Genomic DNA, 55,837 nt, shown 5'->3' with positions numbered 1-55,837 from the left:
TAAGCCCAAGCCAGCGGGCCACATCGGCATACGTGTAGCCTTGGGCGCGCAGTTGGCGCTTCAGCGTATCGACCAGCGCACTTGTTTGGCTCACAGGGCCTCCGACGCTTAAAAGTAGCGTATAACGATACCGGAAAGCCTATATAACTCAACTTGAACGGTGAGCGTTGCAACACTCACCCCGTTTGCCGACAGTGCGTTAACTTTCGGCGACTAAGGCGACACACCATGCAACCTTTGCTGCGCATCGCGGGCGCTTGGCCCTACTTGATGGCCATCTTTCTCAATGCCTTTGTAGATCTCGGGCACAAAATCGTCATTCAGAATACGATTTTCAAAAGCTACGATGGCGCGACCCAGGTCGTGCTTACCGCCCTGGTGAATGGGCTAATTCTGCTGCCGTTCATTCTCCTCTTCAGCCCAGCAGGCCATATTGCCGACAGCACTCCCAAAGTACGTGTGCTAAGGCTCTCCGCCTGGGCGGCGGTGGCGGTATCGCTGGGGATCACGGCCGCTTATTATCAAGGCTGGTTCTGGCTCGCTTTTGCGATGACGCTGCTGCTGGCTATTCAGTCTGCATTCTACTCACCCGCCAAGTACGGCCTAGTGAAAGGGCTGTTTGGTAAACCCCGGCTAGCCGAAGCCAACGGGCTAGTGCAGGCGGTTACCATTGGCGCGATCTTGGCCGGCACGGTGGCGTTTACCGCCCTGTTTGAACACTGGGTCACCCCCAGCGCCAGCACGCCAAGCGACCTGCTGCGCCATATCGCCCCGCTGGGCTGGCTACTGGTGCTTAACAGCGGCCTTCAGGTCGTCGCCCTTTATCGGCTCCCACTGGATGAAGCACAGCCTGCGGCTACCCCGCTCACCTGGGCACGCTACCGCAGCGGCACTGCGTTAAAAGAGAATCTACGCATTCTTGCCCGCCAGCCGGTGCTGCGCCTCTCCATCATTGGGTTGGCGACGTTCTGGTCGGTGGGGCAAGTGCTGCTGGCCGCTTTTCCCGCCTATGCCAAAGAGGCGCTCAGCATTGAGAACACGCTGGTGCTGCAAGCCATTCTCGCCGCCAGCGGTATCGGCATCGCTCTCGGCTCGCTGTTAGCCAGCAAGCTCTCCCGCAACCGTATTGAAACCGGGTTGATTCCGCTGGGTGCTGTCGGTGTCGCCGTCGGGCTTTGGTGCCTTCCTCTCCTCACCACGCCCACCAGCCAAGCGCTCAACTTTGTGTTCATCGGCATGATGGGCGGGCTATTTATCGTGCCGCTCAACGCATTGATCCAGTTTCATGCGTCGGACCACGAGCTAGGCACCGTGCTGGCCGCCAATAACTGGATCCAAAACCTGTCGATGCTGGGCTTTTTGGTGCTCACCGCGCTGTTCGCGCTGGCGGGGGTCGATAGCCATTACCTGCTGCTATTGGTCGCTAGCGTGGCGATGGTGGGCGGCGGCTACACCATTTTCAAACTGCCCCAGAGCCTAGTGCGCTTCATTCTCAGCTTCCTGCTTACCCGCCGTTACCGCGTAGACGTTCACGGGCTAGAAAACCTGCCCGCCCAAGGCGGCGTGCTGCTGCTGGGCAACCACATCAGTTGGGTAGACTGGGCGATGGTGCAAATTGCCAGCCCGCGCCCAGTGCGATTCGTGATGCTGAAAAACATCTACCAGCGCTGGTACCTACGCTGGTTCTTTAAAGCGCTGGGCTGCATTCCCATTGAGCGCGGCGCTGGGGCCGAAAACGCGCTGGCCGCCGTGGCCGAGCAGCTCAACGCAGGGGAAGTGGTTTGCCTGTTTCCCGAAGGAGCGATTAGCCGCAACGGCCAGCTGGGCGAGCTACGCCGAGGCTACGAGCGCGCCTGCAAACACGCCCACCCAGACGTGCGCATCGTGCCTTTTTACCTGCGTGGCCTGTGGGGCAGCCAATTCTCCCGCTCGTCTAGCAAACTCAAAGAGCTACGCAATGCGCCGCTGCACCGCTCGGTGGTAGTCGACTTTGGTAAACCGCTGCCCAAAGCCACCCCCGCCGACGTACTCAAACGGCGTATCTTCGAGCAGGCGACCCACTCGTGGCAACACGCCATGGAGGAGCTGCCTTCGCTGCCTGAGGCCTGGATCAACAGTGTCAAACGCAGCCCAAGCGCCCCGGCGCTGGCCGACACTTTGAGTCGCCCACTCAACGCTGGCCAAGCGCTCACCGCTAGCCTGCTGCTCGCCAAGCGCTTTCGCCACCGCAGCCTCAACGAATCGACGCTTGGCCTACTGCTGCCTACCAGCACTGCTGGGGTACTGGCCAATATGGCCACACTGCTCGCGGGTAAAACGCTGGTGAACTTGAACTACACCGCCAGCCAAGCTGCCCTTGCCTCTGCGCTGCAGCAAGCCGATATTCGCACCGTCGTCACCGCGCGCCGCTTTGTGGAAAAGCTGAGCCAGCGGGGGCTGGCAGTGGACTCGCTGCTGGAAGGCAAGCAGGTGATCTATTTGGAAGATCTACAGGCGGGGATCTCCCGGTTTGAGCGCGTCAGTACGTTTCTTGCCGTGCGCCTGCTGCCCGCTTGGTTGTTACAGGCGCTGTTCTGCTATGGCCGGGATGCGGACGCCACGGCGGCCATTCTGTTCTCCAGCGGCAGCGAAGGGCAGCCCAAGGGCGTGATGCTGAGCCACCGCAACCTGATGGCCAATATCAAACAGACCTCCGACGTGCTCAATACCCAGCACGACGATGTGGTCATGGCCTCGCTGCCGCTCTTTCACGCGTTCGGTTTTACCGTCACCCAGCTACTGCCATTGATCGAAGGACTGCCGCTGGTTAGTCACGCCGACCCCACCGATGCCCCAGGCGTCGCCAACGCGGTGGCCAAGCATAAAGCCACCATTATGTTCGGAACCTCCAGCATGCTACGCCTGTTCAACCGCAGCCCAAAGGTACAGCCCGCCATGCTGGAAAGCCTGCGTGTTGTGGTGGCTGGTGCCGAGAAACTGGATGACAGCGTACGTGAAGGGTTTGCGCACAAATTCAATAAGGCAATTTATGAAGGCTACGGCGCGACAGAAACCGCTCCAGTGGCGGCCGTTAACCTACCCGACGCCGTCGGCGTTCACTACCAGCAGGTTCAAAAAGGCAATAAGCCCGGCACCGTGGGTATGCCGCTCCCCGGCACCAGCATTAAGGTCGTCGATCCAGAGAGCTTCGAAGAGCTACCCACTAACGAGCCAGGCATGATTGTGATTAGCGGGCCGCAGGTGATGCAGGGCTATCTCAACGACCCTCAGCGCACCGAACAGGCCCTCAAAAGCTTCGACGGCCAGCGCTGGTACGTTACCGGCGATAAAGGGTTTATTGATGAAGATGGCTTTTTAACACTGATCGACCGCTACGCCCGTTTTGCCAAAATCGGCGGCGAAATGGTCAGCCTCAGCGCCGTCGAAGCCGCGGTCAGAGCGGTCGTCGACGACCCCGACATACCGCTGATGGCCGTCAGCCTGCCCGATGCAAACAAAGGCGAGCGCATCGTCCTACTGAGCGAAGCAGCGCTGGACGCCAAAACGCTCAAAACCGCCCTGCGCAGCCACGGCACGCCCGCGTTAATGATTCCCAGCGACTGGCTCACCGTGGAAGAGATACCCCGTTTAGGGTCAGGAAAAGCAGACTTTGCTGGCGCGAAACGGCTTGCCGAAGCGCAGTTTAATAGCACAACCTAAGAAGCAGGCTAACCTAAGCAAGAGTACTTAACGTATTAGGAGTGTTTATGCCTCTATTCAGAGTAGTAAGTCGCACTACCTGGGATCAAACGCAGCAGCAGGGCTTTGTCCCCCGCTGCGGGAATGACCACAAAAACGATTGTGTACACCTGAATTTAGAAGAGGCGGTTTTATATACAGCCAACAAGTATTTCTCTCATGAAGAGGCACCGTTGGTATTGGAAATAGACGAACCAGCGGTCAGCCACTGTTTAAAGTGGCTGCCTCCCAATGAGGAGCAGCCCTGGCAACGGCCAAGGGCACACATCGACAACTTACCGCAATCCGCCATCCTGTCAGCAAGGCCTTTGGCCTATCAGGCAGGATCATGGCACTGGCCAAGCTAGTGCTTTACCTGGATAAACAAGACGGGCAATACCCTTTACGCCGGAAACGGCAAACCGCCTCGATAGAGAAACTCACTCAGTTCAAAGGTCGTTACCCCAGCGGCATCTTTGCGCTTGAAAGAGACTTGATCGGCAGTCGTAACACAAAACCACGACTGCATATCGGCAGGCTGCTGTTGGGTGAGCGCGCTGGGTGTGAACAAACCTACACAGCTGCCGCCCGCAGGGTCTCTAGCTGACGCATATTCGAACGCTTCTACTCCTGCGGCTCGCATGGCGCTGCCTACTTGTTGGCAAGGGGCATACTCCACGGGATGCCTTAACACTGCTTGATGCTTGGCAAAAACTTCTGAGTTCAGTGTTACTCCCTTCGTAACGGCGTAGCCCACCGAAAATAGCGTGTGCTCTGAACGTAGAGAGTCCGCCGCTGGCGTGCCTTCCATTGAGTACCAAAACACCCAACGATAGTAGGCAGACTCAGCGAGAGTCGTCGGTATCGTTTGCCCACCGTAGAAGATGCTAGGCTCATGGACACGGCCAAACCGAGACCCCCATTTTAGGGGCGGATATCGAAAAGGCGTTTTTAACAGGTAGTGAAGGTCGCGCTCCTGCGTAGGATAGGGAGGCTTGGCCGTTTCGAGCAGTGCTTCCAATATTTCCTGCTCTTCTAACGTATCGACGTAGCTTAGTGTCGCGACTTGCTCCTGGCTCTCAACCAATCGATACAGCGTGCCGGAAATAGGCGCTATATGGCTTGTGCCATCACAGCGTTCCCAAATGCTCACACCTTGCCCCGCATCCCATCAACGAATCTAAGGACTGCGAACAGCCCCTCTAGCCGTGTGACTTGTTCAGCAGGCACGCCCCCCGTGGCACGGTTGGGCGTGCGCATAAAGTGCTGAATCCATAATTGATCTCCTCCCGTCAAGGCGAACAGCGCTCGCGCTAAACGAATCAGCAGTAGCGCCAGCTCGCCTTGTTTAGAGTTTGGGTCAAGCTTCAGATTTTTCTTTAGCTGCGTAATGGTGGTGCGGTGTACCCCTAGCACGTCAGCTAACGCTGATTGCGATAACCTCAATTGCTCAGCAGCACGTAGCACCGCTTTCGCGAGTACCTGATCAGGCGTCGACCTAGATTGAGCAAGCGCAGGCATGCAGCACCTCAAGATGATGAATTCACATCAATTGTAGCGAAAAAGTTGCTAAATCACATTTATCGCCAGCGTTTTTTTAGTCGGCTGCAGGCGCTTCGCCATCCTCACTTTGGTTATTTTCAGTGCTATTCCCAGGACTCTTTTCAGAACCACTGCTAACACCCTCGTTAGCGCTCGATGCGGAGCGTTTGCTCTGACTCTCCCCACGCGCAATATCATGATGGCTAATCACCACCACGTCGCGGGGCCACCATTCCGGGTGTTCGTCGCGGATATAGGCCATTAACTTTTCACGCACGTTCATCTCAGCGGTCCAGCCTGCCATGGGGTCGGACGTCATTAAGTAGCAGGTGACCGTTTGTGCGTGTGCGGTTTGGCCGGTGACGTAACAGAGCAGCTTATGGTGCTCGATCACGCTATCCTCTTCTTTGGCAAACTCTAAAAACTTCTCGCGAACCTGGGAGATATCGGCACTCAGGTGCAGGGTTAGCTCCAAGAAACGGTACATTTTGGTGCTTTTCACCGAGAGGTTTTCTAACGGTTTGGACGTAAAGTACGTGACCGGCACGATCAACCGCCGCTCATCCCAAGAACGCAGCCGAATGAAGGTGTAGAAAATCCCTTCCACATAGCACCACTGCCCTTCAAAGATCACTAAGTCGCCAATGCGGATGGGTTTGGCCAGCGAGAGCTGAAACGATGACAGGATATTACCCAGCACCGTCTGCCCCGCAATACCCACCAGCACGGCCAGCACACTGGCCGAGGCCAGAATGGAAAGCCCTAGAGATTCAAACAGCTGGATTTGCCCAAGCACATAGACCGACACCGACACGACGGTGATCAAGATAATCACTCGACGCAGGGCGTAGAGCGAGGTTAGCAGCCGGCGCTTGTCTTTGGGTTTGGTGTCGTCGATCTCCCCCACCAAGCGGCGGGTCATGCGCAGCATGATGGTATCGACCAGCCTCAGCGCAATGGTGCCTGCGCCCCAGGCCATGATCGCAATTAGCAACACCCTGAACGTCGTGGTGGCCACCGCTGAAAAAGACACCACGTAATCGAGCAGCATTTGAGTGACCAGCGACATCGCGATGAGCGCCACCGGCACGCCGATCTGGTCGGCGAATATCGTCGATATACCGGAGGGCAGAATACGGGCGATCAGCCCCATCAGGTAATAGGTCGCGATGCCCACGACGCCAATGGTGATCAGAAAAACGGGGATAGCCAGCCACTCCCAAATTTTCAGCACGCCAAACGACGCTTTGAAACGTTCAGGAATGTAGCTCTCGAGCATGGAAGGGCCGTACTCTTCGTACAGTGTCGGAATAGATGACACGCTCTCTGGCATGATCAGCCAGATGGGGTCCTCTTCCCCCACGCGATAGCGCCCCAGCCGCACATCGTAGGCTTGGCCTTCCACCTGCAGCGCGGCCAATTCGATATTGCGTCGGGGTTGGCCCGCTAGTGGATTCTGGCCAGAAGGGTCCTCGATGGCGGCATCCTGGCGGCCCGGCAGGTTGGAGGCATTCAGCCACTCGCCACGGCGCAAGATCTCGGCAAGCTGTTTGGCCAACTCGGTCCCCCGCGTGGCCTGCTCGCTGGGGTCGATATCCGCTAAGTTCAACAAATGCGCCGCATCGGCGTAATTTTCCTCTTCGGTGAAATTCAAGAAGCTGCGGATGGTCTCCCGAGGCGACATGCGCTTTGCATCGTCGGGTACGTCATCCAACCCGGTGTTGATCGCATCCATGGTGAACCAACGCGAGTCGTCGCTCTCATCGCCTTGCGTTTGCGCCATCCCCACGCTGGAAAAAAGTAGCGTGACGGCCAGCACACACCAGACGGGCCATGAGCTTTGATTTTTCATACTTGCCTTATTTAGTGAAAGTGAGCCAATACGTCCATCCACCAACGGCTTGCGCCGCGTGCCCACTGTCATCAGTGGGCGATCCATGTCGATGGTTGGACAAAGTACAGACCACGTTCCCCCATCCGGCAAGCACGAAGGTTAACGCGATGGCTGACCGGGAAAGGGAATGAACTCGCGGTCATCGTCCGGAGGAAGCTTAAAACGCCCGTGTTCGAAGTCGCCCTCGATCCACGCTTGCTTGGCGGCGTCCAGTTTTTCACGCGAGGAGGCGACGAAATTCCACGAGATATAGCGCGGGCCATTGAGGGTTTCCCCTCCCAGCAGCATCAAACGTGCCCCCTGTTCCCCCGCCACCACGGTCATCGCATCGCCCGGCCGAAACACCATCATACGCCCTGCCTCGAACGTCTCACCGGCCACGAGAATTGCGCCGGAGGTCACATAAAGCCCGCGGTCTTCGTGATGATCCGGCAGTGGCAATTTCGCGCCTGGGGCAAGCACCGCGTCGGCGTAGAACATATCGGAGAAGGTCTCTACGGGAGAGCGCTCGCCCCAGGCCGTGCCCAGAATCAGGCGTACGTTTTTCCCTTCACCACTGAGCAGCGGCAGCGTCTCTTCACCGTGGTGGGCAAAGCTGGCGGGCTTGTCCTCATACGCTTCGGGCAGTGCCACCCAGGTTTGAATGCCAAACAGCGAGTGGTCGCATTCGCGGGTGGTGGGGCTGGTCCGCTCAGAGCGGGTGACGCCATTACCCGCGACCATCCAATTCACCGCGCCAGGATAAATCATCTGGTTCGTTCCCAAGCTATCGCGGTGCTGGAACTCCCCTTGGTAAAGGTAGGTGACCGTTGCTAACCCAATGTGTGGGTGCGGCCGCACGTCGATGCCCTCTTCACGGAGAAATTCGGCCGGGCCCATCTGGTCGAAAAAGATGAACGGCCCCACCATTTGCCGTTTCGGAGCAGGCAACGCTCGGCGCACTGCAAAACCGCCAATGTCGCGAGCGCGAGGCACAATCAGCGTTTCGATGTCTTCCAAACGGCCAGCGGAGGGGCAGTTCGGCTCGATATCAGGCATCCAACTCATCACCAATCTCCCATCGACGTTCACGTAATACGAGTCAAATACGGTGGTGCACGTAGTAAGGGTATAGCTGAAACGGCCCCGGACTGCCTAAAGCGCGGTCAATCTTCTCCCAAACGCTGGAAGGTGTCGTCATACAGCGCGGTGAGCAGCAGCTCGCCCTCTTTATTGACGCGAAACTCGCCGTAATGGGCCGTCTCATAGCGCTCGGCGTGGCCCTCCTGAAAGAAGAAGGCGTTGGTAGCAAAGCGCACCTGCCCATGGCGCAGGCGAAACTGTAAGCGCCGCTCATCCGCGTCTAGCGGTGTGCCATCGTCTATTCGCTGGAAGTAAGCAACTCGAGCGCTATCGACACGGACGACCACGTCACCATTCATTGAGGCTGAAGGGGTCTCACCGCGCTGATACAGCTCGCTTTGCAGGCGGTTCGCCAGGGCAAAGTTGAGCGCCATATAGTCGCCCTGCATTAGGGAACGGGGATCGACCGGGGCCAGTTCTAGGTAAACCACCTCCCCTTGCGCGATATGACGCTCCTTCTGCCAAATGGCGCTGTTGACCACGACCAACATCGCCAGCGTGGTCAGCAGGACCACCCATCGAAAACGCCTAACGCTAGCGGCCATGGTGTTCACCTATTTTTGTTGTCGCTAAGCGCCAGCGCTGCAACCCCCAACGCAGCGCTAACAGCGCGAAGCCCAGCACACACAGCAACGCTGCCTTGTGAAGTAGCGAGATATCTAACCAGTAGTAGTAGGCGCTGACCGCTGCCAGCAGCAGGAGTATGCCGCTGGCCATTAACACCCGATGGCTAATCGCAACGCCCAGTAGTAGCACCGCGATGCCGCTACTCAGTCCAGGCGCAAAATAAGCGAGCACCGCCACCAGCAAGGCAGCGCTATACACCGCCCACATCACACTGCTTGAAGGCGAGTGGCGGCTCAGCGCCGTATGTGCTACCCATAACAGCGCTACGCCTGCCAATGCCGTGCTGATGCTTCGGCTGAGCATCGGGGAAAGGGCGTCCAGCTCCGTAAAGTTGCCTAGCCACAGCGCCTGCCCTGCATGGGCAACGCCTTGCAGCATAAGCACGCCCACTAACAGGCCCATGCCCCAGGCATGCATGTCACTCAGGCGCTCCGGCCAGCGAAACTCGTTCAACCACAGCCCCACCAGCGCTAATACCACAAAGCCACTCGCCACCTGCGTCAACCCACTGGCGGCAAGCGAAAACTCCAAAGCAAGGCACGCCAACACGACGGCCACAAAGCGGTGAAGGCGACTTGGCATCCCCCATGCAAAGGCCATTTGCATGATCACCAGTGCCCAGCCCAAGCCCACAGAAAAGCTAAGCGCATCCGCTAGCGGCCACGCGATCAACAGCTGCCCCACCAAGCTACACGCCAGCGCCATATGTTCCATGACATCGTTATCGGATGAGCGTCGCAGCAGCGCATACGCGCCTAGTACCATCAATCCGCCGACCAGTGAGGCAGCAAGTGGGCTTTCTAGTACCCACACCACGCCGGTGGCGATAAACCCCAACAAAAACAGCGCGGCCAGCCAGCCGGAAAGCGCTTGAACGCCGCGCACGAACCAGGGCATAGAATGCGTGGCAGTGGCCCGCTCATTCAGAACCACTCCCGCTTGCGCGAGTGCTTGCTTCAACGGTGAATATTGTTGGCTCATTGGATAGCCTCACGCTGTAGGCGTTTTAGCCACGCTACGGCTGCCGCTCCCAGCGCAAATACCGTCACGGCAACGATCAGCAGTCCGCCTGGATCGCCTTCCTCCCACATCACCATCCGAGCCATACAAAGCGTCAGCACGGCGATAACCGATACGCAGCCACCGGCCAGCATCAACAGATCCAACCGCCACCACCGGTAAACGCCATACAGCGCAGCCAACCAAACGGGGTAAAGCAACGCGCTTGGCGTGACGCCAAAGGTGAACCCATCCACCCAGCTCATCATCAGCAGTGTGATCGGTAGGCCACTGCCCAGCGCCAGCACGCGTATTGCCCAGCGCCCTGGCCACGCTCGCCGTTGTGCGCCCCACTCCCAGACTGCTTGCGCCGCCACGTTGGCTACCCACAGCCCCCATAAACCCGACTCCCCAGCGAGGAAGCGGCCATTCACGCCCCAACCCCATACGCTGGCATGCAGCCAAATCGCCAGATTCCCCACGCCCAGCCATACCAGCCAAAGCGGGCTAAAACGCGCCGCCCATACCCACGGCAGCCCCAAGAGGGCCCAGGCGAAAAAGAGCTGCCACGGGTCTGCACCGGTTTGATACACCTGCCCCACGAGCGCAAGCAGAACGCCCAGCAGCACAAAGGCAGCGGTCAGCGCGGCCTGAACCACCCAGCGGCTGGCTGGCCGCCATACTGCTGCCCCAATGGCCACCAATAGCGCCGCTTGCACCAAGCCAAAGCGCAGCCAGTGGCCCATCGCCACCCAGTGGTACGCCACAAAAAACAGCACCGCAAAGGCCATGGCTAAAGCACCGAGCCAAAGCAGCAGCCTATCCAGCAGTACCGCCCAGGCGCGAGGCGTAGGCTGCAGGCCCGCCACGCTCACGGCCTTGGCTACCTGCTCAGGGGCCATCGCCCCTTGCTCAATCAGCGAGACGAGTTCACGGCGGTTCGTGGTCACGGAGGTTCCTTATGCACAGTTTTTATGAATAGTCGTTGTATCTACCGGTATTCGCAGCGCTGCGTTATACATTCGTTAAACTTGCGAGATAATCTCTTTAAAACCCCGTGATGTTCCCGTGACGAGGAGCGCCGAGACTAACAGTGAGCCTACCAACCCGGCAGGCCTTCTCTCGGAGAGTTACGCACATGAACAAGTTCACTACTCTGGCAGCATTATGCCTATTCAGCCTGATGGCAACGGTCAGCCATGCAGAAGAGATGAAAAACGATGGCGGCATGATGCAAGACAATATGCAATCCGATGACATGGGCCACTCCATGGACGACTCAATGGGTGACTCCATGAACGGCGATATGGAAGAGCATGGCATGATGGATGAAGGCATGTCTGAAGACAGTATGGCCATGGAGGACGACATGAGCATGGAGAGCGATCACATGGACACCACCAACAGCATGAAAGAGTAACGCCCCTTTCGAGAGCCAGGAAGCTATGACGCGAAACGTACTGATCATCGAGGACAACCCAGGTATCGGCGAGTTGGTTCGTATGCACGTGGCCGAGCTGGGCATGACGCCTGTTCTTTATGACCGGGGAGATACAGGGCTCATGCGTTTTCGCGAAGGCGGTATCGACCTGGTGATTCTCGATCTGATGCTGCCCGGCTTGGATGGGCTATCGATCTGTCGCGACATCCGCTCCTCCCCCGGCTATGTGCCCGTCTTGATGCTGACCGCCAAAAGCACCGAGCTGGACAGAGTGCTGGGGTTGGAAATGGGAGCGGATGACTACCTCACGAAGCCGTTCAGCGTGGCGGAGCTTTCCGCCCGGGTAAAAGCGCTGTTTCGGCGTGTGGATGCTATGGCGTCCGCCTCGCTTGAAAAAACCAAAGAGCGCGAGCTAACCGCCGATGGCCTGCGTATCGACCCGGTACGCAGGCGCGTTTTTATTAATGAACAGCTGGTCGAATTAACCGCTCGAGAGTTTGACCTGCTTTGGCACTTTGCCAGCCATCCAGGCCGCGTCTTTAGCCGGGTACAGCTGCTCAATACCGTCTGGGGATATAGCCACGAAGGGTACGAGCACACCGTCAACACGCACATTAACCGCCTGCGGGGCAAGATCGAAGCCGACCCCTCCCACCCCGCGTTCATCCAGACCGTCTGGGGTGTCGGCTATCGCTTTCGCGAATAAACCATGCTGAAAACACTCTATACCCGCCTATCGCTGGGGCTTTTTGTCCTGCTGCTGGCCATTGGCCTGCTCTACACGGTCATCAGCCTGTACACGCTGCGGGAGTATAGCGCCTCAGTAAACCAAGCCCTGCACCGCGACCTCGCCGAAAACCTGGTCAACGATCAACACCTCGTCCGCGATGGCCAGCTCGACCGCAGCGCTTTAGAAGCGCTCTTTGCGCTCTATATGACCATCAACCCCAGCTTAGAAATCTATCTGCTGGATTTAGAAGGCACGATACGCTCTTACTCCGCCGACCCGGCGCAGATCAACCGCGAGCGCGTGTCGCTAGCCCCTATCCATCGACTGTTGGAAGACCCCAGCCACTACCCCGTGCTCGGCGATGACCCGCGCAGCCAAGCGCGTCAAAAAGTCTTTTCTGTCACACCGGTGCCCAGCGCTGACGCCCCTGAAGGGTATCTCTACGTGGTGCTGCGCGGCGAAGAGTACGATGCCGCTGACCAAGTGGCCCGCAGCGCCCAGCGGCTAACCATGGGCATGTGGGCGCTGCTGGTCAGCTTGGCGGTGGCCATGATCGCCGGCCTCACGCTATTCCGCCTACTCACCCGCCGATTGAGAGCCCTTACCCGCTTAGTGGCAGATTTCGAAAGCAGCGGCATGCGCCAAACCCCAACCGCCACTTGGCGTGATAAACGCCCCGTTGTTCGCGATGAGATTGACTATCTCGGGGTGGCCTTTGACGACATGGCCACGCGCATTGCCTCTCAGATAGAGCAACTGACCGAAAAAGATGCCCAACGACGCCAATTGGTGGCCCAGGTTTCCCATGACCTGCGCACGCCGCTGGCCTCCATGCAAGGGTATATTGAAAGCCTGAAACTACGCCGTGACCGCCTGAGCGCCGACGAGCAGGACCGCTTTTTAGACATCGCCTTAAAAGAGGGCCGCCGCTTAAGCCGCTTGGTGGATGAGCTGTTTGAGCTAGCCGCCCTGGAAGCGCGGGAGAAACAGCCGATGCCCGAGCCCTTCCCTCTGGCCGAATTGGTCAACGATGTGATGCAAAAGCACAGCCAAGCAGCCCAAGAGAGCGCGCTCACACTCACCCTCAGCGGCGACCCCGCGTTACCTACCACGTACGCCGACCTCGCCATGACTGAACGGGTACTGGATAACTTGATCAGCAACGCCATTGCCTACAGCCCAGCAGGAGGCAACATCAAGGTCATCGTAGGCCACACCGACGGCCAGCCCGAGGTGCATGTACAAGACAACGGCCCCGGCATCCCTCCCAAGGACCTACCGCATATTTTCGAGCCTTTCTATCGCGGCGATGTGTCTGGCAGTACCGGGCACGCCGGGTTGGGGCTGGCGATTGCCCGACGCATCATGACCCTCCAGGGCGGGGATATTCAGGTGACGAACCTAACCACCGGAGGCGCCTCTTTCTGCCTGCGCCTACCGGCTCATTCACCGCGCAAAGCCTGAGCAGAGAGCGCTAAACGTGGCACAAAAAAACGCCCACCGTTGTCGGTGGGCGTCTGTTTTGATGCGTGTGGAATGCTTAAGCAGCGCAGCGGCTTAACCAAACACACGGCGCAGGTGGGCGCGATACGCGGCTTTGTCACGCTCTACGTCTGGCGCCTTGATCACGTCGTTGGCAATGAAGGTCGGCTGGGCCTTGAGACCAATGAACTCCTGAGACTTGTGGAACGGGAAGTACACGCCATCCACGCCACGGCCTTCGAAGAAGTTACCTGGCTCGTCGAACGCTTCAATCGGCGCGTTCCAGGTCAGCGACAGCATGTAGTCGCGGCCTTGCAGCAGGCCACCGCTGCCGTACTGTTTGGACGGGTCCTGGCGAGAGCGGCCATCGCTGGCGTAGAGCGACCCGTGACCTTCGGTGAAGACTTCATCAATGTAGCGCTTGACGGTCCAGGGGGTGCCCATCCACCAGCCAGGCATTTGATACACGATGCTGTCTGCCCACAGGTAATTTTCGACTTCCGCAGCCACCTCGTAGCCCTGCTCGATGACCGTTTCGCGCACCTCATGGCCCAGCTCTTTCAGCGTATCCACCGCCACGGCATGCAGGGTATTGTTGAGTTCTCCACCAGAGTGGGCAAACGCTTTACCGCCATTGATCAACAGTATCTTCATTGTTTCGACCTCACTAGGTATCGTGACCACCCCGCTAACACAAGGTAAGCAGGGCATTGATTGGCGAGTATTGTGCAGCGCAAAGGCGCAGAGAAAAACCAAACGTCCGGCAAGAGACTTTTGCGCTAAAATCAATAATAGATTCATCATCGAGGCGCTTACGAACGATGAAAAGCACCCTGGAAGAGCAGCAGGCGTTTGTCACGGTAGTGGATAGCGGCTCGATTACCGCTGCCGCCGAACGGTTGGGTATCACCGTGTCAGGCGTCAGCCGCGCGCTAAACCGCCTGGAGCAGAAGCTCGGCACGACGCTGCTGCGCCGCACGACCCGACGTTTGGAACTGACCGAAGAAGGGGACACCTTTCTCGCCCACTGCCGACGCATCCTCGCCGCCGTGGAAGAGGCCGAAGAGGCCCTTCTCGATCGTCATGACCAGCCTCAAGGCAGGCTGCGGGTCAACGCTGCGCCCAGCTTCATGCAGCATGTGGTCGTGCCCGTGATCGGTGAATTTCGCGCCCGCTACCCTGGCATTACCCTAGAGCTGGATACCCACGACCGCTTCGTGGATTTGCTGGAGCAGCGAGTCGACTTGGCCATTCGCATTGGCACACTGGAGGACTCCTCGCTTCACGCCCGTCCCCTTGGCCACAGCGCGCTGCGGGTACTGGCCAGCCCCGCCTATCTGGCCCGTCACGGCACGCCTCAACAGGTAGAAGAGCTTTGCCGCCATAGCCTGCTCGGTTTTAGCCAGCTCGACCACTTGAACCACTGGCCGCTGACCTGCGCGGATGGTAAGCGCTTACATATCACGCCCACCCTGGCCGCCTCCAGCGGCAGCACGCTGCTGGAACTTGCTCTGAAGGGGGAAGGGATCGTGTGTTTGGCGGACTTCATGACCCGCGCGCCCCGGCAGCACGGCACCCTGGTCGACGTGCTGCCCGACCACACCGAACTCGTCACGCAGCCGATCAACGCGGTGTACTACCGTCAAGCCACCCTATCTCAGCGTACGCGACTGTTCATGGATTTTTTAGCCGAGCGGCTCCCCGCGCAGTATGCCCACGGCCCGTGAGAACGCTAAGCGCCGCTTGCTTCGCTTTGGGTAAAACTCGGCTACTGACCTACACTGGTTACGCAACACAGGAGGTCGTTGCTTGGCCGAACGCCTCGCATTTCATCGCATTCGCCAAGCATGGCCATTCGCTAGATCAGCATAAGGAGCATGCCGTGACAGCTACCCATACGCATACCTACCAACGTGGGCTGCCCCTCTTTCACTCGGTGTTTTTAGTGGGGTGCCTACCGCTTTTTTTAGGCGCCACGCTCAGCGACTACGCTTACGCCAATAGCTATCAAATTCAGTGGGCAACTTTTGCCTCCTGGCTCAACGCTGGCGGGCTAGTATTTGCCGGGCTAGCGCTGATTAGCTCACTGATCAGCTTCTTTCGCGCCAAGCCCCGCAGTCTCATGCTACTGATCTATCCAGCGCTCCTGCTGCTCACGTGGATACTCGGCTTTGTTAACGCCCTTATCCACGCGCGGGACGCCTGGGGCATGATGCCGATTGGTTTTGCGCTCTCCCTGGTGGTCACCATTTTTGCAGGCACCGCCGTTTGGGTGGGGTTTTCCCGTTTTGGCCACGGAGGTAAGCCATGAAGCGCGCTCTACGTCGCCCGCATTGTTACGCCGCGCCCCTCTGCTTGCTGCTGGCAGCGGGTAGCGCCAGCGCCCAAGAGGTCACCCGCTACGGGCCTAACCCGACGCTGCCCGAGCCTTCTCGCGGCCTGCTGCCCAACATGAGCGTGCCCGAGCCCGCCGAATGGGGCGATGCCCTGCCCAGCGTGCCCGAGGGCTACACGATCACCGCGATTGCCACCGATCTACAAATCCCCCGCCAACCCCTGGTACTGCCCAATGGCGATATCTTGGTGGCGGAAGGCAGCGGTGGTAATGCCCCCTCTCTCAAGCCAAAGGATGTCATTGCCGGGCTGATCAAATCCCAGGGGACCACCTCGGTGCAGAGCGGTAACCGGCTGACACTGTTGCGCGATGCCGATGGCGACGGCCGCTATGAAGAGCAAACCACCTTTGCGGAAAACCTCAACGCTCCCTACGGGCTCGCGCTGATCGATGACGCCCTGTATGTCGCCAATCAAGATGCCCTGGTGCGTTTTGAGTACGAAGAGGGCCAAACCCAAGCCAGCGGGCCACCCGAGGTGCTTACCCAACTCCCCGCCGAGATCAACCACCACTGGACCAAAGCGATGACCGCCAGTGCCGATGGGGAGTTTCTGTATGTGGGCATTGGCTCCAACAGCAACATCACCGAGCGAGGGATGGAAGCGGAGGTCAATCGCGCGGAAATCTGGCAGATCGACCCTGATACCGGCATGCACCGCCCCTATGCCACGGGTCTTCGCAATCCCACGGCGATGACGATTCAACCCGGCACCGACCAGCTTTGGACGGTCGTCAACGAGCGTGACGAGCTTGGCCCCGATCTGGTGCCCGACTACCTCACTACTGTTCAGGAAGGCGGCTTTTACGGCTGGCCGTATAGCTATTGGGGCCAGAATATCGACCCCCGCGTTCGCCCACAGAACCCTGAAAAAGCAGAGTCGGCGATTGCCCCCGATTACAGCCTGGGTTCGCATGTGGCACCGCTAGGCCTCGCCTTTTCTATCCCCGAAATGGGCGATGAATTCGCTGAAGGTGTGTTTATCGGCGAACACGGCAGTTGGAACCGCGCCGACCCGGTGGGCTACAAAGTGGTCTTCGTACCGTTCAGCGACGGACAGCCCAGCGGCGACCCCATCGATTTTGTTTCGGGCTTTCTCACCGATGATGGTCGCGCCCGTGGCCGCCCGGTAGGTGTAACCATCGACCCCGACGGCGCGCTGATCATTGCCGACGATCTCACCAACGCCATTTGGCGCGTCACGCCCAACGACGCGTAAAACCACAGCGGGTGGCCTGCCATCCGCTTACCCTCTCCTCCTTCTCCTACTCACCGCATGCCTAGCGTAAGCTTGCTTAAGGGCACTCACTATAGTTTATTAAGCGTGATCGCCCCTCGCCGATGAGAGAACGCTGATGCCCGCCGCCAAGACGTTTCACGCCCCGTATCTACACACGCCGCTGCCTCATGGGCACGCCTCTCATGGGCCTGGCGCCTGCTGCTGTGGTTCACCTATGCTGCAGCAGTTTCACGAGCGAGTGATGGCCGACCTCACGCGCCGCCAAATGCTAGGTGGCACGGCAGCGGTCATGGCGATGTTTGCCGGGCTCAACGTGCCCACGGTGGTGAGTGCGCAGCCGCGTCACGCCAGCGGCCCGCTGCTGCTGACCAACCTACAACTGTTTGATGGCAGCGGCAGTGCGGTGCAGAGCGGCGTGTCGGTACGTATCGACGAGGGGCGCATTCAAGCGTTGCTGCCCGCCGATGCCGCAGCCGACGGGGCGCAGGTGATCGACTGCGGTGGCCGCGTCCTCATGCCCGGACTCATCGACGCCCACTGGCACACCACGCTGGCAGCGATTACCCAAACCACCGCCATGACGGCTGATGTGGGCTACATCCATCTGGTGGCGGCCCAGGAAGCCAAGCGCACGCTCATGCGCGGCGTGACGTCGGTGCGAGACGTGGGCGGGCCGTCGTTTGCGCTACAGCGCGCCATTAACGAAGGCATCGTCGATGGGCCGCGTATTTTCCCCGCCGGGGCGATGATTTCCCAAACCTCCGGGCACGGCGATTTCCGTATGCGCCATGAGATTCCACGGGGCTCGAATTCCCCGCTCAGCGAGCAGGAGCGCCAAGGGGTCGCGGCGATTGCCGATGGGGAGGATGAAGTCCTGCGACGCACCCGTGAGCAGCTCATGTTAGGTGCTTCGCAAATCAAGCTGATGGCCGGTGGCGGCGTGGCCTCGCTATACGATCCACTCGACAGCACCCAGTTTACCGAACGCGAACTGCGCGCCGCCGTAGAGGCTGCCGACGACTGGGGTACCTACGTCATGGTGCATGTGTACACCCCAAAAGGCATACAGCGCTCGCTGCGGGCAGGCGTCAAATCCATCGAACACGGCCAGCTCGCCGATGAAGAGACCGCCCGCATGATGGCAGGCGAAGGCGCGTGGTGGAGCCTACAGCCGTTCTTGCAGGACGAAGACGCCAACGTGTACCCCGACGCCGCCCGTCGCGAATCACAGCGGCAAGTGGCCGAAGGCACCGTGCGCGCCTATGAGCTCGCCCAGCGTTTCGACATCCACACGGCCTGGGGCACCGACATTCTGTTCAGCCCATAAAACACGCCTAACCAGCTGCGCCAACTGGCCAAACTCACCCGCTTCTACGACCCGCTCACGGTGCTGGCCATGGCCACCAGCCGCAATGGCGAGCTGCTGGCGCTTTCTGGCCCGCGTAACCCCTACCCCGGCACGCTCGGTAAGATCGAACCCGGTGCCTGGGCCGACCTGCTGCTGGTGGATGGTGACCCTAGCCGTAGCCTCGATTTTCTGCACGACCCTGAACAGAATCTGCGGATGATCATGAAAGGCGGGCGTATTTACAAAGACACCCGCTAAGCCACGAACAGCGGCTCACTCTCGGTTAAAAGCCTAGTAAACGGCGGCGCACCGGCCGGATAGCCACCAGCGCCAGCACCGCCAAGGCCAGCCACTCCAACCAGTGGGGCAGCAGCTCTTGTACTTGGCTCGCCTGCTCCACCGGGTTCCAACCGGCCATCCTTACGGCCGTATCAAACGACCACCCCACCAGCACGGTAACGATCAGCACGCTGGCGAGGTACACGGCGAGCGCCGCATTACCCAGCTCGCGGCGCAAAATGGCCAGCGTGGCGAGGCTGGTAATCGGCCCCGCCAGCAGGAACACCAGCGCCATTCCTGGCGAGATACCGGCTAACAGTAGCCCTGCCGCCACCGGCGTGGCGGCGGCCGCACAGATGTAGAGCGGTATGCCCACCACTGCCATCAACATCAGCGCCAACAGGCCACCCGAAAACCGTGCCAGGGTATCCGGCGGTACCAGCGTGACCAGCACGCCCGCCAGCAGCAGCCCGGCAAACATCCACGCGCTGATATCATCCAACAGATCGCTAAACGCATAACGCAGCCCCGCTTTCAAACCGCTAGGTTCGCCGGTGTCGGCGTGGTGGTCATGGCAGCCATGCGACGAGCAGCAGCCGCTCTTGGCGACAAGTGCAACGGCCTCTGCGTCGCGGGTAAAGCCCACTAGCAAGCCCGTCACAATGGCCGTCACCAGCGCCCCAACAACGCGCACCACCGCCATGAGCGGCCCAAGCAGCACGCTGGTGAGCAGAATCGAATCCACGCCCACGCCTGGGGTGCTGATCAAAAACGACGTGGTCGGCCCGCGCCCCGCACCGCCCCGGTGCAGGGCAATGGCGGTGGGAATCGCCCCGCAGGAGCACAGCGGCAGCGGCATCCCAATCACCGCCGCCCGCACAATGCTGCCCAGGCCACGCCCGCCCATCCAGCGCTGCAGCAATGTTTCGGGTAGCCAGGCTTTGATCAACCCGGCAATCACCAGCCCCAGCAACAACCAGGGGGCTGCCGTCAAAGCAATGTGTAGCAGCTCGGTTATCAGCGTCATCTCGTCACCTGCTTGTCCACGGTGGGAATAAGGATTAGCCTAAACCCTGTAATCGTTACAGGGTCAAGCCGATGACACACGCCTATCGCATTGGAGAAGTGGCTACCCGCACCGGCTGTTCACCGGAGAGCATCCGCCACTATGAGAAGCTTGGCTTGCTGCCGCCCCCGTCACGCGGTGAGCAGGGCTATCGTTACTACGATCAGGCGGCCGTTGAGCGCATCAGCTTTATACGCCATGGCCGCCACCTAGGGTTAGACCTACACAGCATTCAGGAGCTGTTGACGCTGTCTGACCACCCTGACACCGACTGCAGTGCCGCCGATGACATCGCCAGCCGCCATTTAACCCATCTGGAAGCGCGTATTGCCAAACTGCAAGCGCTCGCGGACGAGCTGCGCCACGTGGTTCACCAGTGCCGAGGCGGCAAGGCCGCCGATTGCCAAATCATCCAAACGCTCTACGAGCACCACCCCACCTGCCATGAGCATGGTTGCCGTGACGCCGCCGCTGAGCGCTAACGCCAGCGGGCTACCCAAAAACCCTGAGTCGCCCGCTGTTCATGTCGCCACGTGCGGCCCTCTTTCTCGTCTCCACTTACTCAGCCCGCCTCGCTTTAACGAGCGATTCACACGCACTCCTCTTTTCACCTCGTTATGAGTCGCTCTCAGTAGTTATACTTACTTATTAGTAAACGCGTATAAATAAAGTCGCTATCATTCAACCTTCAATACACATCGACACACATCAAACAATAAATTTAACAACTATTAAAAATATTAAAAGACATATCCATAGCGCTTTCACGCCTATCTGAAAATTGATCCATATCAGCTTTTTATCGTGGTGTTGACATTGTTTCACAATCCAACCCACACACGCTCTGTTTTCGTGATTACAATCGCCCCGTCATTAACAATAAAAACGCTTACTTCCTCTCAAGACCACATGAAAAGCTAAGGGAATACGCCACATGAGCCGTCTCATCCATAATCTTTCGATCAAAAAAACGCTGACCATCGCCATGGGCACGCTGGTGTTATTCATGCTGCTGCTCTCTGCGTTGAGCATCGTCATCAATAAAAATGGCACCCGCTCCCTGCATGAAATCGCAGACGTGGGAGTGCGTCAGATGAACGCCATCAACCGCTCCGAAGCGAACCTGACCCAAGCCAATGCCAGCACTCGGGAATACCTCAAAGCATGGCAAGAGAATGAAACAACGAGTGAATTGAACCGTTGGAAGCTAGAAGCAGAGACGTATTTATCCTCCGCCGAGCAGCGCTTAGTCGAGTTCAATACCATCGCCTCACCGCCCGAGAGCGAGCGGGAAGCGCTTGCCGCCGAGATCAATCAGATCTATCAACGTTATACCGACACACTCAACCGCGTACTTCAAGCGGCCACTCTAGGAGCTGCACAAGACGCTTGGCTACCGGTCATAGAATTAAGAAGAGAGTTTCAAGGCACGGTGCGTAACTTCGTGCAATTAACGGAAGCCAGAACGAAAGACATATTGACCGAAGATAAAAAGAACAGCCAACTCACGTTATTGGCCACCCTATTTATCATGAGCTTTGCTTTACTCATGGTGGTATTGGCTCGTCTCGTCATCGTGAAAGCCATCATTAACCCCATCAATCATACCGTCACACATTTAACAGCGATTGCCAGTGGCGACTTAACACAAGACATTCAGCGTTTAGGCCGTAATGAAATCGGCGTGCTGCTGTCCGGGTTACATGAGATGCAGTCGCAACTCACCAGTATCGTGCAAAGCCTAAAATTAAACAGCGACAACTTATTTACCGGCACGAATGAAATTTCCATCGGCACGCAGGATTTATCATCGCGTACGGAAGAGCAGGCTTCCGCCCTGCAAGAAACCGCTGCCAGCCTGGATGAGCTGACCGCCACGGTCAAAATGAACGCCGACAACGCCGCCGAGGCCAACAAGATCACCTCAAGCGCGGCCAAAACCGCCCACACCTCCGCCGAGGAGAGTGAGCAGATGCTGGCAATGATGCGCGAGCTGGAAGAGAACGCCACGAAAATGGGCGAGATCGTCGGCATCATTGACGGCATTGCCTTCCAAACCAATTTGCTGGCACTCAACGCCTCGGTCGAAGCGGCGCGAGCGGGTGAGCAGGGCCGAGGCTTCGCCGTTGTGGCCAACGAAGTGCGCCAGCTCGCCAGCCGCAGCTCCCAGTCGGCGAGCCAAATCCGCTCGATGCTGGAAATCAGCCGTTCCAAAACCGTGGAGTGTTCGGGCCAAGCGCAGAAAAGCGGCACGACCATTCGCGAACTGGCCGATAACGTCAGCAAGGTATCCGCACTGATGGCCGAAATCACCCAAGCCTCGGAAGAGCAGAGCCGAGGAATCGATCAGGTGAATATCGCCATCTCGCAAATCGACTCCGTCACTCAGCAAAACGCCGCGCTGGTGGAGGAGTCCAGCACCGCCGCCGCCTCGCTGGAAGACCAAGCCAAACAGCTCGCCGAGATCACCGCCCAGTTCACCGTGGCCGCTTACGCACCCGCCCGCCAAGCGCCGCTTGCCCCACCGGCCAACTACCTATCGGCCTCCACGCCTACACGAAACACGAAGCGGGAAGCCGACGCGTTCGAGCTGGATTGGCAAACGTTCTAACACCGCCCACGCGGATTCGAGACTCCCTTCAGGGCGGCGGATAGCCGCCCTTTTTCATGCCACCGCCCACCCTACCGGGGCAGCGTTATGGCTCGCCTTTCGGCCACGCCTCGGCTAGGGTGATGAAAGCCCATCGTCAACCAGGAGCGGTACATGATTGAAACGAAGGAAGAACTCGACGCTATCAAAAAGGCGTGCCAAGCGATGGTGACCAAAAGCGCCGGCCTGTCTGCGGGCACCGCCATCATCCCGGTGCCGGGGCTGGATATCGGCTCGGACGTCGCGATTTTGATGCGCATCATCCCCAAAATTAACAGCCAGTTTGGGCTGACGCCGGAGCAAATCGACGGCCTGGATACCGACAGCAAGCTGTTCGTGATGACCGCCATCTCCAACACCGGCAGCAAAATGGCGGGCAAGTACATCACCCAGAACCTGATCATCTCGCTACTGAGTAAAATGGGCGTGCGAGTGGCGGCGAAGGGCGCCTCAAAGTTCGTGCCGCTTATCGGCAGCGCCGTGGCAGGCGGCATCAGCTTTACCGCCATGAAGTACATGGGCAACAGCCATATCGACGACTGCTATCGCATCGCCCTCGCCGCTCTGGAACACCGCCAGCTCGAACGCGCGGTAGAGGCCAACGCCGTGATCGAAGCGGAAGCGCCTACCCACACCGATGACCCTCATAGCCATGCTTCATAAGGCAGCGCTACTCGGCGGTGGTATGCTTGAGCGTCTTGTTGACGTCCCTAGGAGAAAGGAATGCCCGCTTATATCGTTCTGACTCGTGAACGCACCCACGACAGCGAAGAAATGCAGCGCTACAGCGAAAAAGCCCAAGCCGCCCGCGAAGGCCACGACCCGCAGCCGCTGGCGTTTTACGGCGATTTTGAAGTGCTGGAAGGCAGCGCGATGGAAGGCGCCGTGATTCTGCGCTTCCCCGACATGGCCGCCGCCCGCGCCTGGTACCAAAGCCCCGCCTACCAAGAAGCCCGCAAGCACCGCTTCCAGGGTGCTGATTACCGCGTCTTCTTGGTGGATGGCATCGAAGAGGCATAAGGCGCCTTTCTATTCGGCTCACCTGCTGAGCCGAATAGCCTCTATATTCGGCTCAACCTTCTATTTCTCGCTTTCACTCACCCCAGCAGCAGATCACGCTCGATGGGGATGAACTCGCTCGCGGCGTTGATAAGCGAGGCAGCGGTGAGCTGGGGCACACCGTAGACCTCGACGCGTTTGCCGTGCACCTCGCGAATTTTCTGGGCTAACAGATCGAAGTCGCCATCGCCGGAGACCAGCACTACCACATCCGCTTTCTCGGCGTATTCGATGGCATCAAGGGTGATGCCCACGTCCCAGTCGCCCTTGGCGGAGCCATCCGCGCGCTGGATGAAGGGCTTGAGCCGGACATCAAAACCAATCGCGCGAAGGATATTCTGGAACTCACGCTGCTTGGCGTCGCCTTTATCGATGGCATAGCAGCGGGCGGCCACCACCTCCCGGTTGGCCGTTGCCATGGCCCAGAAACGGCGGTAATCGAAGTGTTTGCCGTAGGCCTCGCGCACGGTGTAATAGACATTCTGGGTATCCACGAAGATAGCAACGCGTGTCATGGCAAGGGGCCTCGGCAGTGAGTGTGCCACCATGGTACGCGATAACCGTTGCGTGCGACCCCAGCGTTTGGCTCATCAAAGCGCTTCTTCCTTTTTGGATCGCCAGCTCTTCACCCGCTCCTGAAGGCCCATCACGAATACGAAGAACACTGGAACGAAGAGAATCACCAGCAGCGTTCCGCTGACCATGCCGCCGAACACGCCCGTACCTATCGCATGCTGGGTGTTGGCACTAGCACCAAACGCCACCATCAACGGCACCACCCCCAAACCGAAAGCGAGTGAGGTCATCAGAATCGGGCGCAGGCGCAGGCGGGCGGCTTCCACTGCGGCTTCTATCAGCCCCTTCCCTTGCTCACGCAGTTGTTTTGCAAACTCAACAATCAGAATCGCGTTTTTCGCCGACAGCCCGATCACGGTGACCATCCCCACTTTGAAGAATACGTCGTTCGGCAGGTCGCGCAGCAGCATAGCAGCCACCGCCCCCAGCAGCCCCAAAGGAACCACCAGGATGACCGAGAGCGGAATGGTCCAGCTCTCGTAGAGCGCGGCTAACACCAGAAACACCGCCAGGATGGATAGCGCCACCAGCATGGGCGCTTGGGCAGCAGACTGTTGCTCCTGCAAAGACTGCCCGGTCCAGGCCACGGCGAAACCGGGCGGAAGCTGCTGCGCTAGACGCTCCATCTCCGCCATCGCTTCACCCGTGGAAGCCCCCGCCGCCGCGCTGCCGGAAATACTGGCGGCGGGATAGCCCAGGTAGCGCACCATTTGTAGCGGTGTTTCGTCCCACACCGGCGTCACCACCTCTGAGAGCGACACCATGCCTCCCCGGCTATTCAGCACATGCAGCTTGAGCACGTCATCCACCTGCATGCGTGCCGACGCATCCGCTTGCATAATCACCTGCTGCATCCGGCCCTCATTCGGGAAATCGTTGATGTAGGACGACCCCATCGCGGTAGATAGAATGTCGCTAATGTTGGCGAACGACACCCCGAGGGCTTCGGCCTTTTGACGATCAATATCAAGACGAATGCTCGCCCCTTCCGGCAGGCCATCGGAATAGACTTCGCTGACCACCTTGCTCTGCGCCGCCAGCTCCAGTAGCGTTGTTTCGGCCGCCTTAAGGGCCTCCGCCCCCTGGTTGCGGCGATCCTGCAAGAACATCGTAAAGCCAGACTTAGTACCCAACTCATCAATGGCCGGGGGCAACATACTCATTACCATCCCTTCATTCAGTTGGCTCATGGCTTCCTGAGCGCCTTCCGCTTCGCTTGCCGCCGTGACACCGTCACGCTGCCCCCAATCCTTTAACGTGGTGAACGCCAGCGCCGTATTCGCGCCGGAGCCTGAGAACCCGAAGCCCAAAATGGACATATTGCCGTCTACAGCAGGGCGCGCCATGACATATTCCTCATACGCCTTGACCACATCCAAGGTGCGCTCGGTGGTCGCATTGGCGGGTAGCTGGATACTGGTCATGAAATAGCCTTGATCCTCTTCGGGCAGAAAAGCCGAAGGCAACTGGCGAAACGCGAACACCAGCACGCCTGCGATGACCAAAAGCACCACCATGACCCGCCCGCTGCGAGCGACCAGCTTTCCAACACGCGATTCGTAACGGGCGGTCATACGGGTAAGTGCCCGGTTGAACCAACCGAAGAAGCCGCCTTTATCGTGGTGCCCCGGCTTAATGGGCTTGAGAAGGGTGGCGCATAGCGCTGGGGTCAGCGACAGCGCCAGAAACGCCGAGAACAGAATCGAAACCATCATCGCCAGCGCGAATTGCTGGTAGATCACACCCACCGAACCACTCGAGAAGGCCATGGGGATAAACACCACCTTCAGTACCAGAGTGATGCCCACCACCGCGCCCGTGATTTCCTTCATCGCCTTGATGGTGGCGTACTTTGGCGATAACCCCTCTTTGGCCATGATGCGCTCAACGTTCTCGACCACCACGATAGCGTCATCGACGATGATGCCAATCGCCAACACCATGCCGAACATCGTCAGCACGTTGATGGAGAAACCTGCCAGCAGCATCACCGTGAAGGTGCCCAGCAACGCAATCGGCGCGACCAGCGCAGGAATCAGCGTGTAACGGATGTTCTGTAGAAACAGCAGCATCACCAGGAAGACCAATGCCATTGCCTCAATCAGCGTATGGATAACCTTCTCGATAGACACCTTAACGAACGGGGCCGTATTAAAGGGAACCGACGAGTTCATGCCCGCAGGCAGCGCCTGGTTTAGCTCAGCCAAACGCGCCTGCACGCCCTCCGCCGTGCGCACCGCATTGGCACCGGGGGCCAGCTGTATGGCCGCCGCCGTTGCTGGCTGGCCATTCTCACGATTGGAGAAGCCGTAGGATTGGGCACCCAGCTCAACGCGCGCCACATCGCCCAACACCACGTTGGAGCCGTCGACATTCGAGCGCAGGATGATAGCGGCGAACTCTTCCGGCGTGCTCAATTGCCCCTGCGCGGTCAATAGCGAGGTGACTTTTTGGCCTGGCACGGAGGGAGACGCGCCGATGCTGCCCGGCACAATCGGTGCGTTCTGCTCCGTGATCGCGGTCGCGAGATCATTCACCGACAAGCCGAAAGAAATCAGTTTTTCAGGATCTATCCAGATGCGCATTGCCTGCTCAGCACCGAACAGCTGCACACGGCCAACGCCGTCAATACGGCGCAGCTCCTCGACGATATTGCGCGCCATATAGTCGTTTAGGGCGATCTCATCAAAGCGCCCACCCTCAGAACTCAGCCCCACGATCATCAGAAAACTGGAGGACGCGGACTCTACGCTCAGTCCATCCTGACGAACCGCCTGGGGTAACCGGGGTTCGACGGCCTTGAGCCGATTCTGCACATCCACCTGGGCCAGTTCCGGGTTTGTCCCGGGCTTGAAGGTGGCGGTGACAGAGGCCGACCCCGACGCATCGGCGGTCGATTCGAAGTACAGCAGGTTCTTGACGCTGGAGAGCTCTCGTTCAATGAGGCTGAGCACGGCGTCGTTCATGGTCTGCGGCGTGGCACCGGGATACGTCGCGGTGATGGTCACCGAAGGCGGCGCTACCGAAGGGTAGTGAGCGACCGGCAGCTTAGGGATAGCGATCACACCCGCGAGGATGATAAATAGCGCAACTACCCAGGCGAAGACGGGGCGATGGATAAAAAACTGGGGCATTGCCGATACTCCTGATACTTAGTGAGAAGATGCCACTGAAGCCTCAAGAGGCGATGACATTTGCCAAGCCACCGCGCTAACGTTGGAACCCTCCGTCAGGCGCTCGATACCCTGGACGACCACCCGCTGCCCCTCAGTTAACCCGTCCTGAACGCGATAGCTCCCCTCCACCAATTCGCCAAGCTGCACAGCGACCATTTCTACTTGTTCCGCAGCACCCACCACCCAAACATAAGGCTTACCGCCGATGCGCACGACAGACTGTTGCGGCACCGTCAGCGCATGGTCGTAGCGTGCATAGGGCACGCGAGCACGCACAAACATACCGGGCAGCAGGCGCCGGTTGGGGTTGTCTACCAGTACTCGCAGCAACACGTCGCCCGTGCTGGCCTCCACATTGATACCCGAGAACAGAAGACGCCCAGTGACCTCGTAAGGCGTGCCGTTGCTGCCGAGAATGGTGACCGGCAAGCCACTATCTAGGGAGGGATGCGACGCCAGCGCGTCTTGCAGCGATGCCAGCGCGGAAGCCGAGCGTCGAACATCGACATAGACCTGATCGATCTGCTGAACACGGGCCATGGGCGTGCTATCGCTGCTGGTCACCAGCGCTCCTACCGTGACTAACTCTTGATCAATTCGGCCAGCAATGGGAGACGCCACCGTGGAGAATTCCAAGTCAAGGCGGCGGCGCGACAGCGTGGCACGCGCTTGGGCCACCTCAGCAGCGGCCTGCTGACTTTTGGATACGGCGTCGTCATAAGCCTGGCGGCTCACCGACTGCCCTCTGACCAGCGACTCCAACCGAGCCGACTGCGCACGTGCATGCGCAAGCTCGGCTTCAGCCTTCTGCAAAGCGGCTTCTGCCGTTTCCACTTCCGCCCGAAACGGCGCGGGGTTGATGTCGAATAATGGCTACCCCGCACTTACGTCGGTTCCCTGCTCGAACAGGCGACGTTGAACAATCCCGCTCACCTGCGGGCGAATTTCTGCCACTTGAAAAGGCAACACTCGGGCCGGCAAATCTTCGCTCAGCTCCAACGTAATGGGCGCTAAGGTCACTACAGACACTCGGGCAGCAGGTGGGGCCGCTGCTTCTTGCTCAACTGGCCCGCAAGCGGTCAACACGATCAGCAGCAAGGCACAGAACCCACCATTTCGATAGATATGTCGGATCGTCATGTATCGTCCCTTCAGGCATGGGCAAATAGTTGCCTAGCAATAAAATTGAAGGGGACTATATCGCTGGTGCGTGGTATTCCTGTCGACGGTATGTGTAGATATGATGGAGAACACAATGAATGTTTCATTAGGCGCTCTCATGTCCACGCATCACCCATCGCCAAGCGTTTCTTCTGGCCTACACGCACTGGTTCTCATCGCCGAAGACGAGCCTGAGATCGCTGAGATTCTGCAGGCTTATCTGAAACGCGCGGGCCTGCGGACCATCCACGCAGCGGATGGACGCAAAGCGTTAGACATGCATTTGTCGATGAAGCCTGACCTCGTCTTACTCGATGTAAAGATGCCTAAGCTGGACGGTTGGCAGGTGCTGTCTGAGGTTCGCCACCGTGGCGAGACGCCCGTCATCATGTTGACCGCGATGGATCAGGACATTGATAAGCTGATGGGCCTGCGGTTTGGTGCCGACGACTACGTCGTCAAACCGTTTAACCCCGCCGAGGTCGTCGCTCGCGCGCAGGCCGTGTTAAGGCGCACCATGGCGCATGCTGGCCATCAACAACCTGTCCTTCGGGTTCCACCCTTCGAGATCGACCTGGAACAACACGAAGCTTTTGTGGAGGTGGGAGGAGACTCGCGCAGCCTTGCTTTAACGCTCACTGAGTTCAGGTTGTTAGCGCACCTTGCCCGCGCGCCCAAAAAGGTGTTCACCCGCGCCGAGCTGTTGGCCGCTTGCCTACCCGAAGGCGAGGCGCTTGAGCGCACCGTCGACAGCCATATCAGCAAGCTGCGTAAAAAACTGGAAGATGTCGATGTGAAAGGCATGCCCGTGGGCATACGCGGCGTTGGGTATCGCCTATGGGGGGCAGAATGAAACTCATTGGGCTAAGCCGCACCATCGCGTTAACCATGGCCGCGATGGCGCTTGGGATTACGCTGTTCGTCGTGGCAGCCTCTTATGTGTTCTATTTCATTGCCTTCCACTTTTGGGAAGGGTCGGTGAGCGATCCCAACATGTTCCCGACAGGGCCGGAGTGGGCTTGGCTCGCTGGCACGACGTTAGTTGGGCTGGCGTTCGCCGTGATAGTGGGCATTCACTTAGCGCGTCGCATTCTGGTGCCACTCAACTCCGTCACAGAAAGCATTCGTCGCGTCGCGCAAGGCGACCTGGACGCACGCGCCACCACCGGTGACCGCTCGTTAGGCGAGGCCGCCGTATTAGCCAACGACTTCAATGCGCTAGCCGACCAATTGCAGCGAATGTCCAAAGACATGGCGTTTTGGAATGCGGCCATCGCCCATGAGCTACGTACGCCAGTGACTATCTTGCGCGGCCGCTTACAAGGCTTGGCAGAGGGTGTCTTCCCACCCGAAACGGCACAGTTCCAAAGCCTGCTTACCCAAATCGACGGCATGGCAAAGCTCATTGAAGACCTTCGCGCCGTGAGTTTGGTCGAAAACGGGCACCTGAATCTTGAGATAAAACCGTGTGACCTTTCTGCTGACATTGAATCCGTCGTTGAGTTTTGTCGACATGCCCTGAATGCCTCACAGCATTACCCAACGCTCGATTTGCAGTCTGGCACTGCGTACTGCGACCCCTTCCGTATTCGTCAGGCGTTGCTGGCGCTGCTGGAAAACGTTCGCCAGCATGCATCGCCAGGCCCCATCACCATCCAAACGCGCCAAGACGACGCTGGGTATGTGCTGCGTGTCATCGACGCTGGCCCAGGCATACCCCAAGAAGATGCCGCGCATATTTTCATGGCGTTCCGACATGCGCGGGACGCCGACAATGGTACGCCGGGAGACAAACGCGGCAGCGGGCTAGGGTTGGCGGTAGTGGCAGCGATTGCCAAAGCCCACCGTGGCGAGGCCAGATGTTACCCCTCTGATGAGGGTGGTTCGTGTTTTGAGTTGCGCTGGCCTACTCAATCACATAGTACGTGATTGCTTGAATAATCGGCGGTCGGTGACATGGCATTAGATCTCAGCACTGCCTTATTGATAGCTTCATTCGTCTTTCAGCAGTATGAAATGCTCAATCAGCCGAATCATTAACGTTTTCTGATCAGGTAGGCTTTCAGCCACTAACAGCGCTAATGCGACAAGCGTATTGTCGTTGATCAGTTGCTCAACGGGCCGGGCTAGCAAAGCTGCGTTGCGACGCAAGTACCATAGAAACAGAAACGACCCACAGCGCTTATTTCCATCGGCCAGAGGGTGATTCTTGATCACAAAATAAAGCAGGTGCGCCGCTCGGGTGGCCACATTGGGGTAAAACAGTTCGTCGCCAAAGCCTTGGTCAATGGTGGCAAGAGCTGAGGTCAAACCGTCGCCCCGCACCTGCCCAAACAGTTCGGTTGCTTCGCCTTTAGCGATTAAGGTCTGTTTTAACTCGCCAATGGCTTTCAGAGCTTCTTCCAACTCAAGTGAATGCATACCGGGCTGTTTAATGTTTAGCTCGGTCAATTGTTGCTCGTCGTAACCTTGCAGCAGGCTCCAGGAACGAGCGTAATCGCTAATCACACGAGCAACCGCTTCGCCTTCTGTTGAAACCAAGCCTTGATTGGTCAGGGTTCGGCTGAGCAGATTCACCGCCTGCTCAAACTCTATGCCACGCTCGGTTAGACGGCGTTGGTTGAGGGTATAGCCTTGCACCAAATGGTCTTTTAATACTTGAGTTGCCCACTTTCGGAAATGGGTGGCACGCTTTGAGCTAACCCGATAACCAACAGAAATAATGGCATCAAGATTGTAGTGTTTGGTGCGGTATCGCTGCCCATGCTCAGCCATATGTTCCAAAATGGAACATGTGCTGTCTTCATTCAGCTCTCCACTTTTATAAATATTACTTAAGTGTTTGGTGATTGCAGGGCGCTTGGTGTTAAACAGTTCTGCCATCTGCGCTTGGCTTAACCAAACGGTCTCTTGCTCCAGCGTCACCTCAAGGTGGGCTTGACCATCTTCGCTGGTGAATATCTGTATTTGCTGATCATTCATGAGTGCTGCCTCCCAGGTTTACATAAAGCGCTTTGCGACTTCAAAACAAGCACCTCCCAAGCAAGCAGCACTCAATCCAGCAGTGGTCACCTTTGCATATTAAAAGAGACTCCAGCGCGCCCGCCCTCAGGTGGTTAAGTAAACCTTAGCATAAAAACTGTCTATTTATACAGCAAATGTTACTAGCGCTTGGCAGGAACGAAGCGCAACACCCCCACCACCACCGAGCCCACCAAGAAGCCAATCACCGCCGAGCACAGCGTATTGAAGCTCCAGTCCAGCGTGCCGCCCAAGGCCCCGGTGGCCTCGCGAATGCCTAGCTCAATATGATGCACCCACTCATAGGGCGCGCTGAACCAGCCCGTTCCCTCGGCTCCCAAATTCACCATCAAGATATGCCCACCTACCCAGAGCATGGCGACGGTGCCAACGACCGAGATGGTCGCCAGCACCTTGGGCATGGCCGTGACCAAGCCCCGGCCCAGCGCCTGTATGCCTGAATGATCCCGCTGGGCGAGTTTCAGGCCCACATCGTCCATCCTGACCAGCAGCGCCACCACGCCATACACCAAAACAGTGATCACAAACGCGACCACGACCAAGCTGGCTAGCTGTGACCAGAATCCCTGATGAGACACCGTCGCCAGCGCAATCACCATAATTTCAGCAGACAGAATCAGGTCGGTGCGGATGGCACCACTGACGATCTTCTTCTCGGCCTCCGGCCCTTTTTCGACCGCGGGCTTGTCATCGTCATGCTGGCCCGAGAGCTTATGCCACACCTTCTCCGCGCCCTCAAAAGCCAAGTAGGTGCCGCCTATCATCAGGATGATCGGCAGTAGCCCGGGCAGAAAATAATTCAGCAGCAGCGCCGCCGGTAGGATAAAAATCAGCTTGTTGCGGATAGAGCCCAGCGCGATCTGCTTCACAATCGCCAGCTCACGATCTGCCACTACCCCGTGCAAATATTGCGGCGTCACCGCCGCATCATCCACCACCACCCCGGCCGCTTTTGCCGTCGCACGCCCAGCGGCAGCGCTCACATCGTCCAGTGATGCTGCGGTCAACTTCGCCAATGCGGCAACGTCATCCAGTAATCCTATTAGACCACCAATGGCCATGGGTGCTTCCTCCATGAATAAGCATTGCAGACAGTAAAGCACACGGTGGCTGGGGCGAGCGGACTCTTTTACGCCAAGGGCAGTGTCGTTTCTCTCCCTTCATGACCTACCCTCACTGCGTCTCTTCGAAGAGTGGCCTTCGAGGGAGCGCGCTATGGAGTGAGAAGCACTACGCTAGGACGGAATTTTCAGGAAGCGTGATTTGCCCCATTAGATAAGGCGCAACGCGGCCTTTAATCATCACGCGCTCGCCTTCTACAACGCAGCTCAGCGCGCCTTGGCGTGCGCCACCCTGGCGGGCAGTCAGTGCTTGCTTACCTAAACGCGCGGCCCAGTAAGGTGCGAGCGACGTATGCGCCGAGCCGGTTACCGGGTCTTCTTCCACGCCGACCTTGGGGCCAAACCAGCGAGACACAAAGTCCACATCATCGCCTTTCGCGGTAACGGCCACACCTCGCCCTGGTAACTGTTTAAGCCGCTGCATATCCGGCATAAGGCGTTCGATCACACTCGCCTCCTCGACAACCACCACGATGTCATCCGCGATCAGCAGCTCTTCGATTTCGATACCGCCCAGGGCAGCGGCGACTTTCGCGTGCATGTTTAGCGGTGCGAGCGTTTTCGCGGGGAAGTCCATCACCAGCGCATCGCCTTCGCGGCGAACGGTCAGTACACCGCTTCTGGTTTCAAAGGCCACCGCCTCGGCCACCACGCCCAAGGCATGGAACACCACCCACGCCGCCGCTAAGGTAGCATGGCCGCACAGATCCACCTCCACCGAAGGCGTAAACCAGCGTAGGTGATAGCCCGATTCCGTGGGTACGAAAAATGCGGTTTCGGACAGGTTATTCTCCGCTGCAATGGCCTGCAGCAGCGTATCATCCAACCACGCCTCCAGCGGGCACACGGCTGCAGGGTTGCCTTCAAAGGGTTTTGAGGCGAAAGCATCTACTTGGTAGAGGTCGATTTTCATGAGTTATCCCAACGCAAATAAAAGAATCTCATCAAGATATCGTAGAAACGTGCATGCAGGTGAGGGTTAGCAAAGCCCAGCAGAAGGCAAGCAAGCTGAGCCTCCCTATGAGCGGGAGTAGCCTTCTAAGCGTTGCCTTTGCGACGGTGGCCCTGGTTATGATTATCACGGCGCGCTTTGCCGAACGTTTCGTAACGCGCTGGGGTATTCCAGGCTGCGCCCTGCGTGGCGCGCTGTAAGACTTCAGCGACAGGCAGCACGGCTTGGCCGCTGATCGCCTATACCGGTGGAATGGCAGCGCTGACGCTGGTGTTACTCACCTGCCTAGTGCGTACTGAAACACAAACGTAAGGGGAATGTCGCTCTCTGGCGAGGCATCAAGCTCAATTGCGCGTCGTTAAGCGCTGAGTTCGTCTCCGCCTGGAAGCCATCACGGCCACTACCGCGATGCAAAGGGTAGCGGCAACACCCGCCCAAACAAAATGGGAAAGGCCGCTTAACCGCTCAAAAAGAGGCGCAAGGGCCTGACCAAACATATAACCGAGCGTGACCCAGGCGGCCGACCAGAGCAGCGCCGAAATAGCATTAAGCAGGATAAATCGTGGCCAAGGATAATCGGTCGTGCCAATCGTCACCGCACCGGCCATGCGTAGCCCATAAAGAAAGCGCAAGGAGAACGCGAAAACGTCCGGGTGGGCGTTGAACGTGGTCACTACACGCCCACCCGCTGCGCTCCCCTGAACCGAACGAACGATAGCGTTATTGCGCCCGCCATGCCCAAGCAGGAAGAACACTTGATCCGCCACGAAAGAACCCAATGCCAGGGCGATGATGGCGGGCCAAACACCGATTAGGTGCTGATGAGACATGATGCCGCCCAGCATCGCGATGCCCTCGCCCTCCAAGCTCGCCCCCACGAACAAGCCGAAGCTGCCATAATTCGCCACCAAATGCTCAAGCGTCATTTGCGTTCATCCATAAAGTTACCCCGGAGCCGTGGGCGGCACGTAAACGCCATCTCTATCGCGATTCGGGATGATGCGGAGGGTTGAATAGGGCTTTTTAGCGGCAGGCAGCTTATTCAATCTGCGAGTGGCATTCAACAGCAACGCAGCCCACACCCATCAGTGCAGCTAAACCAGCAACCCGTTATTATCCTGCTAACTACTTTACCTGCTGGCATCCTGCACACCACACCTACTTACTGGGCACGCTATGCATAACCTGTGGATTCCCGTTGTCGCCATTTTCATCGTGGCGGGCCTGATATTCGGTGGCCAAGCCTACTCCGAGACCCAGCGTGATGCGCACATCGCCACAAGCATATCGCAACGCCTCGGCAGCCAAACACAAGTCGACATCTCGCATTTAAAACGCGTCAACAAGGGCTATGGGGTTTGCGGCGATTATCACCTTGCCAACGTTGAGCACGGCCACTTTTACTACAACAGCGCCAACGAGCGTCTAGCGCTAGGCACCGATGCGCCGCTGTACCAAGATAACTGCGATAGAGTTTCTAACTGAGGACTGGCACCCGTTCACGATCATTTCGGAAGAAATGGTTATCAGCGCCAATGCTATGAGCAAATGTCACTCATCCGGTATCCAGATTGCTTTTGAAAACAATAGCTTGTCATTCGTTTAGCATAGCGTTGGAATACGTTAGATCTCTTAGCGTATCCATCCCTATCCAGGATCAGCCTGAATCGGTGCAGCCTCGGTTTTACCCAACAACCCCCCTGCAGTAGCGCTCATATTACCCAGTGATGCTGCGGTCAACTTCGCCAAAGCGGCAACGTCCTCCAGTAATCCGATCAAACCGCCAATGAGCATTTCATCCGTGAATAAGCCCGGAAGATAGGGAAACGAGAAATAGATCGAGTGTAAATAATTATGAGCGAGACTTATTAAATTTTCTTGTTCAAGCAATTTAAAAATTGCTATCATATAAAGCTATTCAAACTTAGAAAACCAACCCATCAACAATTCGATTAAAACTAAACTACCAAAAGATCAGTTATGAAAAACTCTGAGAATCCTATAGAACCATACCCATACATAACTAACATGAAAAACATCAAATCATATTATTTTAAAACCTTAATATAAAACTTAACCCATTAGAATGTCTTAAAAAAGGAGACACAATGAAACTAAAAATATTAGCAATTTATCTAGCCGCAGCATTCATATACGGCCTTTTATCCTGGGGGTTTGGAAATTATGGTTACAAAAGCCTTGCATATAATCTCGGACGTGGATTAATGTGGCCTATAAATATTTTTGAAAACTCTACCGAGCTAGATTCCACAAATGATACAACTTTCATCACAACGTATCAAAACTTACAATTGGAACATAAAAGTCAGGAAGGAATATATAAATTCAATGAAGCAATAGCAAAAATCATGTTCAACACATATGCGAAAAACAATCAAAACTTCACCCTTAGCGATTATAAAGAAATAGAAAATGGCTCCCTTGCAGGTTATTCTAGCGCGAATGATATGCTTGTTTCGTTATTCACTAATAATAGACTTTTAGTAAGAGAGTTTCGAGAATATGTAGATGGGATGTCTCTAATCGATGTTATCAATGCTGGCAACGATGCCCATAATGAAACCTTAAAAATTTTATCAACACGTCCTACTCGGACACAAAGCATTGAATCATGCATAGACTCTAAAATAGCAGCACATAGAGAAGAGTTAGGAGAAGAAGCTCTAGTGAGGCATGATATGCTTGAAGAGTGGAGAACTGAATGTTCTGACTAAGGTAGGAGAAAGATTAAATCTCAACTCAGATAAAACATTCATATTGTGAGCTGTAGCCCCAAGCATGACGCTTGGGGCTACATGACTTAATCATATATTAAAAATCAGCTTTCAAGAAAATAGTCACACGATATTTAGGCCGACTTAGCAGCACGTGCAAAAAACTCAGAATCAATATTTTATATCTCATAAATCGGTAAATTCCTGAGATCCCTTACAGTTAGTGCGTCAGGTATTGTTTGAAAAAGATCCACGCTTCTTGCAGCTCTAATTCCCACATAAAAACCGTAATCGAGCATTAAAGCTTTATATCTGCGACCAGCTTCAAAAGGAGTCACTCCTTCATTAATAACATGCAGGAATCTTAAACTAACTAAATTTTCAATGATTTTAAATCTTTCAAGCTCAGGCCTAAGCTCTACTAAAAAAGCATTTTTACGCTTTTCACCAACACAGAACATTTTTATAGCCTCTAGTTCAGAGCGTAACTCACCAAGACCACCAGACACGTCTTTTTCAATATCCTTTATTTTAGAGCTAGCCATTTCTGAAGCAGCTAAGTTTACGCTTGTGACTGAAACTCTTTTTTGTCCTTTTATTATAGACTTTGATATTGCATCAGAAAACAAATTCAAAGCATCCCTAGGAACCCCTGCTGCTACCCATACGAGCCTTTCTAAAACACCAGTACCACATATATATGCAACATTTGGAATGCCGCAATAATAGCTATAAGAGTCCAAAATCTTTTTTATATGGTCAAAAGATTTATGAGGCATCGTCAAATTTCTATCTAGATTTATAACTTGAACATCATGCGGCACCTCCAGACCAACTCCTCTTTTCGAGTCAAATAGATTTAAAAAACCCTCAACTGCTGAGAACTTGATATAAACACCATTATCGCGAGCAACTGAATAAAGAGTAGATAAAATCTCAGGCTGAGCGTTCACATCGATAACGTGGAAATCATCTAAAAACAGAAATAGCCCATCTTGATTTCGGGATATTTGAGCTCATAACGCCCTTACTTTTCTAACCAGTCCATTAAATTTAACCAGAGTCTTTTCATTTCCCTGGGAGAAAGAAATTTCGTCGATTTCGCTTATTAAGCTTTCAATCTCTTCTTGGTAAGCTTCACAATTAGACATCTCGGTAAGCATACCAGCCATGACAGAGGCCTTTAACTGCAAACCACTCATAGAAGAGAATGTTTGCATCGGCAGCCAAGAGTAAATCAATTTATCTGCTTCAAGAGCATTGACGCTGTAAAGCATTAGGCTTGATTTGCCAGCTCCGCCGACCAAAAACTGCATGATTGCCCTTTGCAACCACCTGCTGTTCTGCACGATCTACAGTATCTATATAACGCTCACCAAAATCACCACTCAAAACGCTATTTTTCGTAGCTGTTAAACTTTCAGAAATCAGCTTCCTCAAACGTTTAACTTCTGGCAGATCAAGCCGATCAGAGACTCCGCTACGTTTTTTAAGAGTAACCCTATCTTTGAAAACGTTATCTATTGGGAGCTTATCAACAGCTAAGTTCAAATACTTAAAATATCTCTCAGTGGGACATGATAAGAAAATTATCATGTAGGGATGCCCATGCTTCTCTAAAATCTGACAGGTTACTTCACTCAACCCAGACTCTTTCTCAAAAACTTTAATGGCAAAGTCCTTATCTTCTTCATACTGGTTGTTTTTAACATTCATAGTACATTCTCCAATCCTTTAGCACTCAAGTAACCATTTGCATCATTCAAGAATTCACGTGCGAAACTTACGGAGTCTGGCACCATCAATATTAGGCTACCCTCATTTGCCAAATGGTCGTAGTCAGCAGAGTTCCTGTCTTCCCTAAGATCTCTTAATCTTGCAATTCTTGTTTCTCTATTGGGAAAATCGTCAGGTATTTTATGTAAATTCTTATGATCAGAAGAATCCGTTTTATAAATACCACTCACATATAACTCGATAGCGCGTCGTGCATTATATGCGGCGTAGTATGCCCGTGAAACCTTGTGCCTCCATCTCGTTCAAGGTATATTTTCTGCTAGCACACAATGCTCTTCAGATAAACTTAAAAGCAGACAAACATGGCGATTAAGCTCAGCATTTAATAGATATATGCTTTCCTCTGAGATCAAACCAGAAATTACAGATATAACTTCTCTAGCATTATTAGAAACAGTAATAATATTTTTATTTTGGCTCATGATAACTACACAATAAGGTGAATCAAAAGAAAACAGTGCATAGATAAAAAGAGCCCTCATAGGGGCTCTTTAAAAAAACTTTATCTCACTCCCACTCAATCGTCGCAGGCGGCTTACTGCTCACATCATAGGTCACCCGCGAAACGCCTTCCAACTCATTGATAATGCGGTTGGAAACCTTCTCCAGCAGTTCGTAGGGCAGGTGCGCCCAGCGGGCGGTCATGAAGTCGATGGTTTCGACGGCGCGGAGCGCGATGACCCATTCGTAGCGGCGGCCGTCGCCTACTACGCCTACCGATTTCACCGGCAGGAACACGGCGAAGGCTTGGCTGGTTTTTTCGTACCAACCGGCGGCGCGCAGTTCTTCGATGTAGATGGCATCCGCATCGCGCAGGATGTCGGCGTACTCTTTCTTCACTTCGCCGAGAATCCGCACGCCCAGGCCGGGGCCAGGGAACGGGTGGCGGTAAACCATATCGTAAGGCAGGCCGAGCTCTAGGCCGAGTTTGCGCACTTCGTCTTTGAACAGTTCGCGCAGCGGCTCGACCAGCTTGAGCTTCATGGTTTCCGGCAGGCCACCCACGTTGTGGTGGGATTTGATCACGTGCGCTTTGCCGGTTTTCGAGGCAGCGGATTCGATCACGTCCGGGTAGATGGTGCCCTGGGCCAAGAACTCCACGCCTTCAATTTTGCTGGCTTCTTCGTCGAACACGTCGATGAAGGTGTTGCCGATGATCTTACGCTTGGCTTCCGGGTCTTTTTCGCCTTTCAGCTTCTCCAGGAACAGCTCTTCGGCGTCGACGCGAATCACCTTTACGCCCATGTGCTTGGCGAAGGTTTCCATCACTTGGTCGCCTTCGTTCTTACGCAGCAGGCCGTTATCGACGAACACGCAAGTGAGCTGGTCGCCAATCGCTTTGTGCAGTAGCGCGGCCACAACGGAAGAGTCGACACCGCCAGAAAGACCCAGCAGTACGTGGCGGTCGCCGACTTGCTCGCGTACGCGCTGTACTTGGTCTTCGATGATTTGCGCGGGCGTCCACAGCTTTTCGGCTTTACAGATATCCAGCACGAAGTGCTCAAGAATCCGCTGGCCTTGCAGGGTGTGGGTCACTTCCGGGTGGAACTGTACGCCGTAGAACTGCTTCTCTTCCCAGGCCATGGCCGCAATCGGGCAGCTCGGGGTAGAGGCGGTCACGGTGAAGGTGTCGGGGGCTTTAGCGACTTTATCGCCGTGGCTCATCCATACATCCAGCAGCGCGTTGCCGGTTGCGGCGTCTACGTGATCTTTGATGTCTTTGAACAGCGCGGTCTCGGCGTCGATTTGAATCTGGGCGTAGCCAAACTCACGCTGGTTAGAGCCTTCTACCTTGCCGCCCAGCTGCTCGGCCATGGTTTGCATGCCGTAGCAGATACCAAATACCGGCAGGCCCATTTCGAACACGCACTGCGGGGCGCGGGGGGAATCCAGCTCGGTGACGGATTCCGGGCCACCGGCCAGGATGATGCCGTTGGGGTTGTATTCGCGAATCTCTTCTTCGGTGATATCGAAGGCGCGGATTTCAGAGAATACGCCGATTTCGCGAACCCGGCGGGCGATCAGCTGGGTGTACTGGGAGCCGAAGTCGAGAATCAGGATCTTATGGGCGTGAATGTCACTCATGGCGGAGCCTCTATAACGCGGAACGGGCCGCATTGGCTAAAAAGCAAGCGGCGGGGCAATGCCCGCCGCCGTGTAACTTAATGCGCTGGTTAGCTCACCCGGTAGTTGGGGGCTTCTTTGGTGATCTGCACGTCGTGAACGTGGGACTCGTTAAAGCCAGCGCCGGTGATTTGTACGAATTCCGGCTTGGTGCGCATTTCTTGAATATCGCGGCAGCCGGTGTAACCCATGGAGGCGCGCAGGCCGCCCATCAGCTGGTGGACGATGGCGCCCATCATGCCTTTATAGGGCACGCGACCTTCGATGCCTTCCGGTACCAGTTTTTCGGCACCGGCATCTTTGTCTTGGAAGTAGCGGTCGGCGCTGCCTTGGTTCTGGGACATCGCGCCCATGGAACCCATGCCGCGGTAGGCTTTGTAGGTACGGCCTTGGTAAAGCTCCACTTCACCCGGCGCTTCTTCGGTACCGGCCAGCAGGCCACCTACCATTACGGCGCTGGCGCCAGCGGCAATGGCTTTGGCTAGGTCGCCAGAGAAGCGTACGCCACCATCGGCAATCAGCGGAATGTCGAACTCTTTCAGCGCTTCGGCCACGTTGGAAACGGCGGTGATTTGCGGTACGCCAACGCCTGCTACGATGCGGGTGGTGCAGATGGAGCCGGGGCCAATGCCGACTTTCACCGCATCTGCGCCTGCTTCCGCCAGCGCTTTGGCAGCAGCGGCGGTGGCGATATTGCCGCCAATCACTTGAATCTGCGGGAAGTGCTCTTTGATCCAGCGAACGCGATCAATCACGCCCTGGGAGTGGCCGTGGGCGGTGTCGACGATAATCACGTCAACGCCTGCTTCGGCCAGTGCCGCGACGCGGTCCGGGGTTTCCGGGCCGGTGCCTACCGCTGCGCCTACTAGCAGGCGGCCGTCGCTGTCTTTAGCAGCCATCGGGTAGGTGCGGGCTTTTTCGATGTCTTGGAAAGTGACTAGGCCACGCAGGTGGAAGGCGTCATCGACAATCAGCATTTTCTCGATGCGGTGCTCGCGCATCTTGGCTTTGCTGACTTCGAGTTCAGTGCCTTCCGGTACGGTGACCAGACGCTCGCGGGGGGTCATGATATCGGCCACGCTGTCGCCGTGGTTCGGTTGGAAGCGCATGTCACGCTCGGTGACGATGCCGACCAGGGTTTCGCCTTCCACCACCGGGAAGCCGGAGAAGCCGTATTCGCGGGCCATGGCCAGCAGGTCTTCCAGCTTGGCTTTGGGGCTCACGGTGACCGGGTCTTTGACGATGACGCTTTCGTGCTTCTTTACCTTGCGCACTTCAGCGGCCTGTTGCGCCATGGTCATGTTCTTATGGATGATGCCGATGCCGCCTTCCTGAGCCATCGCAATCGCTAGACGCGCTTCGGTGACAGTGTCCATTGCAGCGGAAAGCAGGGGAATATTCAGGAAGAGATTGCGGGTCAGGCGGGTTTTGAGGCTGACATCCTTTGGCAGAACGTCGGAGAAGCCGGGAACGAGGAGTACGTCATCGAACGTAAGCGCTTCTTGGGCCATACGTAGCATAGCGGCAACACCCATTGAGAAGTGGGAAGATGGGGCGTGAAAAGTTAATCGCCTATTATAACGTTTTGAGGGCCGCCCCAGCAATGCAGAGACGCGGTTGGGCTTATACCAATTGCTAATGACGCTGGAGGCGCTGCGGGAATAAGCGCCGCTGGCAAGGCTCACGCACCTCGTTTGAGGTATCGTGTCATCCACGAAATGATCACCAAGGCCAACGATGGAACCGACAAGCACATCACCCACTCCCAAAGCGCTCTCCGTGAGCCAACTCAACCAGCGCGCCAAGCAAACCCTGGAGCGCGACGTGGGGGAAGTGTGGGTAGAGGGCGAGCTTTCTAACGTCTCCCGCCCGGCCTCGGGGCATATCTATTTCACTTTAAAAGACGACCGGGCGCAGATTCGCTGCGCGCTGTTCCGTCAGCGAGCGCGCTTTGTGGCCGCCCCCATGCGCGATGGCGACCAAGTGAAGCTACGCGGGCGGGTCTCGCTGTTCGAGCCGCGGGGCGATTACCAGCTCATTGCCGAAGCGGTGCAAGCCGCTGGCCTTGGCGAGCTGCTGGCGGCTTTTGAGCGTTTGAAAGCGCAGCTGGAAGGCGAAGGCGTGTTCGCCAATACGCGCCCCCTGCCCTTTCCACCGCGCAAGATTTTGATTTTAAGCTCCGCCACTGGGGCGGCCATTCGCGATGTGCTGGCCGTATTGGCCGCCCGCTGGCCGCTGGCAGACGTAACGCTGATTCCCGTACCGGTTCAGGGCGCAGACGCCGCCCCGGCGATGATCTCGGCGCTGGGCCTGCTCAACCGGCAGGCGCGGCTAGACCCCGAACAAGATGTGGTGCTGATCACCCGTGGCGGCGGCAGCCTGGAAGATCTCTGGGCGTTTAATAACGAACACTTGGCGCGGGCGATTTTTCACTCCCGGCTGCCGGTGATGTCAGCGGTGGGCCACGAGGTGGATGTCACCCTGGCGGACTTTGCCGCCGATATGCGCGCCCCGACTCCGTCCGCCGCCGCCGAGCGCCTAGTGCCCGACCAACACGCCCTCAAGCGCCAGCTCGCTCAAGCGGAGCAGCGTTTGCACCGAAGCATGCAGGCGCGGTTAGAACGCGATAGCCAGCGGCTAGATACCCTACGCGCCCGCCTTCGCCATCCCGGCGAACAGCTCGCCCGCCAGCGCCAGCACCTCACTACGCTGCAGCAGCGCCTTACCCGCGCCATGCAGCAATCGCTCGCCCAGCAAAAAGCCCACGTGGCCCAGCTCACCCGACGCCTGGCCAGCCAAGATATGGCACGGCTGCACCGCGCCGAAAGCGAGCGTATCAGCAGCCTACAGCGCCGCTTGGCCAGCGCCATGCAGCGCATGTTAGAAACGCGGCAAGCACGCCTGCACAGCGCCGCCCGCGAGCTGAACGCCGTCAGCCCGCTGGCCGTACTCGGCCGCGGCTACGCCATCGCTCAAGATGCCCAAGGCCAAGTCATCCGCCGCGCCGAAGACACCCAGCCCGGCCAACTGCTCAAACTGCGCCTGGGCGAAGGTCGCCTCAACGTTGAAGTAAAACGGCGCTACAAGAAGTAGCGCCGTGGCTTGGTTGATGAGAGAAACGGTGAATGAGCGGGAGTAACCGCTATGGCAGCGGCGGTTTGCGTGTTTCCGAGGTTGACGTGGTGGTAGTCGCCCCTGGGGTCGTGGGGTGGACGCTGCCGGGGGTGGCGCCATTAGTCCCTGCGCCCTGGGTGTTGCCCGACGGCGTGCTGGAGCCCGCTAACCCCGGCTCGTGATGCTGGGTGGGGTTATCATCCTCTTTATGACCCTGTTCGCGCTGTTCATGGGCGTGCTGTTTAACCGATTCCGCTTTGTCGTGAATCGCGTGCTGCGCTCTATCCACTTGCGCCTCGCCCATTTTGGTCGCTTGATCCATGGCTTGGTTGCGGTACTCGCCCAGGGTGTCGTTCTCTTTGCGCGTCATAGCGCTCATGCTGGCAAGCGCCGCCCCCAGTGCAAACCCTAGTGCGCCGACCACCAACGGGTGATCTTGAATGAAGTCCGAAGAGCGGTCGCTGGCGTGGTGGGCGCGCTCTTTCATGTGATCGACGCGGTGTTGTGTGCCCTGCTGGGCGTGAGACATGGAATCGTGCATACGACCTCCCCATTGGTGCGCTTTTTCGCCGACTTGTTGTGCCGCCCCGTGAGCACTGTGGCCCACATGCCGAACGCGTTCTTTGATGCCCGTGCCAGTCGCGTCGCTGCGCGGGTCGTGCTGCCCGGCGCTGGCGCGGGGCGGGGTTACCACCTCATCCGGCGTTGTTGGCGTTGGGTGTACATCGGTGGCATGGCCGTGGGCGTGGCGATGCCGATCAGGGCCATTCGATTGGCGCAGCATCAGCCAGCCCAACCCTGCGCCAGTGAGCAGCGTGGGCACGGGGTTTTGCTTCACCGTCGTGCCCAAATTGGCAAAGAACTCGTTGGCACCGCCGTGGCGCAGGTAGTCATAGGTGGTGTGCAGCCACTGTTCGGGCGAAAAGCGCTCTTCGATTTGGTGCAGCGTGGCATCCAGCCGCTCGCGGGATTGGTGAATCTCTTGTTCGATCTCGTCCGGTTCACGCTGTGCCTGGCTGTGTGAAGTATCGCGCTCGCTCATTTCACCTCCTCCTTGACGTGCTGCTGATGCTGCTTGGCCAGCGTTTTGTCGCTGCGCAGGCTATTCATGGTGCGGTTCGGCATCAGCCCCTGGGCACGCACTTTTTTCAGCCCCGCTTTGAGCATGACTACGCCCACCAGCGTGACCACGACCCCGACGACCACGGCTGCCAGCCACGGGCGCGTTTCCGGTGGCAGCACGCCGTTCAATAGCATGACCAGCGCGGCCAGCAGCGTGAGAAACCCGCCCAACAGCACCGCGCCTGCCGTGGCAACGGCTCCCACGCCTGCCATCGCTTGATGGGTTTTTTCCGACATTTCGGCTTTGGCGAGTGCCGCCTCGCCGCGCACCAGGGCGGTCACTTCGTTAAGTAACGTGGATAGCAGCGTGCCTACCGAGCTGCTTTTTTGGCTCTCTGATTCCATTCTTGGTCTCCCGCTTCCTGCATGACGTGTGATGTAAGCGCGTGGTGAACACCTGGTTAAAGCGTTTGGTCGGGAACCGACGTTTCGGAGGACGCGGCGGGCGCAGGGGCTTTATCGGGGGAGCTGCGCAGAAAGCGCGTGACCAAAAAGCCCGCGGCAATGGCGCCACCAATGAACATGGCAGGCTCGCGGCGGCCGTAATCCTCGGCAGCGCGGCAGAGGCTGTGCAGGTCTTTATCCCGCATGCGTTGCGAAAAGCGCTCGGTGTGGTCCGCCAGTTTTCGGGCCTGTTCCGAGCAGAAGGGTTGCTGCTGGCGGTCAAACTCATCCGCCGCGTTCTTGAGCACCGTGCCTAAGGTATGGGTGTGCTGGGCGGCGGTGTCTCGCTGGCGCTCGAACGTACTTTCGGCCTGTTCGCGGGCGGCCTCTTTGATGTCATCGACACTCTGCTGACCTTTTTGCTTCAGTGTTTCGTGGTCAGGGTGATGACCGGTGTGATGGTCCGTGGCGTCGTGATGGGGTCCTTGATCGTTCATGGTGACGTTCTCCGTGTCAGTGAAACCTCACCAGAACTATAGCGAGCCTGGGGCCCCTTTCCATGTCCACACAGTCGAATTAACCCAGCGCATGCTGGGCCGCAACAAAGGTTAAGAAGGTGGCAGTCGCCAGCCATATCGCTGACGGTGCCCATAAAAAAGGCGCTGTTGACAGCGCCTGTTCGGTAGCGGGTATGGGCTTACTTTTTCTCCGACTCGTCATCGCTATCCGGATTGACGTGGTGTGTGTCGGGCATGGGGTTCGCATCGTCGTGATGGTCGTCGCGCTGGTCTTTCTTCTGGTCGTCTTTATCCGGAGACATAGTTCCTCCTACTCCTTGGTGGTCGAGAAAGCGGCTGTCTACACATGGGTAGGGACAGGCCTCCCTCACTATATAGCTGCTGGCAGGTTGATTGCCATGCAGCGCGGCAATCCACTCATCGTCAGCACAGCGCCAAGAAACGCTCAAAAAATAATAAAAATCATACCTTTAGAAACAAAACCCATACTTTAGCGCCGTAGATGAGCTGTTTAAATAGCCTTTATTAATTCTGACTATGCCAGCCGCCGCTGGCGCTGTGTCATTTGCCCTTCCCTTCGCCTTTGGTCTACGTTGAAAGCTCCCCGCTGGCAGCCAGCCGCCCTGGAGAGGGGTGGCCCTGCCGGCAGATCGAAGCGATTCGTGCACGCAAAGGAGTGACCGCACATGAGCGAACAGCAGCAGCCCCCACAGCACCAGAACAAGCAGCCCGGCGATGAGCACGTCATGCGCCCGGAGCCGGAGTACATTCGCGAGAGCTATCGCGGCACTGACAAACTGCTGGATAAAGTGGCGATCATTACCGGCGGCGACAGCGGCATTGGCCGCGCCGTGGCCGTCCACTATGCCCGTGAAGGCGCGGATAGCGTGATCGTGCATCTCAAAGAGACCCAGGATGCCGAGGAAACCAAACGGCTAGTGGAAGCGGAAGGACGCCGCTGTCTGGTGCTGAAAGGCGATGTGGCCGCGCCCAGCTTCTGCCGGGAGATCGTCAACCGTACCCGGCAGGAGTTTGGCAAGATCAACATCGTGATCAATAACGCCGCCGAGCAGTACGACTGGGACGATATTATCGAGATCCCCGACGAGCAGTTGCAGCGCACCTTTCAGACCAACATCTTCAGCCACTTTTACCTGACCAAAGCCGCGCTGCCCCATTTGAGCGAAGGCGATACGATCATTGCCACTTCGTCCATCAACGCGTTCAAGGGCAACGACACGCTGATCGATTATACCGCCACCAAAGGCGCTATTCAGGGCTTGGTGCGTTCGCTGGCGATGTCGCTGATGGACCGAGGCATTCGCGTCAACGCCGTGGCCCCCGGCCCCATCTGGACGCCGCTGATTCCGGCCAGCTTCGAGGACGATAAAGTAGCGGAATTTGGTAACCAAGTGCCGATGAAACGCCCCGGCCAACCCAGCGAAATCGGCCCGGCCTACGTCTACTTGGCCAGCGAGGAGTCGTCTTACATGAGCGGCCAAACCATGCACTTGAACGGCGGTGTGATTCTCAATACTTGAGCAGCGTTCCGGGGCGGCGTAGCCGCCCCGGCCACTCACCACTCACCTTTTTCCACTCACTTTCATCCCGCCAAATTTTTCACCAGCACCTTGGATTTACGAGCATGGTTGTAAGCTTCGCGCTTCAACGGCGGCAGGTCTTCTAGGCTTGCCGGGCGGAAGCCGCGCTCGACGAACCAGTGGGCCGTGTGGGTGGTGAGCACGAACATGTCGGACAGCCCACGCTGACGTGCCCGGCGTTCCTGGGCCTCTACCAGCCGTTCGCCGCGTTCGCCGCCCCGGTAGTTGCCATGAACGGCGACACAGGCCAGCTCGCCCACGGTGGTGTCGGGGAAGACGTGGAGCGCCGCGCAGCCGATCACCATGCCGTCCCGTTCGATCACCATGTAATCGTCGATCTCGTGTTCGAGTCGTTCGCGGGAGCGCGCCACCAGCATGCCGCGCCGCTCTAACGGCTCCAGCAGCTCCAGCAGGCCCGCTACGTCGTTCAGAGTGGCGGGGCGCAGCTGCTCGTAGCGGTGCTGGGTAATCATGGTGCCCACGCCGTCACGGGTGAACAGCTCGCCCAGCAGCGCGTCGTGATTACGCCACGAGAGCAAGTGAGTACGTGCGACGCCTTCGCGGGCGGCGGTGCAGGCAGCACTTAAATGCCGCGCCAATTCGCTGCCCGGCACGGCATGCTGCAGGCGTGGCTCGGCTTCAAAGGGAGACAGCTGGCGCAGTAGCGCACCCTGCTCGTCCTCCAGCCCTTCTGATTCGCCCAGCAAAATCAGCTTATCGGCCTTTAGAGCCACGGCGGCGTGTTGGGCGACCTCCGAGGCATCTAAATCGAACACTTCACCCGTGCTGGAAAACCCCAGCGGCGGTAGCAGCACGAGCGAGCCTTTTTCCAGCAGCCCCTCGATGGCGCTGGCGCGCACCCGGCGCACTTCGCCGCTGTGGTCAAAATCCACCCCTTCGCGCACGCCCAGCGGCTTGGCGGTGACCAGGTTGCCGGAAATCACGCTGAGCTCAACGCCGTGCAGCGGCGTGCTGGGCAAGCCAAGAGAAAGCCGCGCTTCCAGCCATAGCCGCTGGTGCGCCGCGACCTGCTCGACGTGGGCCATCACGGCGCGATCCGCGACCCAGCGGCCATCCACTCGGGTGGGTTCGACACCGGCGGCCGTCAGCGCTTCATGCACCTGTGGGCGAATGCCGAACACCACGACCAAGCGGACCCCCAAGGTGTGTAGCAGCGCCAAGTCCTGAATGAGCTGCTCCCCTCGGCCAGAGGCCATGGCTTCGCCTTCGATCAGGATGACAAAGGTTCGTCCCCGGTGGGCATTGATGTACGGGGAAGCGTTACGAAACCAATCTACAAAGGGGAAACGAGTGTCCAAGGGCCGCTCTCCGGCAGCAGGTGAATGAAGATGTCGCTATTTACTTTAACAGAGCACCAAAAACAGCGGCACCTTCCGTTGCAAAGATCTTATGCAAAGACCGTTTGCGAGAAGGTGCCGCTGGGGAGGTGCCCGTTAGCCTTGGCCAACCGGGCACGATGACATCCGGTGATTAACCAAACATGCCTTTGAACATGAAGAAGAACAGAATGGCCAAGCCAGCCCCGGCGGGCAGCGTGATGAGCCAGGACATGGCGATGGTGCCAATCACGCGCAGGTTCAGCGCCGCCATCCCCCGCGCCAGCCCTACGCCCAGCACCGCGCCTACTAGGGTGTGCGTGGTCGAGATCGGCAGGCCGGTGCCCGAGGCCAGCACCACCGTGGTTGCCGCCGCCAACGTGGCCGCGAAACCACGGCTCGGCGTGAGTTCGGTGATGCCGGTGCCAACCGTCGCGATGACTTTATGACCGTAAGTCACCAAGCCCACGACGATACCGCCGCCGCCCAGTACCAGGACCCACCAGGGCACCAGCGCCGACGCTTCGATTTCGCCGCCGGTTTGCACCACGCTGATCACTGCCGCCAGCGGGCCCACCGCGTTGGCCACGTCGTTAGACCCGTGCGCAAACGCCATGGCGCAGGCGGTGAAGATCATCAGCACGCCGAACACGCGCTCCACGTTGGCGTAACCAAAATGGTCGTTGGCGCTCTTTTCGAACTTGATGCGGCGCTGCATCAGCATCCCGATGCCCATGATCACCAGACCCAGCAGGATCGAGAGCAACAGGCTCTGGTTGAAGGTGAGGTCGAGCCCCACGTGGGAGAGGCCCTTGGTCAACGTCACCATGGCGACGATGAAACCGACCAGGAACACATACCCCGGCACATAGCGTTTGGCGGCGGTGAACGGGTTGTCGTTCTCGAAAATCAGGTGGTGGACCGATTTGAACAGCACGAAACCGATGGTACCGGCAAGCAGCGGGGACACGACCCAGCTTGCGGCAATCTTAGTCACCGCGCTCCAATCCACGGTAGACGCGCCCAAGCCCGCCACCGCGAAGCCCACGATCGCCCCGACGATGGAGTGCGTGGTGGATACGGGCCAGCCTTTCATGGAAGCGACCAGCAGCCAGGTACCGGCGGCCAGCAGCGCAGCCAACATACCGTATACCAGTAGCTGCGGGTCTTCTTGAAGCAGTTCGGGGTCGATGATGCCTTTACGGATGGTGTTGGTGACTTCGCCACCCGCCAGCCAAGCACCCAAGAATTCAAAAATGACGGCAATCAGGATCGCCTGTTTGATGGTGATCGCTTTCGACCCCACCGAGGTTCCCATGGCGTTGGCGACATCGTTGGCACCCACGCCCCACGCCATGAAGAAGCCGAACAAACAGGCCAGAATGATAAAAATGTCACCGTGCTGGGCAATAATCTGCATGAGGTTCCCTTAGCGTGCGGTCAAAATCTGCAGGCGGCTGCCCACGCGTTCTGCGCGGTCAGAAACTTCACCGACCCACTCGATGATCTTGTAAAGGAAGATCACATCCACCGGCGGTAGCTGGCTCTCCAGCTCGAAAAGTTGACGACGAATCGCCACCTGCTGGCTGTCGGCCTGGTGTTCGAGGGTGTGCAGTTCGCGGATCATGTTCTGCATGACATCGGAAACGTTGCGACCAAAGCCGGATTCCAGCAGGTCTTTCAACTCTTCCAGCGCTTGGCGCGCTTGGGCCACGCAGGCCACACTGGTACGCATGTAGTCGCGCATCGGCTCGGCCAGTTCGTTGGGCACGCGCATTTTGCGGCCCAGCATGATGCCGGTAATGTCGCGCACTTTGTTGGCGATCTTGTCCTGCACGCTGATCAAATCGAGCAGGTCGGAGCGCGAGACGGGTAGGAACATGGTGTTCGGCAGGTTCAGCCGCAGCTCTGTCTTCAGGGTGTCGGCATCGTGCTCTAAGCGCGTGACGTTCTCGCGCAGTTCCGCTGCCGTGTCCCAATCACCGGCCAGCGTTGCCTCGAAGAACGGCAGCAGTTGGTCGGCACATTCATTGGCCTTGACGATGTGGGCCAGCAACGGCTGGAATGGCGAGCGGCCAAACATCGCGGAAAAAGGGTTGGAGGTTACCATATAGCCTTTAGCCTGTTTTCGGGGAGCCTGGAAATGGCGGGCGCCAGTATAAAGAGTGCGTCCGCCGCCGTCATGAAAAGTTCATAATGTCATCAAAAATTAACCAAAATGTCACAATATTGAGGTGGCGATTGTCATGAAAGAGTCAACCAACGCGCCAGCGCCCACCGAGGTGGAACTCAAGCTGGCACTGCCGCCCAGCCAGCTGTCAGCGCTGTTACACCACTCCGTCCTTGCGGGCACGCCGCCGGTTCAGCAGCGGCTTGCCAACACCTACTTCGACACCCCGGCGGGCGATCTTGCCGCCGCGCGGGTGGCCGTGCGCCTGCGCAACATCGACCAGCAGGTGCTGCAAACCGTCAAAACGGCGGGCCAGGGCGGCGGCGGGCTCTCTAGCCGCGAGGAGTGGGAGTGGCCTGTACCGACCGCCGACCTAGACCAAGCGGCACTGGCCAAGCTGCCGCCGTTTCAAGGCGCGCTGGGCGAGTGCATTGCGGCGCTGCGCCCCACATTGAGCACCGATTTCACACGCCGTAGCTGGCCATTGGTATGGCAAGGCAGCCATATCGAGCTGGTGCTGGATGAAGGGGAGATCGTCTGCGGTCGCGCGCGTGCGCCCATTTGCGAGGTGGAGCTGGAGCTGAAAGCGGGCGACCCTGCGGCGCTATGGACGCTCGCCGTCGAGCTGGCCAGCGACGTACCGCTGCGCCCTTCCGATACCAGCAAGGCGGCGCGTGGCAACGCCCTTGGGCGCCAGCAGTGGCCACTACCCGCCGCAACGCGCCCTGCCGAATGGCTACACCGCGCCACTGTCGCGCTGGATGCCTACCATGACAGCCAAGACGCGGCGCACCTCAGCGCCGCACAGCAGGCCTTGGATGCGCTGGCCCAGCATCCGCAGCTCGATGGCGCAGCACGAAGCGAGGCCGCCACGCTGCCTAGCGCGCTGGATAGCCAAGGCATGCCATCCACCGCGTATGGCGTGGCTGCGTTAAATCTGGCCCGTCGCTTGGCTCACGAAACCGCGCTACGCTAACGACACTGCACGATTGATTAAGCCTACTTCAGGATGACGCGATGAGCTTTCCTCTCACTCCCGGTGCCGACGGACTTCGCACCCGGCTGTTCCACCTTATCTTCGAATCCGATACGCCGGGGGCAAAGGCGTTCGACATTGCGCTGATCGTCGCCATTCTGCTGAGCGTGACGGTGATTTTGCTGGGCAGCATCGAGATCTATGCCGAGCGTTACGGGCATATCTTCTTCTACATCGAGTGGGCATTCACGCTGCTGTTTAGCCTGGAGCTGCTGGTGCGCCTCTACTGCCTGGAGCGCCCCACGGTCTACCTCAAGAGCTTTTACGGTATCGTCGATGTCGTGGCGATCATCCCTACCTGGCTGGTGCTACTGGTGCCGGGGGCGCATGGGCTGGTGATCGTGCGAATTCTGCGCGTGCTGCGCATCTTCCGCATTTTGCGGCTGATGGAGTTCGTGGGGGAAGGCAGGCTACTGCTGGATGCGCTCAAGCGCAGCCTGCGCCAAATTCTGCTCTTTTTCAGCAGCATTCTCATGGTCGTCACGCTGTTTGCCGCGTTGATGTACACCATCGAATCGCCGGAAGCGGGCTTTACCAGCATTCCCATGTCGATGTACTGGGCCATCGTGAGCATGACCACCGTGGGCTATGGCGATATCGTGCCGGCCACGTCGCTGGGCAAGGCGATTACCGTCATTCTGATGCTGATTGGTTACTCGATCATTGCCGTGCCCACCGGGGTGTTTTCTGCCCAGGTGATTCGCTCGATTCGTGAAGACCGGTATTCGGAAGAGGCCTGCCCCGGGTGTGGCCATGACCGCCATGAAAAGCGCGCCCGCTACTGTCTGCGCTGCGGCACCTGGCTGGATGAAAATAGCGAAGACCCGCGCAAGAAAGCGCAGAAAAAGGATGACGATCCCGACGAGGAAGCCCCGAGCGATTCGTAGCGCTCTGGCAAGACGACGGGGGCGCTAAGCGCCCCCGTCGTGTAGACGCGTTTGCGTGTCAATCTTGAAACGGCGTAATGTCGCCACGCCCTTCCCGCACGATTTTCGGCGGCAGTTCACGCAGGTCGATCACGCTGGTGGGATCGAGGTGGCAAGCGCCGCCGTCGATGATCAGGTCTAAGTGAGCACCAAAGCGGTCGCGAATTTCTTCGGGGTCGCTCATCGGCAGCGCTTCACCCACGGGAATGAGCGTCACGCTCATCAGCGGTTCACCCAGCGCTTCGAGAAGCGCATGGGTAATCCGGTGGTCGGGCACCCGCACGCCGATGGAGCGACGTTTGGGGTGCAGCAGCAGGCGCGGCACCTCGGTGGTGGCATCCAGAATGTAGGTGTAGGGGCCGGGCGTGTGGGCCTTCAGCAGCCGGAACACGGCGTTATCCACTTTGGCGTAGGTGCCAATTTCCGAGAGATCCGAACACACCAGGGTGAAGTTGTGCTTGTCATCCAGCGAGCGCAGCCATTTGATCTTCTCGATGGCCTTTTTCTCGCCTAGATGGCAGCCCAGCGCATAGCCCGAGTCCGTGGGGTACGCCACTACGCCGCCTTTACGAATGATCTCGGTGGCTTGGTCGATTAGCCGCTTTTGCGGGTTTTCCGGATGTATTTGAAAATATTGGCTCATCGATGACTCCTGGTCAGCATGGGGATGTCTTTCAGCGTAGCTGATCCCGCCGCTTAGCACCCGCGGGCGAGCATGCCGCTGGGGGCGTCTCGCAGGTGCGCCAAGCGGGGGTGTTGCCAAATCGGCGGCGCGGCGGTGCGGGGCACCGGGCTCATACTGCCAGGGGCCGCGTGGCTACCGGGAAAGTGAAAATCGCTGCCCAATGAGGCGTACAGCGACCGCTCGACCAGTTGGCGCGCCAAGTCGCGGGTGGTATCGGGGTTTTGCTGTCCACTCACCAGCTCCACGCCTTGGCCACCGGCCTCCATAAAGGCATCCATCAACAGTCCGCGCTTGCGCCGAGTGAGCCCGTAGCGCAGCGGATGAGCCAGCACGGCCACCCCGCCAGAAGCGACGACCCACCCGACCGCTTCGCTGATCTCCGGCCAGTGGGCTTTGACATCGCCCTTCTTGCCGCTGCCCAAGTAGCGCTTGAACGCGCCAGCCCAGTCGGCCACCACGCCCTCCGCCACGAGCGCTCGGGCAAAATCGGGCCGCCCTAGCGGGCGGTCGCTGCCTGCCTGGGCGCGGGCTTTTTCCAGGGCGTTGGGGAGGCCCATTTTTTCTAGCCGCTCGGCGATCACGTCGGCGCGTTTGATGCGCGCGTCTCGCTGGCGTTCGAGCCCGTCGATCAACGGCCCTTGCAGGCCACCCGGCACCAGCGCGACCACGTGGATGTTGATGCCCTGCCAGCGAGTGGATAACTCGCACCCTGGCACTAGGCAGAGCCCTGACTGTTGGGCAGCGTGGCTCGCTTCTTCCACGCCGTCCATGGTGTCGTGGTCCGTCAGCGCCATATGGGTCAAACCGCGTTCAGCGCACAAGGCCACCAGTTCAGCAGGCGAAAGCGCTCCGTCAGAAGCAGTTGAGTGCATGTGCAGATCCACCGTGTAACGCTGGTCGGCATCGAAGGCGGTGGGCAGTACAGTCGCAAGAGCGTTAGGAAGTAGTGGCATTAGCATGACGCCGTGTGGCGAGTTTGTCAGAATAGGCGTGTACAACACGAACAAGCTCGCCATGGTGCGCGCTAACCGGGGTGCGGTCAATGTGTTGACCTGGGCGACAGCGTCGCCACTGCCCCTGCCTTCAAGGAGTTATCCCCATGCTTTACGCCATTATCAGTGAAGACGTTGCCAACAGCTTAGAGCGCCGCTTGGCGGCTCGCCCTGACCATCTAGCGCGCCTCGAAGAGCTGCGCGATGAGGGACGGCTCATTTTGGCAGGGCCGCACCCAGCCATCGATTCCGATAACCCCGGCGATGCGGGCTTCACCGGCAGCTTGGTGGTGGCGGAATTCGACAGTTTAGAGGACGCTCAGGCCTGGGCAGACGCCGATCCATACATCATCGCAGGGGTCTATGCCAAGGTAATTGTTAAGCCGTTCAAAAAAGTTTTGCCTTGACCCTTTGAGGCGAGTGTGGAGGGTCCGCCCGCTTTTTCACAGAGCCTGTGGAAAACTCTGTGAAAACCCGGCGGACGCTTTTCTATAAGCCAGAGATAGCGCCCCGATTAACAAATTGATCATTTTTTAACCAACCATTCATCACCCACGGATGCCCGCGTGACTCAACGCTCGACTCAAGCCCCCCCCCTGCCACCGCTGGCGGCATTAAGCGCCCCGCAGCTCACCTGGAACGACACGTCACCCCACTCGGACGCCTTCGATGACGTCTATTTTTCCCGTGAGGATGGCCGTGCAGAAACCGAGCACGTGTTCTTGGAAGCGAACCGGCTGCCGGAGCGCTTTGCGGCGTGGCAGGCATCGCGGGCGTTCGTGATCGGCGAAACGGGCTTTGGCACCGGGCTGAACATGCTATGCGCCTGGGCCTGTTTCGAGCAGCACGCTCCAGAGGGCGCAAGGCTGCATCTGTTATCCACAGAAAAATTTCCGTTGAGCCGGGAAGCGTTGACGCGCGCGCTCAGCGCCTGGCCCTCGTTAGCGAGTTATTCACAAGTGCTGTGCGCCCTTTGGCCCGATGCGGTCAGCGGTATTCACCGTTTACACTTAAGCGAACGCGTCACCCTCGACCTTCACTTTGGCGACACCACCGAACGACTCGATCTGCTGGACGGCCAGGTGGACGCTTGGTTTCTCGATGGCTTTGCGCCCTCGAAAAACCCGGACATGTGGCAACCGGCGCTCTTCGAGGCCATGGCCGCTCGGTCTCGACCGGGGGCGACGTTCGCTACCTTTACCTGCGCGGGCATCGTCAAGCGCGGCCTGAAAGCGGCAGGCTTCCACTGGAAGAAAGTGCCGGGTTTTGGCCGTAAGCGAGAGATGCTGGCCGGTGGTATTGACACGCCCCCCTCGGATTCGCGGCGCAGTGTCACCCCCTGGTTCACACCCCCCGCTCACCACGACTCACACCACGTGGTGGTCATCGGGGCAGGCCTGGCGGGTAGCAGCGTGGCGGCGGCGCTGGCCAAGCGCGGTAAACGGGTGACGGTGATCGAGCGCGAAGCGCCAGGCGCGGGGGGGTCCGGCAATCGCCAGGGGGCGCTCTACGTGAAGCTGGCGGTGGATACCAACCTACAGAGCCGATTCTATTTAGCGGGGCTTCTCTACAGCCAGCGACGGTTTGAACAACTGGCAGCGGCTCATGCACAGGAGCCGCCCCTTTGGCGGTCGTGCGGGGTGGTACAACTGGCGCTCAGCGACAAAGAGGCCACGCGC

58 protein-coding genes (2 of these 58 running past the window's edge) are annotated in these 55,837 nt (G+C 57.9%); 24 read left to right on the top strand and 34 right to left on the bottom strand.

Translation table 11 applies throughout. The annotated features are described in order from the left end of the window. A protein-coding gene (locus AB6K10_RS07340) for a helix-turn-helix transcriptional regulator (RefSeq protein WP_339118326.1) crosses the window boundary here: on the bottom strand, positions 1–94 show its 5' portion. Its footprint begins 677 nt before the window's first position; 94 of the gene's 771 nt are visible here — the first part of the coding sequence; the start codon lies at positions 92–94; its stop codon lies off the left edge, out of view. A 134-nt stretch (positions 95–228) separates the two neighbouring features. Between AB6K10_RS07340 and AB6K10_RS07335 the strand changes: the two genes are divergently transcribed. Both AB6K10_RS07335 and AB6K10_RS07330 read left to right on the top strand, forming a co-directional pair. Beyond that, on the top strand, positions 229–3,699 hold the full coding sequence (locus AB6K10_RS07335; protein WP_339118325.1) for an acyl-[ACP]--phospholipid O-acyltransferase: 3,471 nt from the start codon (positions 229–231) through the stop codon (positions 3,697–3,699). A 47-nt stretch (positions 3,700–3,746) separates the two neighbouring features. Beyond that, positions 3,747–4,085, top strand: a complete 339-nt coding sequence (locus tag AB6K10_RS07330; protein WP_339118324.1) for a DUF952 domain-containing protein — start codon at positions 3,747–3,749, stop codon at positions 4,083–4,085. 35 nt (positions 4,086–4,120) lie between these two features. Here AB6K10_RS07330 and AB6K10_RS07325 read toward each other — a convergent pair whose 3' ends face one another. The 7 genes from AB6K10_RS07325 to AB6K10_RS07295 form a co-directional block, all read right to left on the bottom strand. Beyond that, on the bottom strand, positions 4,121–4,870 hold the full coding sequence (locus tag AB6K10_RS07325) for an RES family NAD+ phosphorylase (RefSeq protein ID WP_339118323.1): 750 nt from the start codon (positions 4,868–4,870) through the stop codon (positions 4,121–4,123). Beyond that, on the bottom strand, positions 4,867–5,238 hold the full coding sequence (locus tag AB6K10_RS07320) for an MbcA/ParS/Xre antitoxin family protein (RefSeq protein ID WP_339118322.1): 372 nt from the start codon (positions 5,236–5,238) through the stop codon (positions 4,867–4,869). Before AB6K10_RS07320 ends, AB6K10_RS07325 begins: the two co-directional genes overlap by 4 nt. A 76-nt stretch (positions 5,239–5,314) precedes the next feature. After that, positions 5,315–7,111, bottom strand: coding sequence for a mechanosensitive ion channel domain-containing protein (locus AB6K10_RS07315; RefSeq protein WP_339118321.1), 1,797 nt, complete (start codon positions 7,109–7,111; stop codon positions 5,315–5,317). A gap of 141 nt (positions 7,112–7,252) precedes the next feature. Continuing rightward, a complete protein-coding gene (locus AB6K10_RS07310) occupies positions 7,253–8,200 on the bottom strand; it encodes a pirin family protein (RefSeq protein ID WP_339118320.1) in 948 nt (315 codons plus the stop codon). 98 nt (positions 8,201–8,298) lie between these two features. Continuing rightward, positions 8,299–8,820, bottom strand: coding sequence for a GDYXXLXY domain-containing protein (locus AB6K10_RS07305; protein WP_339118319.1), 522 nt, complete (start codon positions 8,818–8,820; stop codon positions 8,299–8,301). Continuing rightward, complete coding sequence (locus AB6K10_RS07300; protein ID WP_339118318.1) at positions 8,810–9,883, bottom strand: DUF4401 domain-containing protein; 1,074 nt, start codon at positions 9,881–9,883, stop codon at positions 8,810–8,812. The genes AB6K10_RS07305 and AB6K10_RS07300 overlap by 11 nt, the downstream gene beginning before the upstream one ends. Then, positions 9,880–10,851 (bottom strand): DUF2157 domain-containing protein, encoded by a 972-nt coding sequence (locus AB6K10_RS07295; RefSeq protein ID WP_339118317.1) that lies wholly within the window; start codon positions 10,849–10,851, stop codon positions 9,880–9,882. The genes AB6K10_RS07300 and AB6K10_RS07295 overlap by 4 nt, the downstream gene beginning before the upstream one ends. A gap of 188 nt (positions 10,852–11,039) precedes the next feature. On the opposite strand from AB6K10_RS07295, the gene AB6K10_RS07290 reads away from it, so the two are divergent. The 3 genes from AB6K10_RS07290 to AB6K10_RS07280 are packed head-to-tail and all read left to right on the top strand — an operon-like array spanning position 11,040 to position 13,536. After that, complete coding sequence (locus tag AB6K10_RS07290) at positions 11,040–11,321, top strand: hypothetical protein (RefSeq protein ID WP_339118316.1); 282 nt, start codon at positions 11,040–11,042, stop codon at positions 11,319–11,321. A 25-nt stretch (positions 11,322–11,346) separates the two neighbouring features. Continuing rightward, positions 11,347–12,048, top strand: a complete 702-nt coding sequence (locus tag AB6K10_RS07285) for a response regulator transcription factor (protein ID WP_339118315.1) — start codon at positions 11,347–11,349, stop codon at positions 12,046–12,048. Positions 12,049–12,051: 3 nt separating this feature from the next. Then, positions 12,052–13,536 (top strand): HAMP domain-containing sensor histidine kinase, encoded by a 1,485-nt coding sequence (locus tag AB6K10_RS07280; protein ID WP_339118314.1) that lies wholly within the window; start codon positions 12,052–12,054, stop codon positions 13,534–13,536. 93 nt (positions 13,537–13,629) lie between these two features. On the opposite strand, the gene AB6K10_RS07275 is transcribed toward AB6K10_RS07280, so the two are convergent. Next, positions 13,630–14,208: an NAD(P)H-dependent oxidoreductase gene (locus AB6K10_RS07275; protein ID WP_305947064.1), complete on the bottom strand. Its 579-nt coding sequence runs from the start codon at positions 14,206–14,208 to the stop codon at positions 13,630–13,632. 167 nt (positions 14,209–14,375) lie between these two features. Here AB6K10_RS07275 and AB6K10_RS07270 point away from each other — a divergent pair, with 167 nt between their 5' ends. The 5 genes from AB6K10_RS07270 to AB6K10_RS07250 all read left to right on the top strand — a co-directional run bounded on the left by AB6K10_RS07270 (position 14,376) and on the right by AB6K10_RS07250 (position 18,793). Further along, complete coding sequence (locus AB6K10_RS07270) at positions 14,376–15,281, top strand: LysR family transcriptional regulator (RefSeq protein ID WP_339118313.1); 906 nt, start codon at positions 14,376–14,378, stop codon at positions 15,279–15,281. Between the two features lie 155 nt (positions 15,282–15,436). Continuing rightward, positions 15,437–15,865 (top strand): DUF2231 domain-containing protein, encoded by a 429-nt coding sequence (locus tag AB6K10_RS07265; RefSeq protein WP_159341293.1) that lies wholly within the window; start codon positions 15,437–15,439, stop codon positions 15,863–15,865. Next, positions 15,862–17,166: a sorbosone dehydrogenase family protein gene (locus AB6K10_RS07260; protein WP_339118312.1), complete on the top strand. Its 1,305-nt coding sequence runs from the start codon at positions 15,862–15,864 to the stop codon at positions 17,164–17,166. Before AB6K10_RS07265 ends, AB6K10_RS07260 begins: the two co-directional genes overlap by 4 nt. 262 nt (positions 17,167–17,428) lie before the next feature. Next, on the top strand, positions 17,429–18,514 hold the full coding sequence (locus AB6K10_RS07255; RefSeq protein WP_339118311.1) for an amidohydrolase family protein: 1,086 nt from the start codon (positions 17,429–17,431) through the stop codon (positions 18,512–18,514). Positions 18,515–18,583: 69 nt separating this feature from the next. Next, the gene (locus AB6K10_RS07250) at positions 18,584–18,793 is read left to right on the top strand and encodes a hypothetical protein (RefSeq protein WP_339118310.1); all 210 of its coding nucleotides are present in this window, start codon (positions 18,584–18,586) and stop codon (positions 18,791–18,793) included. Positions 18,794–18,818: 25 nt separating this feature from the next. Here AB6K10_RS07250 and AB6K10_RS07245 read toward each other — a convergent pair whose 3' ends face one another. Further along, positions 18,819–19,841 (bottom strand): SO_0444 family Cu/Zn efflux transporter, encoded by a 1,023-nt coding sequence (locus AB6K10_RS07245; RefSeq protein WP_339118309.1) that lies wholly within the window; start codon positions 19,839–19,841, stop codon positions 18,819–18,821. Between the two features lie 71 nt (positions 19,842–19,912). Between AB6K10_RS07245 and AB6K10_RS07240 the strand changes: the two genes are divergently transcribed. The 4 genes from AB6K10_RS07240 (at position 19,913) to AB6K10_RS07225 (ending at position 23,550) form a co-directional block, all read left to right on the top strand. Next, positions 19,913–20,362, top strand: coding sequence for a helix-turn-helix domain-containing protein (locus tag AB6K10_RS07240; RefSeq protein WP_159341289.1), 450 nt, complete (start codon positions 19,913–19,915; stop codon positions 20,360–20,362). Between the two features lie 452 nt (positions 20,363–20,814). Further along, positions 20,815–22,491, top strand: coding sequence for a methyl-accepting chemotaxis protein (locus tag AB6K10_RS07235; protein ID WP_339118308.1), 1,677 nt, complete (start codon positions 20,815–20,817; stop codon positions 22,489–22,491). Positions 22,492–22,644: 153 nt separating this feature from the next. Next, entirely contained in the window at positions 22,645–23,193 is a 549-nt protein-coding gene (locus AB6K10_RS07230) for a hypothetical protein (RefSeq protein ID WP_253016706.1), read from the top strand. Between the two features lie 60 nt (positions 23,194–23,253). Further along, on the top strand, positions 23,254–23,550 hold the full coding sequence (locus AB6K10_RS07225) for a DUF1330 domain-containing protein (RefSeq protein WP_339118307.1): 297 nt from the start codon (positions 23,254–23,256) through the stop codon (positions 23,548–23,550). 77 nt (positions 23,551–23,627) lie between these two features. Here the strand turns inward: AB6K10_RS07225 and AB6K10_RS07220 are convergent, their stop codons facing one another. The 4 genes from AB6K10_RS07220 to AB6K10_RS07205 form a co-directional block, all read right to left on the bottom strand. Next, positions 23,628–24,104, bottom strand: coding sequence for an NYN domain-containing protein (locus AB6K10_RS07220; RefSeq protein ID WP_339118306.1), 477 nt, complete (start codon positions 24,102–24,104; stop codon positions 23,628–23,630). 75 nt (positions 24,105–24,179) lie between these two features. Further along, the gene (locus tag AB6K10_RS07215) at positions 24,180–27,299 is read right to left on the bottom strand and encodes a multidrug efflux RND transporter permease subunit (RefSeq protein WP_339118305.1); all 3,120 of its coding nucleotides are present in this window, start codon (positions 27,297–27,299) and stop codon (positions 24,180–24,182) included. 18 nt (positions 27,300–27,317) lie between these two features. Next, a complete protein-coding gene (locus AB6K10_RS07210) occupies positions 27,318–28,202 on the bottom strand; it encodes an efflux RND transporter periplasmic adaptor subunit (RefSeq protein WP_339119603.1) in 885 nt (294 codons plus the stop codon). 12 nt (positions 28,203–28,214) lie between these two features. Next, complete coding sequence (locus AB6K10_RS07205) at positions 28,215–28,481, bottom strand: hypothetical protein (protein ID WP_339118304.1); 267 nt, start codon at positions 28,479–28,481, stop codon at positions 28,215–28,217. A gap of 115 nt (positions 28,482–28,596) precedes the next feature. Here AB6K10_RS07205 and AB6K10_RS07200 point away from each other — a divergent pair, with 115 nt between their 5' ends. Together AB6K10_RS07200 and AB6K10_RS07195 are read left to right on the top strand one after the other, a co-directional pair. Next, on the top strand, positions 28,597–29,355 hold the full coding sequence (locus tag AB6K10_RS07200; RefSeq protein WP_339118303.1) for a response regulator: 759 nt from the start codon (positions 28,597–28,599) through the stop codon (positions 29,353–29,355). Beyond that, positions 29,352–30,431: an ATP-binding protein gene (locus AB6K10_RS07195; RefSeq protein ID WP_339118302.1), complete on the top strand. Its 1,080-nt coding sequence runs from the start codon at positions 29,352–29,354 to the stop codon at positions 30,429–30,431. The genes AB6K10_RS07200 and AB6K10_RS07195 overlap by 4 nt, the downstream gene beginning before the upstream one ends. A gap of 63 nt (positions 30,432–30,494) precedes the next feature. Here the strand turns inward: AB6K10_RS07195 and AB6K10_RS07190 are convergent, their stop codons facing one another. The 4 genes from AB6K10_RS07190 to AB6K10_RS07175 form a co-directional block, all read right to left on the bottom strand. After that, positions 30,495–31,484 carry a virulence protein RhuM/Fic/DOC family protein gene (locus AB6K10_RS07190; RefSeq protein WP_339118301.1) on the bottom strand — a complete coding sequence of 330 codons (990 nt, stop codon included), beginning with the start codon at positions 31,482–31,484 and terminating at the stop codon, positions 30,495–30,497. Between the two features lie 182 nt (positions 31,485–31,666). After that, complete coding sequence (locus tag AB6K10_RS07185) at positions 31,667–32,605, bottom strand: DUF808 domain-containing protein (protein WP_339118300.1); 939 nt, start codon at positions 32,603–32,605, stop codon at positions 31,667–31,669. A 169-nt stretch (positions 32,606–32,774) separates the two neighbouring features. Next, positions 32,775–33,578, bottom strand: a complete 804-nt coding sequence (locus AB6K10_RS07180; RefSeq protein WP_339118299.1) for a PhzF family phenazine biosynthesis protein — start codon at positions 33,576–33,578, stop codon at positions 32,775–32,777. 383 nt (positions 33,579–33,961) lie between these two features. Beyond that, entirely contained in the window at positions 33,962–34,543 is a 582-nt protein-coding gene (locus AB6K10_RS07175; protein ID WP_339118298.1) for a DedA family protein, read from the bottom strand. Positions 34,544–34,793: 250 nt separating this feature from the next. On the opposite strand from AB6K10_RS07175, the gene AB6K10_RS07170 reads away from it, so the two are divergent. Next, positions 34,794–35,102 carry a hypothetical protein gene (locus AB6K10_RS07170; protein WP_339118297.1) on the top strand — a complete coding sequence of 103 codons (309 nt, stop codon included), beginning with the start codon at positions 34,794–34,796 and terminating at the stop codon, positions 35,100–35,102. A 162-nt stretch (positions 35,103–35,264) separates the two neighbouring features. On the opposite strand, the gene AB6K10_RS07165 is transcribed toward AB6K10_RS07170, so the two are convergent. Then, the gene (locus AB6K10_RS07165; RefSeq protein ID WP_339118296.1) at positions 35,265–35,525 is read right to left on the bottom strand and encodes a hypothetical protein; all 261 of its coding nucleotides are present in this window, start codon (positions 35,523–35,525) and stop codon (positions 35,265–35,267) included. 200 nt (positions 35,526–35,725) lie between these two features. Between AB6K10_RS07165 and AB6K10_RS07160 the strand changes: the two genes are divergently transcribed. Next, positions 35,726–36,352, top strand: coding sequence for a hypothetical protein (locus tag AB6K10_RS07160; protein ID WP_339118295.1), 627 nt, complete (start codon positions 35,726–35,728; stop codon positions 36,350–36,352). A gap of 179 nt (positions 36,353–36,531) precedes the next feature. Here the strand turns inward: AB6K10_RS07160 and AB6K10_RS07155 are convergent, their stop codons facing one another. From AB6K10_RS07155 to guaB, 6 genes are all read right to left on the bottom strand, one after another. Next, positions 36,532–37,305 (bottom strand): hypothetical protein, encoded by a 774-nt coding sequence (locus tag AB6K10_RS07155; protein WP_339118294.1) that lies wholly within the window; start codon positions 37,303–37,305, stop codon positions 36,532–36,534. 63 nt (positions 37,306–37,368) lie between these two features. After that, entirely contained in the window at positions 37,369–37,668 is a 300-nt protein-coding gene (locus AB6K10_RS07150; protein WP_339118293.1) for a hypothetical protein, read from the bottom strand. Next, positions 37,604–38,068, bottom strand: coding sequence for a hypothetical protein (locus AB6K10_RS07145; RefSeq protein ID WP_339118292.1), 465 nt, complete (start codon positions 38,066–38,068; stop codon positions 37,604–37,606). Before AB6K10_RS07145 ends, AB6K10_RS07150 begins: the two co-directional genes overlap by 65 nt. A 323-nt stretch (positions 38,069–38,391) precedes the next feature. Further along, complete coding sequence (locus AB6K10_RS07140; protein ID WP_339118291.1) at positions 38,392–38,631, bottom strand: hypothetical protein; 240 nt, start codon at positions 38,629–38,631, stop codon at positions 38,392–38,394. A gap of 25 nt (positions 38,632–38,656) precedes the next feature. Then, positions 38,657–40,234, bottom strand: a complete 1,578-nt coding sequence (guaA, locus tag AB6K10_RS07135) for a glutamine-hydrolyzing GMP synthase (protein ID WP_159341277.1) — start codon at positions 40,232–40,234, stop codon at positions 38,657–38,659. A gap of 89 nt (positions 40,235–40,323) precedes the next feature. Then, complete coding sequence (gene guaB / locus AB6K10_RS07130; protein WP_159341276.1) at positions 40,324–41,793, bottom strand: IMP dehydrogenase; 1,470 nt, start codon at positions 41,791–41,793, stop codon at positions 40,324–40,326. Between the two features lie 217 nt (positions 41,794–42,010). On the opposite strand from guaB, the gene xseA reads away from it, so the two are divergent. Beyond that, entirely contained in the window at positions 42,011–43,366 is a 1,356-nt protein-coding gene (xseA, locus tag AB6K10_RS07125) for an exodeoxyribonuclease VII large subunit (RefSeq protein WP_339118290.1), read from the top strand. A 49-nt stretch (positions 43,367–43,415) separates the two neighbouring features. Here the strand turns inward: xseA and AB6K10_RS07120 are convergent, their stop codons facing one another. The 4 genes from AB6K10_RS07120 to AB6K10_RS07105 form a co-directional block, all read right to left on the bottom strand. Continuing rightward, positions 43,416–44,429 carry a DUF3618 domain-containing protein gene (locus AB6K10_RS07120; RefSeq protein WP_339118289.1) on the bottom strand — a complete coding sequence of 338 codons (1,014 nt, stop codon included), beginning with the start codon at positions 44,427–44,429 and terminating at the stop codon, positions 43,416–43,418. Further along, a complete protein-coding gene (locus AB6K10_RS07115; protein ID WP_253016681.1) occupies positions 44,426–44,854 on the bottom strand; it encodes a phage holin family protein in 429 nt (142 codons plus the stop codon). The genes AB6K10_RS07120 and AB6K10_RS07115 overlap by 4 nt, the downstream gene beginning before the upstream one ends. A 56-nt stretch (positions 44,855–44,910) precedes the next feature. Next, a complete protein-coding gene (locus AB6K10_RS07110; RefSeq protein ID WP_339118288.1) occupies positions 44,911–45,390 on the bottom strand; it encodes a hypothetical protein in 480 nt (159 codons plus the stop codon). Between the two features lie 200 nt (positions 45,391–45,590). Continuing rightward, on the bottom strand, positions 45,591–45,713 hold the full coding sequence (locus AB6K10_RS07105) for a hypothetical protein (RefSeq protein ID WP_285262795.1): 123 nt from the start codon (positions 45,711–45,713) through the stop codon (positions 45,591–45,593). A 384-nt stretch (positions 45,714–46,097) separates the two neighbouring features. Here AB6K10_RS07105 and AB6K10_RS07100 point away from each other — a divergent pair, with 384 nt between their 5' ends. Beyond that, positions 46,098–46,952 (top strand): SDR family oxidoreductase, encoded by an 855-nt coding sequence (locus AB6K10_RS07100; protein ID WP_339118287.1) that lies wholly within the window; start codon positions 46,098–46,100, stop codon positions 46,950–46,952. Positions 46,953–47,014: 62 nt separating this feature from the next. Here the strand turns inward: AB6K10_RS07100 and argA are convergent, their stop codons facing one another. From argA to AB6K10_RS07085, 3 genes are all read right to left on the bottom strand, one after another. Beyond that, the gene (gene argA, locus AB6K10_RS07095; RefSeq protein WP_159341270.1) at positions 47,015–48,331 is read right to left on the bottom strand and encodes an amino-acid N-acetyltransferase; all 1,317 of its coding nucleotides are present in this window, start codon (positions 48,329–48,331) and stop codon (positions 47,015–47,017) included. Positions 48,332–48,503: 172 nt separating this feature from the next. Then, entirely contained in the window at positions 48,504–49,769 is a 1,266-nt protein-coding gene (locus tag AB6K10_RS07090; protein WP_159341269.1) for an inorganic phosphate transporter, read from the bottom strand. 9 nt (positions 49,770–49,778) lie between these two features. Then, on the bottom strand, positions 49,779–50,459 hold the full coding sequence (locus AB6K10_RS07085; RefSeq protein WP_159341268.1) for a TIGR00153 family protein: 681 nt from the start codon (positions 50,457–50,459) through the stop codon (positions 49,779–49,781). A gap of 136 nt (positions 50,460–50,595) precedes the next feature. Here AB6K10_RS07085 and AB6K10_RS07080 point away from each other — a divergent pair, with 136 nt between their 5' ends. Both AB6K10_RS07080 and AB6K10_RS07075 read left to right on the top strand, forming a co-directional pair. Continuing rightward, positions 50,596–51,495, top strand: coding sequence for a CYTH domain-containing protein (locus AB6K10_RS07080; RefSeq protein ID WP_339118286.1), 900 nt, complete (start codon positions 50,596–50,598; stop codon positions 51,493–51,495). A gap of 41 nt (positions 51,496–51,536) precedes the next feature. Next, entirely contained in the window at positions 51,537–52,442 is a 906-nt protein-coding gene (locus AB6K10_RS07075) for an ion transporter (RefSeq protein WP_285262799.1), read from the top strand. A gap of 58 nt (positions 52,443–52,500) precedes the next feature. Here the strand turns inward: AB6K10_RS07075 and AB6K10_RS07070 are convergent, their stop codons facing one another. Together AB6K10_RS07070 and AB6K10_RS07065 are read right to left on the bottom strand one after the other, a co-directional pair. Continuing rightward, positions 52,501–53,124 carry an L-threonylcarbamoyladenylate synthase gene (locus AB6K10_RS07070; protein ID WP_159341265.1) on the bottom strand — a complete coding sequence of 208 codons (624 nt, stop codon included), beginning with the start codon at positions 53,122–53,124 and terminating at the stop codon, positions 52,501–52,503. A gap of 53 nt (positions 53,125–53,177) precedes the next feature. Beyond that, a complete protein-coding gene (locus AB6K10_RS07065; protein WP_159341264.1) occupies positions 53,178–54,119 on the bottom strand; it encodes a PHP domain-containing protein in 942 nt (313 codons plus the stop codon). Between the two features lie 146 nt (positions 54,120–54,265). On the opposite strand from AB6K10_RS07065, the gene AB6K10_RS07060 reads away from it, so the two are divergent. Further along, positions 54,266–54,565: a YciI family protein gene (locus AB6K10_RS07060; RefSeq protein ID WP_159341263.1), complete on the top strand. Its 300-nt coding sequence runs from the start codon at positions 54,266–54,268 to the stop codon at positions 54,563–54,565. 159 nt (positions 54,566–54,724) lie between these two features. Further along, positions 54,725–55,837, top strand: partial view of a bifunctional tRNA (5-methylaminomethyl-2-thiouridine)(34)-methyltransferase MnmD/FAD-dependent 5-carboxymethylaminomethyl-2-thiouridine(34) oxidoreductase MnmC gene (mnmC, locus tag AB6K10_RS07055; RefSeq protein ID WP_339118285.1) — the 5' portion only. It continues 918 nt past the right edge of the window; the window shows 1,113 of its 2,031 coding nt (coding positions 1–1,113); the start codon lies at positions 54,725–54,727; its stop codon lies off the right edge, out of view.

This window comes from Halomonas sp. BMC6 (genome assembly GCF_964204995.1).
Lineage (GTDB): Bacteria > Pseudomonadota > Gammaproteobacteria > Pseudomonadales > Halomonadaceae > Vreelandella.
Note: the sequence above shows the minus strand (reverse complement) of the source record. Positions and strands in the feature narration are given on the sequence as shown.

Excerpts from the sequence above, each read along its gene's own strand:
- AB6K10_RS07335 (WP_339118325.1), top strand. The coding sequence starts at position 229 with ATGCAACCTTTGCTGCGCATCGCGGGCGCTTGGCCCTACTTGATGGCC.
- AB6K10_RS07330 (WP_339118324.1), top strand. The coding sequence starts at position 3,747 with ATGCCTCTATTCAGAGTAGTAAGTCGCACTACCTGGGATCAAACGCAG.
- AB6K10_RS07320 (WP_339118322.1), bottom strand. The coding sequence starts at position 5,238 with ATGCCTGCGCTTGCTCAATCTAGGTCGACGCCTGATCAGGTACTCGCG.
- AB6K10_RS07315 (WP_339118321.1), bottom strand. The coding sequence starts at position 7,111 with ATGAAAAATCAAAGCTCATGGCCCGTCTGGTGTGTGCTGGCCGTCACG.
- AB6K10_RS07310 (WP_339118320.1), bottom strand. The coding sequence starts at position 8,200 with ATGAGTTGGATGCCTGATATCGAGCCGAACTGCCCCTCCGCTGGCCGT.
- AB6K10_RS07305 (WP_339118319.1), bottom strand. The coding sequence starts at position 8,820 with ATGGCCGCTAGCGTTAGGCGTTTTCGATGGGTGGTCCTGCTGACCACG.
- AB6K10_RS07300 (WP_339118318.1), bottom strand. The coding sequence starts at position 9,883 with ATGAGCCAACAATATTCACCGTTGAAGCAAGCACTCGCGCAAGCGGGA.
- AB6K10_RS07290 (WP_339118316.1), top strand. The coding sequence starts at position 11,040 with ATGAACAAGTTCACTACTCTGGCAGCATTATGCCTATTCAGCCTGATG.
- AB6K10_RS07285 (WP_339118315.1), top strand. The coding sequence starts at position 11,347 with ATGACGCGAAACGTACTGATCATCGAGGACAACCCAGGTATCGGCGAG.
- AB6K10_RS07280 (WP_339118314.1), top strand. The coding sequence starts at position 12,052 with ATGCTGAAAACACTCTATACCCGCCTATCGCTGGGGCTTTTTGTCCTG.
- AB6K10_RS07275 (WP_305947064.1), bottom strand. The coding sequence starts at position 14,208 with ATGAAGATACTGTTGATCAATGGCGGTAAAGCGTTTGCCCACTCTGGT.
- AB6K10_RS07270 (WP_339118313.1), top strand. The coding sequence starts at position 14,376 with ATGAAAAGCACCCTGGAAGAGCAGCAGGCGTTTGTCACGGTAGTGGAT.
- AB6K10_RS07260 (WP_339118312.1), top strand. The coding sequence starts at position 15,862 with ATGAAGCGCGCTCTACGTCGCCCGCATTGTTACGCCGCGCCCCTCTGC.
- AB6K10_RS07255 (WP_339118311.1), top strand. The coding sequence starts at position 17,429 with ATGGCCGACCTCACGCGCCGCCAAATGCTAGGTGGCACGGCAGCGGTC.
- AB6K10_RS07250 (WP_339118310.1), top strand. The coding sequence starts at position 18,584 with ATGGCCACCAGCCGCAATGGCGAGCTGCTGGCGCTTTCTGGCCCGCGT.
- AB6K10_RS07245 (WP_339118309.1), bottom strand. The coding sequence starts at position 19,841 with ATGACGCTGATAACCGAGCTGCTACACATTGCTTTGACGGCAGCCCCC.
- AB6K10_RS07240 (WP_159341289.1), top strand. The coding sequence starts at position 19,913 with ATGACACACGCCTATCGCATTGGAGAAGTGGCTACCCGCACCGGCTGT.
- AB6K10_RS07235 (WP_339118308.1), top strand. The coding sequence starts at position 20,815 with ATGAGCCGTCTCATCCATAATCTTTCGATCAAAAAAACGCTGACCATC.
- AB6K10_RS07230 (WP_253016706.1), top strand. The coding sequence starts at position 22,645 with ATGATTGAAACGAAGGAAGAACTCGACGCTATCAAAAAGGCGTGCCAA.
- AB6K10_RS07225 (WP_339118307.1), top strand. The coding sequence starts at position 23,254 with ATGCCCGCTTATATCGTTCTGACTCGTGAACGCACCCACGACAGCGAA.
- AB6K10_RS07220 (WP_339118306.1), bottom strand. The coding sequence starts at position 24,104 with ATGACACGCGTTGCTATCTTCGTGGATACCCAGAATGTCTATTACACC.
- AB6K10_RS07215 (WP_339118305.1), bottom strand. The coding sequence starts at position 27,299 with ATGCCCCAGTTTTTTATCCATCGCCCCGTCTTCGCCTGGGTAGTTGCG.
- AB6K10_RS07205 (WP_339118304.1), bottom strand. The coding sequence starts at position 28,481 with ATGACGATCCGACATATCTATCGAAATGGTGGGTTCTGTGCCTTGCTG.
- AB6K10_RS07200 (WP_339118303.1), top strand. The coding sequence starts at position 28,597 with ATGAATGTTTCATTAGGCGCTCTCATGTCCACGCATCACCCATCGCCA.
- AB6K10_RS07195 (WP_339118302.1), top strand. The coding sequence starts at position 29,352 with ATGAAACTCATTGGGCTAAGCCGCACCATCGCGTTAACCATGGCCGCG.
- AB6K10_RS07190 (WP_339118301.1), bottom strand. The coding sequence starts at position 31,484 with ATGAATGATCAGCAAATACAGATATTCACCAGCGAAGATGGTCAAGCC.
- AB6K10_RS07185 (WP_339118300.1), bottom strand. The coding sequence starts at position 32,605 with ATGGCCATTGGTGGTCTAATAGGATTACTGGATGACGTTGCCGCATTG.
- AB6K10_RS07180 (WP_339118299.1), bottom strand. The coding sequence starts at position 33,578 with ATGAAAATCGACCTCTACCAAGTAGATGCTTTCGCCTCAAAACCCTTT.
- AB6K10_RS07175 (WP_339118298.1), bottom strand. The coding sequence starts at position 34,543 with ATGACGCTTGAGCATTTGGTGGCGAATTATGGCAGCTTCGGCTTGTTC.
- AB6K10_RS07170 (WP_339118297.1), top strand. The coding sequence starts at position 34,794 with ATGCATAACCTGTGGATTCCCGTTGTCGCCATTTTCATCGTGGCGGGC.
- AB6K10_RS07165 (WP_339118296.1), bottom strand. The coding sequence starts at position 35,525 with ATGATAGCAATTTTTAAATTGCTTGAACAAGAAAATTTAATAAGTCTC.
- AB6K10_RS07160 (WP_339118295.1), top strand. The coding sequence starts at position 35,726 with ATGAAACTAAAAATATTAGCAATTTATCTAGCCGCAGCATTCATATAC.
- AB6K10_RS07150 (WP_339118293.1), bottom strand. The coding sequence starts at position 37,668 with ATGCAGTTTTTGGTCGGCGGAGCTGGCAAATCAAGCCTAATGCTTTAC.
- AB6K10_RS07145 (WP_339118292.1), bottom strand. The coding sequence starts at position 38,068 with ATGAATGTTAAAAACAACCAGTATGAAGAAGATAAGGACTTTGCCATT.
- AB6K10_RS07140 (WP_339118291.1), bottom strand. The coding sequence starts at position 38,631 with ATGAGGGCTCTTTTTATCTATGCACTGTTTTCTTTTGATTCACCTTAT.
- guaA (WP_159341277.1), bottom strand. The coding sequence starts at position 40,234 with ATGAGTGACATTCACGCCCATAAGATCCTGATTCTCGACTTCGGCTCC.
- guaB (WP_159341276.1), bottom strand. The coding sequence starts at position 41,793 with ATGCTACGTATGGCCCAAGAAGCGCTTACGTTCGATGACGTACTCCTC.
- xseA (WP_339118290.1), top strand. The coding sequence starts at position 42,011 with ATGGAACCGACAAGCACATCACCCACTCCCAAAGCGCTCTCCGTGAGC.
- AB6K10_RS07120 (WP_339118289.1), bottom strand. The coding sequence starts at position 44,429 with ATGAGCGAGCGCGATACTTCACACAGCCAGGCACAGCGTGAACCGGAC.
- AB6K10_RS07115 (WP_253016681.1), bottom strand. The coding sequence starts at position 44,854 with ATGGAATCAGAGAGCCAAAAAAGCAGCTCGGTAGGCACGCTGCTATCC.
- AB6K10_RS07110 (WP_339118288.1), bottom strand. The coding sequence starts at position 45,390 with ATGAACGATCAAGGACCCCATCACGACGCCACGGACCATCACACCGGT.
- AB6K10_RS07105 (WP_285262795.1), bottom strand. The coding sequence starts at position 45,713 with ATGTCTCCGGATAAAGACGACCAGAAGAAAGACCAGCGCGACGACCAT.
- AB6K10_RS07100 (WP_339118287.1), top strand. The coding sequence starts at position 46,098 with ATGAGCGAACAGCAGCAGCCCCCACAGCACCAGAACAAGCAGCCCGGC.
- AB6K10_RS07090 (WP_159341269.1), bottom strand. The coding sequence starts at position 49,769 with ATGCAGATTATTGCCCAGCACGGTGACATTTTTATCATTCTGGCCTGT.
- AB6K10_RS07085 (WP_159341268.1), bottom strand. The coding sequence starts at position 50,459 with ATGGTAACCTCCAACCCTTTTTCCGCGATGTTTGGCCGCTCGCCATTC.
- AB6K10_RS07080 (WP_339118286.1), top strand. The coding sequence starts at position 50,596 with ATGAAAGAGTCAACCAACGCGCCAGCGCCCACCGAGGTGGAACTCAAG.
- AB6K10_RS07075 (WP_285262799.1), top strand. The coding sequence starts at position 51,537 with ATGAGCTTTCCTCTCACTCCCGGTGCCGACGGACTTCGCACCCGGCTG.
- AB6K10_RS07070 (WP_159341265.1), bottom strand. The coding sequence starts at position 53,124 with ATGAGCCAATATTTTCAAATACATCCGGAAAACCCGCAAAAGCGGCTA.
- AB6K10_RS07065 (WP_159341264.1), bottom strand. The coding sequence starts at position 54,119 with ATGCCACTACTTCCTAACGCTCTTGCGACTGTACTGCCCACCGCCTTC.
- AB6K10_RS07060 (WP_159341263.1), top strand. The coding sequence starts at position 54,266 with ATGCTTTACGCCATTATCAGTGAAGACGTTGCCAACAGCTTAGAGCGC.